The organism is Calothrix sp. CBUCES-K 9914 (genome assembly GCF_059640475.1).
In genome coordinates this window covers 1-41,961 of the sequence record NZ_JBXXZH010000059.1, presented here as the reverse complement: position 1 = coordinate 41,961, position 41,961 = coordinate 1, and the positions used below count along the sequence as shown (strand labels likewise).

At 38.1% G+C, this 41,961-nt stretch carries 35 protein-coding genes, 1 tRNA gene and 1 pseudogene; 19 read left to right on the top strand and 18 right to left on the bottom strand.

Annotated features, from left to right (window positions below):
* The 6 genes from AC2JBO_RS15830 to AC2JBO_RS15805 form a co-directional block, all read right to left on the bottom strand.
* On the bottom strand, positions 1-2,626 hold a 2,626-nt coding region (locus AC2JBO_RS15830), incomplete at its 3' end, for a molecular chaperone (RefSeq protein ID WP_496954606.1).
* A gap of 84 nt (positions 2,627-2,710) precedes the next feature.
* On the bottom strand, positions 2,711-5,245 hold the full coding sequence (locus AC2JBO_RS15825) for a proteasome protein (protein ID WP_496954605.1): 2,535 nt from the start codon (positions 5,243-5,245) through the stop codon (positions 2,711-2,713).
* Between the two features lie 684 nt (positions 5,246-5,929).
* Positions 5,930-6,151: a hypothetical protein gene (locus tag AC2JBO_RS15820; protein ID WP_496954604.1), complete on the bottom strand. Its 222-nt coding sequence runs from the start codon at positions 6,149-6,151 to the stop codon at positions 5,930-5,932.
* A 162-nt stretch (positions 6,152-6,313) separates the two neighbouring features.
* Positions 6,314-7,327, bottom strand: coding sequence for a methyltransferase (locus tag AC2JBO_RS15815; protein WP_496954603.1), 1,014 nt, complete (start codon positions 7,325-7,327; stop codon positions 6,314-6,316).
* A 123-nt stretch (positions 7,328-7,450) separates the two neighbouring features.
* Positions 7,451-7,828, bottom strand: a complete 378-nt coding sequence (speD, locus tag AC2JBO_RS15810; RefSeq protein WP_496954608.1) for an adenosylmethionine decarboxylase — start codon at positions 7,826-7,828, stop codon at positions 7,451-7,453.
* 317 nt (positions 7,829-8,145) lie between these two features.
* Complete coding sequence (locus tag AC2JBO_RS15805) at positions 8,146-9,054, bottom strand: AEC family transporter (RefSeq protein WP_496954602.1); 909 nt, start codon at positions 9,052-9,054, stop codon at positions 8,146-8,148.
* Positions 9,055-9,236: 182 nt separating this feature from the next.
* On the opposite strand from AC2JBO_RS15805, the gene AC2JBO_RS15800 reads away from it, so the two are divergent.
* Together AC2JBO_RS15800 and AC2JBO_RS15795 are read left to right on the top strand one after the other, a co-directional pair.
* Positions 9,237-10,049: a M15 family metallopeptidase gene (locus AC2JBO_RS15800; protein ID WP_496954601.1), complete on the top strand. Its 813-nt coding sequence runs from the start codon at positions 9,237-9,239 to the stop codon at positions 10,047-10,049.
* A 329-nt stretch (positions 10,050-10,378) separates the two neighbouring features.
* On the top strand, positions 10,379-12,895 hold the full coding sequence (locus tag AC2JBO_RS15795; RefSeq protein ID WP_496954600.1) for a variant leucine-rich repeat-containing protein: 2,517 nt from the start codon (positions 10,379-10,381) through the stop codon (positions 12,893-12,895).
* 39 nt (positions 12,896-12,934) lie between these two features.
* Here AC2JBO_RS15795 and AC2JBO_RS15790 read toward each other — a convergent pair whose 3' ends face one another.
* The 6 genes from AC2JBO_RS15790 to def form a co-directional block, all read right to left on the bottom strand.
* Positions 12,935-13,942, bottom strand: coding sequence for a DnaJ C-terminal domain-containing protein (locus tag AC2JBO_RS15790; protein WP_496954599.1), 1,008 nt, complete (start codon positions 13,940-13,942; stop codon positions 12,935-12,937).
* A gap of 311 nt (positions 13,943-14,253) precedes the next feature.
* Positions 14,254-15,543, bottom strand: a complete 1,290-nt coding sequence (locus AC2JBO_RS15785; protein ID WP_496954598.1) for a glucose-1-phosphate adenylyltransferase — start codon at positions 15,541-15,543, stop codon at positions 14,254-14,256.
* Positions 15,544-15,958: 415 nt separating this feature from the next.
* Entirely contained in the window at positions 15,959-16,237 is a 279-nt protein-coding gene (locus AC2JBO_RS15780) for a hypothetical protein (protein WP_496954597.1), read from the bottom strand.
* A 109-nt stretch (positions 16,238-16,346) separates the two neighbouring features.
* Positions 16,347-18,074 (bottom strand): S8 family peptidase, encoded by a 1,728-nt coding sequence (locus AC2JBO_RS15775; RefSeq protein ID WP_496954596.1) that lies wholly within the window; start codon positions 18,072-18,074, stop codon positions 16,347-16,349.
* A gap of 398 nt (positions 18,075-18,472) precedes the next feature.
* A complete protein-coding gene (locus AC2JBO_RS15770; RefSeq protein WP_496954595.1) occupies positions 18,473-18,676 on the bottom strand; it encodes a hypothetical protein in 204 nt (67 codons plus the stop codon).
* Positions 18,677-18,691: 15 nt separating this feature from the next.
* Positions 18,692-19,255, bottom strand: coding sequence for a peptide deformylase (gene def / locus AC2JBO_RS15765; protein WP_496954594.1), 564 nt, complete (start codon positions 19,253-19,255; stop codon positions 18,692-18,694).
* Positions 19,256-19,486: 231 nt separating this feature from the next.
* Here def and AC2JBO_RS15760 point away from each other — a divergent pair, with 231 nt between their 5' ends.
* A complete protein-coding gene (locus AC2JBO_RS15760) occupies positions 19,487-20,389 on the top strand; it encodes a cell division protein FtsX (protein ID WP_496954593.1) in 903 nt (300 codons plus the stop codon).
* A gap of 5 nt (positions 20,390-20,394) precedes the next feature.
* A complete protein-coding gene (locus tag AC2JBO_RS15755) occupies positions 20,395-21,204 on the top strand; it encodes a DUF3598 family protein (RefSeq protein ID WP_496954592.1) in 810 nt (269 codons plus the stop codon).
* A 15-nt stretch (positions 21,205-21,219) separates the two neighbouring features.
* Here AC2JBO_RS15755 and AC2JBO_RS15750 read toward each other — a convergent pair whose 3' ends face one another.
* Positions 21,220-21,741: a hypothetical protein gene (locus AC2JBO_RS15750; RefSeq protein WP_496954591.1), complete on the bottom strand. Its 522-nt coding sequence runs from the start codon at positions 21,739-21,741 to the stop codon at positions 21,220-21,222.
* A 509-nt stretch (positions 21,742-22,250) separates the two neighbouring features.
* Here AC2JBO_RS15750 and AC2JBO_RS15745 point away from each other — a divergent pair.
* The 3 genes and pseudogenes from AC2JBO_RS15745 to AC2JBO_RS15735 all read left to right on the top strand — a co-directional run bounded on the left by AC2JBO_RS15745 (position 22,251) and on the right by AC2JBO_RS15735 (position 23,905).
* Complete coding sequence (locus AC2JBO_RS15745) at positions 22,251-22,580, top strand: DUF565 domain-containing protein (protein ID WP_496954590.1); 330 nt, start codon at positions 22,251-22,253, stop codon at positions 22,578-22,580.
* Positions 22,580-23,386 (top strand): annotated as a pseudogene (locus AC2JBO_RS15740) (glycerate kinase); the annotation flags it as partial. The gene AC2JBO_RS15745 and the pseudogene AC2JBO_RS15740, both read left to right, overlap by 1 nt.
* Positions 23,387-23,521: 135 nt before the next feature.
* Positions 23,522-23,905: a hypothetical protein gene (locus tag AC2JBO_RS15735; protein WP_496954589.1), complete on the top strand. Its 384-nt coding sequence runs from the start codon at positions 23,522-23,524 to the stop codon at positions 23,903-23,905.
* A 63-nt stretch (positions 23,906-23,968) separates the two neighbouring features.
* Here AC2JBO_RS15735 and AC2JBO_RS15730 read toward each other — a convergent pair whose 3' ends face one another.
* Positions 23,969-25,426 (bottom strand): protein adenylyltransferase SelO, encoded by a 1,458-nt coding sequence (locus AC2JBO_RS15730; RefSeq protein WP_496954607.1) that lies wholly within the window; start codon positions 25,424-25,426, stop codon positions 23,969-23,971.
* Between the two features lie 169 nt (positions 25,427-25,595).
* Between AC2JBO_RS15730 and AC2JBO_RS15725 the strand changes: the two genes are divergently transcribed.
* Positions 25,596-26,255: an SMI1/KNR4 family protein gene (locus AC2JBO_RS15725; protein ID WP_496954588.1), complete on the top strand. Its 660-nt coding sequence runs from the start codon at positions 25,596-25,598 to the stop codon at positions 26,253-26,255.
* Positions 26,256-26,388: 133 nt separating this feature from the next.
* Here the strand turns inward: AC2JBO_RS15725 and AC2JBO_RS15720 are convergent, their stop codons facing one another.
* Complete coding sequence (locus tag AC2JBO_RS15720; protein WP_496954587.1) at positions 26,389-26,946, bottom strand: GNAT family N-acetyltransferase; 558 nt, start codon at positions 26,944-26,946, stop codon at positions 26,389-26,391.
* A gap of 73 nt (positions 26,947-27,019) precedes the next feature.
* On the bottom strand, positions 27,020-27,988 hold the full coding sequence (locus AC2JBO_RS15715) for a 50S ribosomal protein L11 methyltransferase (protein WP_496954586.1): 969 nt from the start codon (positions 27,986-27,988) through the stop codon (positions 27,020-27,022).
* A 122-nt stretch (positions 27,989-28,110) separates the two neighbouring features.
* On the opposite strand from AC2JBO_RS15715, the gene AC2JBO_RS15710 reads away from it, so the two are divergent.
* Complete coding sequence (locus AC2JBO_RS15710; protein ID WP_496954585.1) at positions 28,111-28,590, top strand: hypothetical protein; 480 nt, start codon at positions 28,111-28,113, stop codon at positions 28,588-28,590.
* Positions 28,591-28,730: 140 nt separating this feature from the next.
* Here AC2JBO_RS15710 and AC2JBO_RS15705 read toward each other — a convergent pair whose 3' ends face one another.
* Positions 28,731-30,929: a GumC family protein gene (locus AC2JBO_RS15705; protein ID WP_496954584.1), complete on the bottom strand. Its 2,199-nt coding sequence runs from the start codon at positions 30,927-30,929 to the stop codon at positions 28,731-28,733.
* Between the two features lie 1,068 nt (positions 30,930-31,997).
* Positions 31,998-32,069: transfer RNA gene (locus AC2JBO_RS15700), tRNA-Gln, on the bottom strand.
* A 259-nt stretch (positions 32,070-32,328) separates the two neighbouring features.
* On the opposite strand from AC2JBO_RS15700, the gene AC2JBO_RS15695 reads away from it, so the two are divergent.
* From AC2JBO_RS15695 to AC2JBO_RS15650, 10 genes are all read left to right on the top strand, one after another.
* Positions 32,329-32,649, top strand: coding sequence for a hypothetical protein (locus AC2JBO_RS15695; protein WP_496954583.1), 321 nt, complete (start codon positions 32,329-32,331; stop codon positions 32,647-32,649).
* A gap of 627 nt (positions 32,650-33,276) precedes the next feature.
* On the top strand, positions 33,277-34,362 hold the full coding sequence (rfbB, locus tag AC2JBO_RS15690; RefSeq protein WP_496954582.1) for a dTDP-glucose 4,6-dehydratase: 1,086 nt from the start codon (positions 33,277-33,279) through the stop codon (positions 34,360-34,362).
* 10 nt (positions 34,363-34,372) lie between these two features.
* A complete protein-coding gene (gene rfbA / locus AC2JBO_RS15685; protein ID WP_496954581.1) occupies positions 34,373-35,293 on the top strand; it encodes a glucose-1-phosphate thymidylyltransferase RfbA in 921 nt (306 codons plus the stop codon).
* 97 nt (positions 35,294-35,390) lie between these two features.
* Positions 35,391-35,936 carry a dTDP-4-dehydrorhamnose 3,5-epimerase gene (gene rfbC, locus AC2JBO_RS15680; protein WP_496954580.1) on the top strand — a complete coding sequence of 182 codons (546 nt, stop codon included), beginning with the start codon at positions 35,391-35,393 and terminating at the stop codon, positions 35,934-35,936.
* Positions 35,937-36,854 (top strand): dTDP-4-dehydrorhamnose reductase, encoded by a 918-nt coding sequence (gene rfbD / locus AC2JBO_RS15675; RefSeq protein WP_496954579.1) that lies wholly within the window; start codon positions 35,937-35,939, stop codon positions 36,852-36,854.
* A gap of 522 nt (positions 36,855-37,376) precedes the next feature.
* The gene (locus AC2JBO_RS15670; RefSeq protein ID WP_496954578.1) at positions 37,377-38,591 is read left to right on the top strand and encodes a glycosyltransferase family protein; all 1,215 of its coding nucleotides are present in this window, start codon (positions 37,377-37,379) and stop codon (positions 38,589-38,591) included.
* A gap of 99 nt (positions 38,592-38,690) precedes the next feature.
* The gene (locus AC2JBO_RS15665; protein ID WP_496954577.1) at positions 38,691-39,941 is read left to right on the top strand and encodes an ABC transporter ATP-binding protein; all 1,251 of its coding nucleotides are present in this window, start codon (positions 38,691-38,693) and stop codon (positions 39,939-39,941) included.
* 137 nt (positions 39,942-40,078) lie between these two features.
* Positions 40,079-40,522 carry a hypothetical protein gene (locus tag AC2JBO_RS15660; RefSeq protein WP_496954576.1) on the top strand — a complete coding sequence of 148 codons (444 nt, stop codon included), beginning with the start codon at positions 40,079-40,081 and terminating at the stop codon, positions 40,520-40,522.
* On the top strand, positions 40,519-41,634 hold the full coding sequence (locus AC2JBO_RS15655; protein ID WP_496954575.1) for a DegT/DnrJ/EryC1/StrS family aminotransferase: 1,116 nt from the start codon (positions 40,519-40,521) through the stop codon (positions 41,632-41,634). The genes AC2JBO_RS15660 and AC2JBO_RS15655 overlap by 4 nt, the downstream gene beginning before the upstream one ends.
* A complete protein-coding gene (locus tag AC2JBO_RS15650; protein ID WP_496954574.1) occupies positions 41,631-41,855 on the top strand; it encodes a hypothetical protein in 225 nt (74 codons plus the stop codon). Before AC2JBO_RS15655 ends, AC2JBO_RS15650 begins: the two co-directional genes overlap by 4 nt.
* Positions 41,856-41,961: the final 106 nt, after the last annotated feature.

The window sequence follows — 41,961 nt, the reverse complement described above, 5'->3', positions numbered from 1 at the left end:
CCCAAAGTCGAAACTCACCGTTTTCAAAATCTTGCCTGTGAATAATATTACTTAATTGTATACCTTGCCACTCAGTACGTACTTTGGCAACTGTATCTGTTGCAGAAAGTTGATGTAATTCTTGTCCAGCAGTAAATATAGGTAAGCTTTGTTCGGTTTGATTTAAACGTTTAAAGTTACAGGGCAAATAGTAAAATAAGTTCTTAACGTCAATTTCTACCTGGTAGCCACCTTTACTCAGTATTTCTTTAGATTCTTCTGGGTTAAATCTGAGTCGTTGCAGCTTTTCTGCGTAACAAGCTCCCGCAGAAGTTGCAAGCTTAGTAAATTCTAAATCAAAAGTAATCCTTTCTGGATTCCAGATAAAATAATCTGACTTGCTAAATTCTTGGTATATTTCTCGCTGGACAAGATTAAGGTTACAAGTTTTGCCAGATAAAATTAGCCAGTCAACTTTTCCTGTAGGGATATTATTTTGTGTTCCTAGTCTACTTTCAATTAATCCTTTAGCAATACCAATAGCTTCTTTAACTGCTACAATTGCCGCGCGTTCAAATTGGGTGCTATCTAAGGTAACGTATAAGTTATTAGGATTTTGCACTTGTAGTTTAATGCCACTTACAGCTAGCAGTGAGGAAATTTGCGGTTCATCTAGAGTAAAGGTCAAAACCGAACCGTTAGTTAATGGCTTTTGTCCTAATTTGAGTTTAGCTCTTTCTGCATGTTCCCAAAGCAGATAAAAACTTTGTAAGCGTTGAGGAGCTTGTAACCAACCAGTAGGTATGATTTTATCTGCAGTATCAAGAGCATCCTTATACGCAGGACTGCTTTCAGGGTTTTCTTTGTCTAAACATTTTAACAAAGACCCACTTTTGAATTGACCTTGTTCAAGAAAGCGTTCATCTAAGGTATTAAGTACATCCTCTAATTGTTCGCTAACTAAATTGCCTGCTACTAGTTCCGTCAATAAACGGTCAGCAAGTGCAACTTTGAGAAGTCGGAACACCCGCAATGTAATATACTCACCACCTAATTGTAAATGACCGGAAGACCCTAAAAGTTTCGGGGTAAGTTTATAGTAACGTCCTCCCAGACCTCGTTCTTCTTTATTATCAGATATTGGGGTTTTATCTTCTAAGGTAAGTTCAATCAAAGCTAGGTCTGTTGTACCACCACCAATATCTAATATTAGGACGTTTTGCGACCATTTATTACCGTCACGACGACAACGTGTTTTAAATGACTCAATACCAATAGAAAGATTACCACCAAATTCTCGCCATAAAAAGAATATTGCCACAGAAACAGCTTCGTCGTAGGCAATTTGTACATCGTCAATACCTAATTGTTCCACCAGCTCTTTAACTTGCTTGCGGACAATAGGCGGCGCCACGGTAGGATAAGTGACAACTGCGGTACGAAATTCGCCGTCAGAAAATTTACGTCTTTCTCGGTTACGGTCTTTTTCTGTCAAATCTTTTAAATGTGCCCAAGCTACTTGCATCATTTGCTGGGCAGTTATAGTTTGCTCTGTTCCATTTAAAATCACCCGAAAATTACGCTCTTGTCCAAAGTAACGCTTGGGTGAGTGGTGAAACCTGCTGATAACTTCTGCTCCGGAGCTAGCTGTTCCTTGAGCAATGGCTTTGTTTCTATTTTGTTTTGCCTCTTCTCCCATAATTACTTTTGCAGGAGACAAACCAACAATTTCTAATTCGCTGGAAATTTCTGTCGCGCGTCTATCAAAGTCGAGAATAACCGGGATAAGATTTTGTGACTCTAAAGTCGGTACGCGGAACACTTCATGGTATATTTCATAAAGTTTTTTGCTGACAGCACGGCGAAACTTTTCACTAATACCTAAACAAAGTTCGATTTGCTTAATAGCTTCTAAAAATCGCTCGCTTTTGCTACTGCTAATTACAGAACTTAATTGGCTTGGCTCAACCTCTAAGTTTTTACTAATTTCAGTAATAAATTTTTGCCACTCCAATACATTGACATCTGGCAAAGCAACAGTAGCTTCTAAACTCAGCCATTCTGACAAACGTTTGCGTAACCGAAGTTCTTGTTCTTGAGGTAGAATATCTGAAATAGGAACCTCGCGCGGGTCGAAAAGTGTAACGGTAGAGTTAGAGGTGCCAAAATCAATAGCTAACCATCCAGGGAATCTTTGGTCATTACCATTATCTTGGTCAGACATAGCAGTTACAGTTGTGGTTTGCGGTTGCTGTTCACTTGTAAACCATAAATAACAAGAAGCAGCTATATATTTACGTGCAGATTTTAAAGCGTTTCCTTCTGCATCTGAATCAAAATACTCAACTACTACTTTTAAAGTGCAACTCACTGGTTGTGTTAAAGGTTTATCGAGTATACAAAGGTTTTGTTTTAATTGTCCCAAAGCAGAAAGTTTAGTTGGTGTCTCAGTCACAAAATCTTTATAGGCGCCTTGAATTTGTGACGCTAATTCTTGGGGTGTTCCTGTGACAGTACAGGTAATACGGCTAAGGTGAGGTATATTATCAACAGGATTAAGCTGAATGATAGGGAGAACTAAGTTAAGATTATCGTCCTCACTGATATGCAATTGGAACTGAGGTGAAAGTACAATTTCAAGAGCCATTTTAATTATCCTTTTATAAGAGGTAGGGTGCGTGACGCTACAACAATCCTTAAACGAAGCAATCATCTGGTGGCGTCACGCACTTTATGAAGCAATTTCGGAAAGAATTTTTAACCAGTTAGGAATAGCAGCTTCCTGTGGAGACTCCTTATCAGCGAGATACCTCAGCAGCGCTTCTTTTTTTGAAATATTTTGCAAAGTCGGGATAATTTCATCCAAAACACCAGCTAACTCTTTATTAACTCGCTGATTAACTTCGCTAACATATTGAACAAGGTGTAAACTGGCGCCTGCTGTAATTTCGTCTCGTAATCTTAACACCAGCATTTGCTGATTAGCTGGGGTACTTTTGATTTGATTGGATTTGAGTGACCAGTAAAAAATTGTACCAGTATTATGTTTGTCGTCTGGACTTGCGAGGGGGAATATTGTTTTAGCTACAAGACGTTGGTCTATGCTATCAATATCTGAAATAATAGCTTCGAGCCATAAATTAGGATCGCATCCAATAGTGAGTTTATAAAATAATTCTGCTGCTTCGGCGCCAAACTTTGCTTCGATATCTTGTTCTAACTCGTCTTTTTGCTCTAAACTTAAAATTCCTTGAAGTTGTGTACGTTGTGGAGCTATTTCATAAGATAATTGATTTAACAGGTCTATAACTGCCTGACGAATACGCTCTCCTGCAAAGCTTTCTAATTCCTGAATAGTTTTTTCAAATATCGGATAAAACTCCTCGCTTTTACTGGGTATAGAACTAGTAGCTTTGTTTCCACGTTCAAATAATTTACCTGCTACACCTTTAGATTCTGTAACTGTAATTATACCCTTATTGGCTTTATTAAACAGTAAAGTCCATTCGTTCCAATTGAGTACTTTAAAAATTAGCTCTTCTTTAACTGCTTCTGCAACAGATATACCCGCGCGGTTTTTGAGCGGTTCTTTGCCCAAATTTCTTTGGAAGTCTCTATATATTTTGTCTAGAGTTTGAATTGTTGAGCGCAGATCATTTAAAGCTTGACTTTCTTTTACAGGTATCCCTTGTTCTTCAATTTTGGCTAGTTCCGCTTTAAGTTCCTGCTGTTGTTTACATAAAGCTTCGTAAGCTCTAGTAGTATCTTCGTATGATTGTCTTTGACCGTGAGTAGAAGCGTGAGTTTGAATTAATTCTCGCAGTCTACCAACACCACTATCCGTTGCAAAGTAACCAAGCTGTTTGCCAAGGGTGCTGCGTGGGTCGGAAGTTTGTAAATTTTGGCTCAATTTTCCCCATTTATCACGCATCCGTTTGGATAAATCTAAAAATCCCGGATAATCTAAATTAGCCAGAAAATCTGGAGAAGCTACTGTTACGTTACTCGAACGCTTCGCTAGGTCTGCTATACCCATTAATTGATCTAAAAAGATAATTCGCTCTTTTTGGGTTGTAAATGCAGAAGCTTGATCAATTGTTGTTCTAAGAACGTTTAATTTTTGCAATACATCTGTTTCTAATAAAGATTGTGAGTTATCAATTAGTTTATCAAGTTCTCTTTCACCTCCCTCACTTTCTAAAGGTAGTTGATTAAATCTACCAATTCCGACTAATATTAAGTCTTTGAGGTCTTGTCCCGGACGTTCCTGCTGCATCATCGTGAAGATTTCGTTCGCGCGGTCGCTTCCGGTAGATTTACCATTTAGCAGTAACAAAACTGTCTGTACATCTTTCAATTCCTTTAAAGACAAATATCTATCGCGCACTCCTGAGTTAGCGGCGCCTAAACCAGGAAAATCGAGTAAGATAAATTGACTAAGACCTCTATCAGTGGAAATATCCCAAATATCTTGAGAAATTTTGACTTGAATATCAACTCGCTTAATTAGAGGGAAAGTGTTTTGCATCAAACGTGCGGGAAGCGTCTGAGGTGCATTGGGTAAGGATATGGGAGCTTTTGGTAGTTCCTGAAAGCTAAAATTTTGGATTGCCATTGGCATTTCAGGTAACTTTAATCCTTCGCGTGCGGTGTCGGCGCCTATCAAATAGCTACGACTACACATTGCTTTACCATAAGCTATATAGGCTTGGATAAATATTACTAATTCCCGTAATAAGTAACGCAACTCTAAATTTTTACTGCTGTTCCATGACTCCTCGCACCAATGTAAAATACTATCTGAATTTAGTGCTGGAGGCGCCTTTGTAATTCCTACTGCCTTCGCGCGTCGAGAAGCTTCGGTTAACATAAATTGCAAACACTCGTTGACTTCATCGTCAGTAAGGTAATTTACTGTATAGTCATCAACTTGTGTTGTTTTAAAGCCGGGTTGGGGAATTAGATGGATAGCGGTAACATTTCCTGTAGTTGGGTTTTCGCTGACTGGTAAAGAATCTGCATATCCAATCAAACAACCTAATAGTAAAGTTTTACCACTGCTGAACTCTCCCATTACACCAATTTTGACAGGTGATGTGGCAAGCTCAACTGTTTTCTGGGCAGCTTTGCGAAGTTTAGTAATACACCCATCTAGACTACCAGGAACCCAGTCCCCTTGCATATGAAGGTTTGGGGGTACTAACTCTAGCTGTTTGAGTAAAAACTCACCTTTATCTTTATAATCTCTCAGCTTATCCAGTTCCATAGAGTTATTCCCCATTTCACAAGAATTATTTATTTGGACAGTTATCTATTAGATATATAATCAATGACTACTATAGATGTTTCGGAAAATACTATGATTTTCCGCAAGTCACTAGCAACAATTATTACTTATAATTTTTTTTAACGCTACTTGTAGGTTGGGTGGAGGCTGGCAACGGATGTAACGGATGTAACGGATGGTTGATTCGTTATAAAGGCGCTTTTAAAGTAAAAAGTGATTATAAAATAGACTTATGTCATGAGTCGGGCACGTAAACATAAACTAAGTTTTCCCTTTATGGTAGCATCTAATAGATATTGACGCTTGTAAAAGTAAATTTCTAAGCCGTTTTTAGTATAATGCTAGCTTTTTTGTAAGTAGCATATCACCTCTACAAGTTTAACTCGATAACTTGAACTAGAGCAAAAATTTATGTTTTACTTGCATCACTTATAAGCGTAAGTAAACAGGTTTATATTTAAAATATGAAAATGATAACCATTTAATAAAATTGGCTATTGTTGGTAATGCTCTTAAAATTATGAATAGATGCTTATGAAACTGATTCGTCTTTTTGGGCTGCTGCTTATGCGGAAAGACCTATTTGGGAACTTCCAAAGTTTATAGGCTTTTCTGGCTTGTTCCTTTATATCCTTTGGTAGGCAAGAATAAGCAAACCAGAAATCAGAAGTTGTTAAGGATTTCATCAATCTCTCGCACGCTGTTCACTGCAATATCTTCTTCTGCTTTCGCAATTAGTTTATCTAGCTTACCTGATGCCAAGTCGGTTTCTATTTGCTCATCCCAAATTTGTTCTAAATAGTCTTCTAACCAAGTCACTAGTTGACGAATATCATCTTGTGGTAGTTGTTTTATAGCAGCTTCGATTTCTGGCAAAGTACCCATATAATCTTTAATGCCTTAATACTTTTCTAATTTTACAATGTGATAGAACAATCAGATAGCCTTGAACATAGCTAAAAGTGTAAATATTTCATATTACATAGAATCACAATCACATTTGTGTAAAATTTACCTGTTGCAATATAGTAATGCGATATATGTTTATTACAAGTAAGAAATTACAACTTGTTGCGGTGAAGATGGCATAGGATGAAGTTCGCTACGGGTGAAACCAGCGTTGTGAAACATACTTTGGTATTGAGCGAAGGTGTAAGCGTCACCACTAGGAGTTGTTGCTAACATTGTTAAACTGAAAACGGCAGCTTCAGGTGGGGTAATGCGGTCTTCGTTGGGAATAAATTCAAAGGTGACGACTTTACCGTTAGAAGCAAGTGCAGTTTTTATTTTTTTCAGTAGATTTTCGCATGTTGCTACATCAAAATGATGCAGGAAGTTAGGGAGTAATACAATATTGAAATCTGTACCAAAGTCTACATCAAATGCACTACCTGCAATTGTATGAAAGCGTTCTCCTACGTTTAATTTATTGGCATTTTCTTTCGCTACTTCTAATACAGGCGCCCAATCTACAGCGAAAATATTAGCATTGGGGTTACGTTGTGCAAATGCAATGCCAAATAAACCATGACTTGCAGAAATATCTAACACTTTTATTGGTGCAAGTGAATCACCGTTAACTAACTGAGCTATTGCTTTTGCTGGCATTGCGGCTGATGTTGACATCCCGCGCGCGAAATTTACCCATACGGGATATTCTGCTTCTAGAGTTCCTTGAGAAGATGTTACTGTACCACCTTTTTGAACAGCTTTTGTTAGGTTGCTAAAACTCTCGGTAATCATTGGTGACAGTAAAAATTCTACTGTTCCTCCGATATAAGCTGGACTTTGTTTGTCCAAAAATGTTGCTGAATCAGATGTTAATTTGTAACTTTCTTCTTGTTTTGTTAAAAATCCAAGAATTGTCAGGTAGTCGCACAATATTCGTATACCTCGTTCGCTAGCTTGACATTTTTGTGCTAGCGTTGGCGCCGTTTCTATTCCTGAACCAATGGCTGTAAATACTTCTAATTCTACCGCAGCTTTGATTGCTGCGGTACGTTGATATGCGTTGACTGTGGTTAAAAATAATGTTGGTGAAGGTGAGGAGTGCTGAGACATAGTTCTTTGATTAGAGTTTTATTCCTTTCATCAAATATATCTGGAACGGGCAAGGATGCCCATTCCACAAGAGCATTCCACAAAAATTAGTGAAAATTATTTATTCAATTGTATGAGGAAGTGCTAGACAACTTCGATATGTGGTTGAACACTTGGTGAAAATCTTCCGCGCGGAAGTTTCATTAATATGTGCTTACCAGATTTGAATGCTTGTGCGATATACTCACAAGCTTCTACTGGTTTAGCATGTTCACCACATGTAAACACATCTGCCGCCAAATATCCATTCTCAGGCCAAGTATGAATCGAAATATGAGACTCGGCTAAAAGCGCTAGTGCAGTCACTCCTTGAGGATGGAACTGGTGTGCTATTTTATCGAGTAAAGTTGAGCGTGCAGTTTTTGCTGCTTCCTCTAAAGTATTTCTGATGAACTCAATATCATTGAGCAAGTCTGGTGGGCAGCCATATAGTTCTAACATGCAGTGTACTCCAACGGGCACTTCTGGATCCTGCGGAGTAAAATTTGTAAAATCGGCGAGTGCTGCCTGAGATTCTAAACTGCTTATTGTTTCCGCATTTGGGAGTGTACTACTACCTAACTCGTTGGTGAAGTTGGTATCAAGACCGTTAACTTTCAATTCGTTCACGGTACAGCCGCCAATTTCATAACGCGAATCTTCCATTTCGATGTTCCTACAAACATAAAATTACTAAAGGGTCAACTGTTGTGATGGCGCCAATTGCTTCACGGGTTTTATGGTGGCTTTTATTAGCACTGTCACAAGTTAACAATCATAGCAGCTAATTATCACTTTCGCTATCGAAAAAACCACAGCCATAAAGGTAGGGTTATCAGTAATATCATGGAACCAACCGCTAACGCAGTCACAGCAAGCTCTCTATCAAGGTTAAAAGCTTCAGCAAGTACTAAAGTGGCAAACGCTGGAGGCATTGCCATCTGTAAAACTAAGACTTGAGCAGTTTTTCCTGTGAAACCAAAACTCAACAAGCTTATACCCAATATCATGGGAACTATTATCATTTTGATGACAAGGCTGATACTTGCCAATTTCAAACTACCCCAAGAGGTAAGTTTGCTCAGTCGCATCCCTATTAGTATTAAAGAAGCTGCAATTGAACTCCAAGCGACAAAATCTAAGCACGATATAACTAATATTGGTAATGTAATTTGACGTATAAGCAAACCTGCTCCAAAACTCCATAAAGCAGGGTTGATTAAAATTGCCTTTGTGACATTCCAGTAGTTGCTAACGCTTCCTCCATATTGTGCTGCTAATGCTACTCCCAAACCATAGGCGCCTATAGTAGTACCAAGCAAATCATAGAATAGCGCCCAAGCAAAGTATTGCGTACCAACTAGCGACAATATAACTGGATAGCCAAGGTAGCCCGTATTACCAACCATTGAAGCTAGAAGCAAACTACCTTGAGTAGCCTTTTGGAGTGAAGACTTTTTGAGACGAATAACCAACCAACAAAGAAAGGCGCCGAAGAAAATAGCGGTAAATGCAATTCCAGGTGCAATCCAAATTTGTCCTGATAAATCAGTTTTACGCAGGAAAGCTACAATACTTGTCGGCACACCAACCCAAAACAGCAGTTTGCCCAGACCCATAGGAACGGTTGCGGGAAGTGTGCGTCCTAGTACAAAACCGAAAAAGGCTAAACCGATTAACTTCGCGTATAGTTCAACTAGACTTGACATATATATAGACTTGAATAAGTTCGCCGTAGTAAGCACTTCAGTGCTTGAATGAGAAGCACGGGCATTGCTTAATACGAACATTCACGAACTTTAAATGTATATGTCAAATTCAGTATATTGCATTCTATTTTTTCCAGACTACAATCGGTTATGGTTATTGAACAAAATGCAGGAGTTGACCCTTGAGTAATGCTGGGTTTTCTGGAAAGCCACAAAAACCCTCACCTGATTCTGGTGAAGATATTCCCGCAGCGTTACGCGACGCTTCTGATGTGGCGCAAAGTAAGGGTAGACTACCACTGTTAATTCTTGGTGGAATTGGTGGATTTATATTGCTGGCTGTTATTAGTGGGTTTCTATTTTTTATTACCCAGCCGAAAAAATCTGCACAAGCACCTTTAAGAGCACCAACTGCTACAAACCAACCTGTGAATTCTGGTGATGCTCAAGCTCAAGCGAATGGTTCGTTGTTGGGACATTTACCGTATTCTGAAGCACCACAGTCCGAACTTATACCTATTTCCAATGATGGACGCTTCAGAATGCGAAAAGCTGCTGCACAGCAATTTTTAGCGATGCAACAAGCCGCGCGTAGTAATGGTGTCAATTTAACTGTTATTTCCGCGTTTCGTTCGGTTAAAGAACAAGAACAGCTATTTTTTGGTGTTGGCGCCCAACGTAACCAAACTCCAGCAGAACGCGCGGCACTGTCGGCACCTCCTAATTATAGTGAACATCACACAGGTTACGCGCTTGATATTGGTGACGGGAATGTCCCCGCTACAAATTTAAGCGTTAACTTTGAAAAAACAAAGGCTTATGAATGGTTATCACAAAATGCCGCTAAGTTTCGCTTTGAATTATCTTTTCCTAAAGATAATATTCAAGGTGTGAGTTATGAACCTTGGCACTGGCGTTTTGTTGGTGATACTCAAAGTTTGGAAACCTTTTATAAGGCAAAAAATTTGAAGCCTGTGCAGGCGCCTCAAAAGTAACCTTGGCAACGGATTTAACGGATGTAACGGATAAAGCTTTCGTTACATCCGTAATTTTATATACGTAGCATAGTATTTTATATACGTAGGATAGGCGTCTCGCCTGTGCAGTGGTAATTAATTTTGTTTACCACAGAGATGCAAAGTACACAGAGAATTAAGATAACGAACCACAAAGGTCACAAAGGACACAAAGAAAGAAAATGCAAGAGAGTTTTTCGGCACCTGTCTTGTGTACTTTGTGGTGTGCTACGAGCTATTAAAATGCTATGTATAGCTGAGTTGCTGGGAATAATAAAAGCAGCAGCTAGTGGTTAAGATAGATTTTCATGGATTTAATACCGGAACAACAAGCTTGTAATCAAAATACTACACCAGAACAATTACGCGCGCTTGCAGCACAAAGTACACTGCTAGCAAGGTTAGTATGTACTAATCCCAATGCAGAACCTGATTTATTACGGGAGTTAGCAAATAGGTCTGATTATAAAATACTCTTAGCAGTCGCAAGTAACCCAAATACCCCTATTGATGTGTTGTGGGAAGTCGGAGTGGAATTTCCAGAGGAAGTTTTAAGTAACCCGGTATTTCCATTGTTACTTTTGGAAAATCCTAATTTAGTAGAAGAAATTCCAAATAAGACTCTAGAAAGCTTTTTCAAAGTAGATTTAGTGCCAGATTCGTTTATAAATTGGGTAGCAGATAACAAAAAGCAAAATAATTTGCTGCTTGCGATTACGATGAATCCAAATACATCTCAAGATATTTTAGGACAGCTTATCATTAATCAAGAAGATATAATAGTTCAATCTGAAGATTCATATAAACATGTTATTGATGCAGCCAAATCACATATTAATTGGTCAGGTGAAATAGACGCTAATTGGGGAAATGCAGCTTTCACTATGATAAAAAATACTATTTTTTTATGTAATGAAAGAGATGTTGCAGCATATAAATTAGGGTTAGTACCAGAGTCGCTAATCATCAAATCTGGTCGTCATGTATTTTATAATTTAGCTAGCGAATGGACAACTCCTATACATGTTTTAGAACAAATAGCAGAATATATATTTTTGCAAACATTCAAGACTGGTCTTTCTAATTCTATTTTAATTGCACTTGCTACTAACCCAAATACTCCTTTAATTGTGTTAGAGAAACTTTTAGGAGAGTATGATATAAGCCTTGGTAAAGCAATTTTACGTGAAAAGGTTATTTATAATCCTAGTATCTCACTAACTATTTTACAGGAGTTTCACTCTTCGCATATAGCAATTAAAAGTCTTAACACCTCACCAGAAACACTACGAAAATTAGCTAAGAGTAAATGGATACATGTTAGTAGAGGTGTTGCTTATCATCCAAACACACCAGTAGACGTGTTAAATGAACTAGCTGAAGAACCTGATGAGATACTTCATATTTCTTTAGCACTTAATCATAATACTACTGCTGAAATACTTAATAAAATTATATTGAATCGGACTGAAAAATGTCATAAGTATTTATCTTTTATGGAAGCGGTGATATGCAACATTAATGCAGATGAAAAAACATTTAAATTAATCTTGCAAGAGAATGAAAGTTATCATTTAATTAAACTAATTGCTTATCACCCCAACGTTACAGTAAATATTCTCGAAGAATTGGCGAATATTCAATCTGACGCAGTTTTAACAGCAGTAGCAACTAATATTAAAACACCAACAGCACTTTTAATGAAGCTTGCAAGAATAGATAATAATAGTATTCACATGGCTGTAGCTGGAAATCCAAGTACTCCAAAAGAAATCTTATTAGAACTAGAAGCATATAAAAGTAAGATATTTTCTAAAAAAGCAATCAAAAATCATAAAAAACAACTTATAGAAGCAGTTAATCCTCAAATTAGGGCAGAAAAAATTGCAACAGAAATTGGTTTAGGCTTTGTCTTCAAAGAAGATAATCTTAAAGTTTTGATAAAATTAGCACAGCATACGGATGATGCAATTAAGCAAGAAGCAATCACGGATTTATATCAAGTTATTCTTGTTAATCCAGATGTTTCTACGCTATTGTTAGAACAAGCTGCAAAAATTTCAAACCCTGCGTTAGAAGCTGCTATTATTCGTCATCCAAATACATCTATAGAAATATTAAATAGATTTGCAAAGCATCGTCAAGCTAATATCCGCCTACTAATTACTAAAAATGCTAAAATTACTATCAACCTTTTAAAGATTTTTCTTGAAGATAAAAATAAACTTGTTAGAGAATCAGCTTTAGCTGTTTATCAGCTAAATCTTTCAGAGAAAGATACTAATTTAGATGGGCAACTACAAATTGTGCAAAACATCAATACAGTATCGGAGACTCTTGATGAAATCGCTACCAGTAAATGGTTAATTATTAGAGAACGTCTAGCACTTCACCCAAATACTACCGTAAATACTTTGATAAAACTAGCTGAAGATAAAGCAAGGCATGTACAGCTTGCTGTTGCACAAAATCCTAATACTCCCGATGAAATTCTCGAAAAACTTGCTTATAGACATAAATGGAATACTGATGTTCACACGGAAGCTATTAAAAATTTGATTTTAAGAGCTTCTAAGCGAGCAAGTCAATTTATTGGTAGATATATAAAAGATTCTTCATTTAGTTTGAGTCGCTTATTCGCGTTGCTACATCCACTGGCGCCAACTCACTTACTCATAAAAAATTACCGTTCCAGCTACTGGTTAGAAAGATACGCAATAGCTCAAAATCCAAATGCCCCCAACTACATACGTCAACATCTCACTCAAGACGCAAATCATATAGTTCGCGCTGCTGCCAAAGCAAACAACGGACACAACGAATAAATCATCCGTTACATCCGTTACATCCGTTGCCAAAACTACCTACAACTTTACATCATTCAAACTACTACGGGGATTATAGGAACGAATCGCGCGTAACTTTTCGTATAACTCACGTTCTTGCTGACTCAAATCTTTAGGTGCCGCAATTATTATCTTTATAAGTAAATCACCGCGTCCACCTTTTCCTTGTACCCAACCTTTACCGCGTAACCGTAGCGACTGCCCAGAACGTATTCCTGCGGGTACATTTACCTTCGCTTTTGTACCGTCAGGTGTTGGTACATCAATAGGTGCTCCTAACACTGCCTCATCAGGTGCTATTGGCACTTCACACACTAAGTTATCTCCATCAAGCTGGAAAAACGAGTGTGGCTGAAGCTGTACTTTCAAATATAAATCACCACGCTGTTTATTATACGGGTTTGTTGGTCCCTTCCCACGCACACGTAATCTACTGCCTGTTTTGGCGCCTGCGGGAATACGAACGTTAATAACATCATTACCAACTTGGAGTCTTTTCTCAACTCCTTGATATGCTTCCCCCAAAGTAAGCGAAATCATTGCTTCGCTATCTTGGGTCGCACCACCCGTACCCACTCCATAATCTTGCTGATAACCAAACCCATCAAAACCAGTTGGTCCCCCAGTCGAAGTTCGGTACGAATAACTTTGAGAACTACGGGCGCCTTGACCACCGCCAAAACGACCTAATAATTCGTTGATAAAATCCTCAAAGCTACCATATTGACCGAAGTCGAAGCCATTCATATCCACCCCAACACCACCAGCACCATTGGGGAAACCCTGTCCTGCTTGCTTCCAGTACTGACCAAATTGGTCATACTTCTTGCGCTTATCAGGGTCAGATAAAACTTCGTAAGCTTCGTTAACTTCTTTAAACTTCGCCTCAGCTTGCTTATTCCCCTGATTTACATCAGGGTGATATTTACGCGCGAGTTTACGGAAAGCTTGTTTAATTTCTTCTTGACTGGCAGTTTTGTTAACTCCCAAGAGTGAATAATAATCTTTAAAATCGGTTGCAGCCATTCAGCAGCCTCCTGTAGAAATTACTGTTATAGTTTTTAGATTTATACCTTCGTCCCCAAAAACTTATAATCAGAAATTAAGGACTTCAGCTTAAATATGCTTACAGATATATGGCTTAGAGTATTACCCTAATTTTTAAGTTAACAAATATTTAACATAATTAAGTGCGGTTCTCGCTCATGTCAAAGGGCAATTTCCGAACTAAAAGAGTGCTGAGTAGAAAGTGCTGAGTGCTGAGTAGGTTAGCAGTTAGAATTAAGAAGTTAAAACTCAGCACTCATCACTCAGCACTCAGCACTCAGCACTCAGCACTAAATGACTGTTCCATCAGGAATGACCGCGCCTTTAAGCACTACTACAATACCACTTCTGATGTAAAATCCTTGGGCTTCGCGGTTGGCTTCTTGAACGTTATCTTTATTGATAATCCGCACATCGTGACCAATACGCGCGTTTTTATCGACGATGGCACGGCGAATTATTGTATCCGCTCCAATACCTACGGGAATATTTCCTTGTCCTTGAATACCCTTTCTTTCTACAGACGTTTGGTAAAAGTCGGCACCCATTAATAACGAGTCTTCAATTATACATCCAGAGTCAACGCGCGCACGCACCCCAAGTACAGAATGCTCAATACGGCAATTCTTAAGGATACATCCTTCCCCAATTATTGTTTGGGTAATTTGACAATCTAATAATTTACTCGGAGGTAAGTAACGAGCGCGGGTATAAATAGGAGCTTGTTCGTCGTAGAAACTAAAAGGAGGTAATGGCTGTTGTGTCAGTGCTAGGTTCGCATGATAAAAAGAATCAATCGTTCCAATGTCTTCCCAGTAACCATTAAACAAGTACGCCTGAACGTTATGGTCTTTGGATGCATCTGGAATAATCTCTTTACCAAAATCTGTTCGCTCTAATGACTCTTTGAGCAACTTCATCAAAACATCTTTCTTAAACACGTAAATCCCCATTGAGGCAATATACGGTTGAAGCTTTGCTTGTTGCTCAGATAATCCTAGAACGCTTGTATCTACCTGCATCTGTTTAAGTGCATCACCTTTGGGTTTCTCACTAAAGTCAATAACCCTACCTGAGTCATCTATTTTCATTAACCCAAAGTCTGACGCGCGTCGTTCGTCCATTGGTATTACCGATAAAGTTATATCGGCGCCTGTTTGACGATGACGCTCAACGAATAATCTATAATCCATCCGGTAAAGATGGTCACCCGATAATATCAAGAATTCTGAAACATCCCATTCCTCTAATAACCAGAGGTATTGACGCACCGCATCTGCTGTCCCTTGGAACCAACTAGGGTTTTCAGGTGTTTGCTGCGCTGCTAACACCTCAACAAACCCTTCACTAAAACCCGCAAAACTATATGCGCGCGCGATGTGACGGTTTAAGGAAGCTGAATTAAACTGTGTCAGGACGTATATCTTATATATTTCCGAATTTATGCAGTTACTTACGGGAATATCTATCAAGCGATATTTACCTGCTACTGGTACAGCTGGTTTTGCACGTAGCTTTGTTAATGGGTAGAGGCGAGTGCCTGCACCGCCGCCGAGAATTATTGCTAATACCTTTTTCACTCTGATTTCTCCCGACTGCCGTTCAATCTCCTCCTTCAGTTTAGGATGCTCTGTTACTACTGATAAGGGGTTTAGAAAAATCTGTTGAGTTTATTTTTACTGCAATTATGGTAATAAATTTTACAGCTTTTCTTGCGTAACCGTAAAGTGTTGTATAAAATTATGTTAATAATAGTAAATTCAAATACTAAATAACAACCACATGCGGCGCTATGAAAACAGTATTTACAGCAAATTAGTAACGTTTCAGGCTACGAAAGCTTTTGACTTCAAAAGCAATCTACGTATTTTACCTAAGTCATACAAATAACTTTATCACTTGTATGACTTAAGTGATTTTACTTAAATTCGGTCTATAATAAAATGCTCAAAGCAATAGTTGAAAGTTTTAATTTTTGTTAGTTATCAGTCGTGTTTAGTTGCGACTTTTCATAAAACTAAGTTTTTGGGAAAGTTTAATCACAGTTACCCAAGGTTGCAGTGATAACTCAGATACTGTATTTGCGGAAATCGTGGCAGTAAAAAGTTCTCGACTATCAGTTACATCCCTAACTCCCAATCTTTCTAACAATGCAACTGCACTATAGTCCAAAGGCTGATTTACGTGAATAAACACCACCAAGTTAGATTCTTGTGAATCTTCTACTTCGTTAATTGCCATTGCTAAAGCTGCATCAAGCTTTTTGTAGTTCATATGCTTATATTGATAACTAGTCTATAACTAAGGTATCAAGTTTATTTAGCGTGCGTAACTACCTAAAGTATAAAGTAAGTGAGGCATAGCCTCACCTACGATTAGAATTTTACAGGTTTTCTGTATTGACCAATCCGAAGCCCCATTTTGGATCGAACGTACTTTGTGGTTTTTCTGGAATATAGCTGTTGCTCCGTAGCATTTCTTTTACTTTATCAGGTGCCAAGCTTGGGTCACGTTGTAACATCAAAGCTACTACACCTGTGACAAATGGACATGCCATACTTGTACCTGCCATCATCACAAACTTCGAGTTGATCATCATCGAACGGTCGAAACCTGCTGCTGATGACATTGTTGAAGCTATCATAGCCCCCGGCGCCGCAACATCGGGTTTTTGAGCATTGTTACGCAGTGGCCCTTCGCTGCTAAAGTCGGAGATATCATCAAGCTTTAATCCAACTTCACGCTCTTTACCATCAATATCGTTGTACTTATTCAGAATTGTATAAGCTGCAACAGTAACTGCACTAGCAGCAGCACCTGGAGAGCCAATTTTCATACAATCTTGTACACTTTGACCAGTGAAGAATACTGACCCGGAGTTGTCAATAGTCCAAACATCAAGACGAGTTTCGTTCGATGTTTCATTCCGCAAGCGTAACTGCCAAATTCCACCTGGTACTTGTGATTGTTCCAAACCGCGAATTTGTACGAAGAAATTATAGTCTCCGTTCGCTGCATCTGGCCCAGGTGTCACTATTTTCACGCGCGCATCAGATAAATTATATTCCTGTGCTGGGTTGCCATCAGTAACAATTTTTTGCCAGGGTGTGACTAAACCGCTAGGACTACGTAACTGTACTTCCAATTCTGCGCTTTTGCAATACCATCCGTTCAACCAAACGATACCAGCTTGACCTTGTGGTACACTGAACCGCATCGTATGCATTGAGTTACCTACTATTACTCCTTGACCGTGAATGTTGTCATTACCTTCGTTTCCTGCTGCACAACAAACAATACGTCCAGGTCCTGTTTCAGCGTCAATGATTTTTGATAATGAGTCAGTACCATCGTGTGCGTCAGCGTGTCCACCCAAACTAAGATTTACTACCGCTGGTTTACCTAACTCGCGCGCAACTCGGAAAATATAGCGAATGCCATCAGCGATGTGAGCATCTTGCAAATCACTTCTAACTATTATTAATTCTGCTTCAGGCGCCACACCACCATAAGTTTCATCTACACCTGCTGCAATACCAGCAACGTGAGTCCCATGTCCTTCGGTATCTTCAGAAACGGTTAGTAGTCCTCCTGTAAACTCTGCACCATAACTACCTTCTGTAACACCAGGCCCAGAGCTTGTTTGATCCCATATACGTAAAATTCGTCCCGCAAAAGCCGGGTGTTTGGCATCAATACCACTATCTACAATACCAATAACTACACCTTTACCTGTCAACCCTGTTTTGTTTTTGAACTCAGGAAGCTTGACTTTACCAGGCGCCACATTCATTAATAACTTCATCTTTCGCGATGGTTTAATGCGCTGAACTGCCTCTTCTTCCGATAATGCATCCAAACCATCAATAGGTAAATACGCTGTTCTAACTGCACCTGTATTTTGGTTGAACCGAACTCCATATGGTTCAAGGTGACTCAAGTCCGCATTTTCATCACAATAAACGAACACTACGCTTTTGGTTGGCTTAACATTACTTTTTGCTAAAACGATGCCAAGTGAACGCTTATGAGGTATTAATGCCTGCTCACCTTCGCTTTGATAATCTTCATATGCTAATAAAAGTCCAGCAGAAAGCTTTTCGTGTCTCATTATTTATCCTCTATATTTATTTAATGTCTCTGTAGTTATTGTGTTCTAGTAGCTATAAATGTGCTTCCCTGTATCGTGTATGTAGCAGTATTGTTTTAGACAATGCAGACCTTTATAGCTCTCTAAATTTCAAATCGAAAAGGGGGTCTAACCCCTAGCCATTATCGATACATTAATGTTTTCTAGTTTTCAGTATAAAGAAATACTTAAGTATATACATTTACAGAGATTTGCAACAGGTTTATTAAATCAGTGATAAATTCTTCTTTAACAAATCCTGTTAAAGCTATACATCAACATACAAAGCAATTTCGGAAAAGCTTTAAATTATGTGTTCAAATAAAAAACCCAACTTCTTCTACGAAGTCGGGTTTCTTGACTTTATTAAACAAATATGCTTATTTTATGTTTGCTTTAGCATCTTTTACTGCTGCAAGAAAGCTTAACACAGTCAAAGGGATGCTCAAAGCCAAGATGATAGATGTTGTTTGCATACCGAGGTCAGGTTGACCGGAGGTAATTTCAAAAACAGAACCAACAGCTGCAATTGCTGTGATGCACGAAACTGCTAAGAATATACCGCTTTTTGGAGTTAAATACACGATTTCTATCCGCCTTTAAGTTATAGGTTTAACTGCTTGCTGTGAGAAACCATTTTTAGATAGTTCTTGTGACAATGCAAGGGAATTTTCTACGCGGTCTACAAAAACCACACCGTTGAGGTGATCCATCTCATGTAGGATGCAGCGCGCGAGTAAACCATCAGCTTTAAGCATTTTTGGACGACCGTGTTCGTCTTTATAAGCAATTTCTACGCTTTCTGGACGTTTAACATCCAAATAAACGTTAGGAATGCTCAAACATCCTTCTTGAGCAACGTCACATTTTTGGCTAGTTTGTTTGATGGTAGGGTTAATTAATACCAAAGGTTGTTTTTCAGGTTTATCCGGATCTAAATCGATAACGATAACTTGCTTGTTGACTGCAACCTGCGGCGCCGCTAACCCGATGCCATCACTGCTATACATCGTTTGCAGCATTTCCCGAGCGAGTTGGCGAATTTCATCGTCAATTTTCGTAACTCGCTTGGCTGGTTGACGCAGCGCGCGGTCTCCCAGATAGTGCAACTTCAAAGGTGGATTTTTTAACTTTTTCTTCTCTACGGCTATATCAGATGGCATGGGAAATGTCACTCGCTCTACTGGCTAGTTTTATACGGTACTGTTATTTCAATCTTAACAATTCTAATGGTGATGGTGAGAGAAAAGAAGATAATGGAAGTTGGACGAGCGAGGATGCCCGTTCCACAAGAAAATAGAATTATATTTTGATTGCCCCCTTTACCCTTGGCCTTTGCAAAAGCTATAACAGGAGCGCTGGTATTGAGTGCAATAAGGCACATAGGGGAAACCGTGCTTAAAATATTTACAAAGTTAGATTATCTTCTTAAAGAAACGTTTTTAGGTTTAAAGCGAGGCGCCTGGATGAACTGGGCAGCGGTGAGTACTATTACGGTGCTGCTGTTTTTATTCGGTATGAGTCTCCAAACTTCTTGGCAGTTAGAAAAGCTCTTGAACCAGTTTGGTACTCAGTTGGAAGTCTCTGTTTATTTAGAGAGTAATGCTTCAGCTGCTATTGTGGCGCCTATTGTTATGCAAATGCCACAAGTTGTAGATGTAGAACAAATTACGAAAGACCAAGCTTGGAAAAAGTTAGTGCAAGAGTTGGGAATGTCTGATATAAAAGGTGCCACTCAGCAGCTTGGGACTAACCCGTTAGTTGATGAATTAAAAGTTAAAGCACAAAATTCTGATGTAGTACCTAAACTAGCAACACAGTTGGCAAAGTTGAAAGGTGTGGAAACTGTGCAGTACGTTGATGAAGCTGTCGTCCGTATAGCTCAACTGCATCGCGGTTTAAATTGGATGACGTTGGCTATTACAGTGATTTTAACTTTAACTGCTATTGCCGTAACTAGTATTACGATTCGCTTAATTGTGATGGCACGGCGCCGTGAAATTGAAATTATGCAGCTTGTTGGCGCCACTTCTACGTGGATATACTTGCCTTTTATTTTGCAAGGTATTGCATTCGGATTATTTGGTGGTGGAATAGCATGGGGTTTTATTAGTTTAACTTCTCGCTTTGTGAACCAACTACTTCGTAACCAACCTGAATTTATTAAATTTCTAACTACAGCGTTAAAATTATCCTTCGCACAAACATTACTTTTGCCATTAGTTCTTTTGGGGTTCGGTGCAACGGTAGGATTAATGGGAAGCTTCGTAGCTGTCCGTCGATTCGCAAAAGGATAGAGGTTGTGCTTAATCAATGGGAATCTTTTCTACAAAATCTTAATGTTTGGGTTGGTTCGTTTACGCAGTTCTCACCCCAAGGAGAACAAGTTGAAGACCGTCCAAGTCGTTTAAACATCGAAGGACTCAATAACAACCAGTCCGCACGCTTAACGTTACAACGCGAAGGATTACAAGATATAGTTTTAGAATTCAGTACGTTGTCGCGTGGTATTTTATTCTTTGAAAACGGCGCCTTTAGTCAAGGAACAATACAGTTTGCACCGTTTGCGGAATTTGGCGCCGAGTTTGGCTTAATCCATCAAAACCACCGTCTTCGTCTAGTACAGTTATTTAATAACAACGGTAATTTAAAATCACTTACTTTAATACGCGAACACAGCGAAGGAACTGATAAAGTCGAGCGTCCACCGCTCACCGTCGAGGCTTTACTGGGAGAATGGGAAGGTGAAACGACTACTATATATAGTGATTTACGTAACCCTGTTACTTCCACAACCAAGATGAAATTGCATCTCGAAGATGGACGCTTAGTACAAAATCTTAGTTTTGGAAATCACACTATTACCTCAACCGCTAAAATTAACGGTTCTGTACTTGAATTTGATGGCAACCCTAAAAACCCTATACATATATTGATGTTACCTGATGGCGCCTCGGCAACTTTTCCCGTCAAAGCACAACCACGACAACCTATATATATAGACACCGGATGGCTTATCGAACCAAACTGGCGCCAGCGTCTGATTCGTTCGTATGATGATAAAGGCGAATGGGTTAGCTTGACTTTGGTATCGGAAAGAAAAGTTAGGTAGTTAGGTAACTTTTAGTTATTTATTTAAAATTAACCACCATTCCTTTTGCTGCGAGTTCCACATTGGTTCATGTGTCTCACCTACAATATACGGACCCCAATAACGACGCGAACCGTCTTGAGCAAAAGCTACTACGACATCTCCTTTCGATAACTGCAATTTACCATCGGGGAGCGATAAAGCTAATCCTTTTTCGCTCCCTTCTTGGGGTGCAAAGTCCCAATGTGCTGGAACCGCTTCTTTTACCGTTTGTTTACTTTTTGATAGTAAAGCTAGACGCACGGGTTGTTGTGTCTGGTTGCTCAGACGTAACGTTCCAGAACCAATATTTTTGTTAGCTTTGACTGAACTATAGCTTAGTACTTGGGTTAAAGTCGTTTCATCTTGGTTTAACTCAGGAGTTGAAACTGATGATGTTGATACAACTTTGCTTGCTGCTGGCTCAAATGAAACGCTGAATTGGTAGCATCCCGCAAATAATCCCAACATACCCAAGCTACAAGCCGCTAGCAGGGTTTTACAATACTTTGACATCATATCAATATATATATAGGTACTAAATATTTAATTTGTTGACAACTCACTCTAGATGTGTAATGTACTCAAAACACATCCAAGTTTTTATGGGGATCAAGCAGAGACCACGATTTGAAAGAAAGATCGTGTTTTATTTGGGGCGCCTATCCAATGCAGTAATGTCGCCATACCGCAAGATAAAGCGACGTTGGCAAATTTCAACAGGCAAGACTATCACATTCCTTTTTCGAGCAAGTATATTATCTTACTTTGAAAGAAAATCAATAGGGGGGATAACCCCTTACATAATATAAAGAACTTAAGAGGATATTAAGACAGGCTAGAATAATCAAATGATCTAGCTTGCCAACTTTGATAGACTTATCGAGTGTAAAACTTACAGGAGTAACACAAGATTCCTACAATACTATTTATAACAAGTAACAACAAGTTAATCTAAGGTTTTAGCCTAACGGTTGAAACTTTATAATAATTTGATTTTGTCAAAATATCTATAGTACACATCAGTTATGCAAAATACACGCTTAAATAACTTAGTTAGTGCCACTGGACTACGGTTGGGGCAATGGTTATCTAACCCCTGGCGCCGTTGGTCAGTGCAAATAATGAGCTTTCTCTTAGGGTTTTTTCTAGGAACAGCGGTTTCAACGACCGCAGGACAGAAAGCAGAACTAGATATTTTTGTAGCGGCTATCGTTGTTTTTGTTGTTGAATTAGTCAACCGACAGTTTTATCGGCGCCGTACTAATGCTGATACATTTTGGATTTCGGTACTAAACACTTTGAAGATTGGTTTGACTTATAGTTTGTTTATTGAGGCATTTAAGTTAGGTTCTTAGTATTAATGAGCATCCACGAACAGTTAGCAGCACAAATAGCCGAACTTCGTCACCGTACTGGTCGTCCTATCGTCCAAGGTATTTTAGGTGGACAAGGAACAGGTAAAACAACTTTGGCGCTGAATATCATTTCAATTCTTCAAAAAATGGGGTTTCATACTGTCACCTTATCACTTGATGATTTGTATAAAACTTATACCGAACGTCTCGAACTACAACAGCAAGACCCCCGTTTAATTTGGCGCGGTCCACCAGGAACTCATGATATAAACTTAGGATTAAACGTTCTTGACGCAGTACGCGCTTCTTACCCAGCTCAAATTCCACGTTTTGATAAGTCAGCTTATAGCGGCGCCGGAGACCGAACAACTCCATCTGATATTTTTACAAATATAGATATATTACTATTTGAAGGTTGGTTTGTAGGCGCCCGTCCTATTGACCCAATATTATTTGATGCTCCAATACCACCAATAATTAACGCTGCAGATCGAGCATTCGCGCGTGATATAAATCAACAACTAGCAAATTATTTACCCTTATGGGAAAGATTAGATAGTTTAATCGTATTATATCCTCAAGACTACCGTTACTCAGTCCAATGGCGTAAACAAGCAGAACATGAAATGATAGCAAGTGGTAGACCGGGAATGACCGATATACAAATTGAAGAATTTGTCAGTTATTTTTGGCGCGCGTTACATCCTGAACTATTCATCAAACCGCTAATAACCTTACCCCAATATGTAGACTCAGTAATAGAAATAGACTCCAACCACAACTTTGTCAAACTCTACCACCCCTAATATTTCTTTTCTTTTTTTCGTAATAAACACTTCAGTGATTAAGTGCTTAAATCATCCAATCAGGTGATGTATATATAACTCAAGAGTAATACACTAAAAATATCTAGATTTCCCTAACCTCAAGGGGTTCAAGATATGAAAAAAATTATTCCGACCTTATTATCCCTAACAACGGCATCAGTACTTTTACTAAGCGCCCAACCAGCACAAGCGCACCGTTATCGCGACTATTATTACGGTAACTATTATCATAGAGCATATCCAACAAGATACTGCTACCCAGTGACACGCTGGTTTGTAAACCAAGACCCAGCATATCACCCGCGCGCATATTCTGACGGCTATCGCCAAGGACGTGAAAGCGCGAAAAATGGGAACTCATATAAAGAGCGTACCGCAGGTGGAGAATTCGCGCGCGGTTTTGAGGATGGTTATTATGGTAAAGAGTTCCAAGGTCAAAAGCACATTGTCGCAAATCTATACCAACCATTTACCTCTAGCGAGTGCGACTGGTATTAAGTAATGAGTGCTGAGTACTTGCTTCAAAATACTCAGCACTCAGCACTCAGCACTCAGCACTTTCTACTCATAAGATTGTATTTCTCTGATTAATTGGTAGAGAGGTTCCCAATTATCATCTTGCGCGATGGGTTCCCAAACTGATTCAATAACAGGGCGGAGTATAACAGTTTTAGGGTTTATCTTAAGAGTCTGAGCAACTTTCTCGATTTCGTCCGGCGCCAAATTAGTTAAAATTTTGTGATACAGTCCTGACCAATGTAAAAATAAGTCTGACGCTCCTAAAGATTGGGCAATTTCAGAACCGCTTAAAATCAAGCTAGCTTCATCACGCCATTTGTGTGAGAAAGTGCTACTAAGGTCACTAAAGAAATCATGATAGCTAATCGGATAATTATTTAGAAACCGTAATGTACTTTTTAGTAATTCTTCAGCTTCACCAGACTCTAAATGATTAAATCCTAATTTTTTTAACATTTGCGCGCGGTATTCAGCATGATAATAATTTTCAAACTCGGATAACGCTGCTTCCATATCACCCTTGGGAATTACTGCCGCAAGTGGTTTTTGTAACAATTCAAGATTTAACTTGCAAATACCAGGTTGGTTACTGTAACTGTAACGTCCGTAATAATCGAAATAAGCGGCAGTAAATTGAGGGTCAAATCTGGGAATAAATGCGTAGGGTCCATAGTCAAAACTTTCACCAGTAATTGACATGTTATCAGTGTTTAGAACTGCATGGCAAAAACCTGCTGCCATCCACTGTCCCACAAGTTTTGCGACTCTTTGAACTAGTTCGCTGTAAAATAATACATATTTATCTGAGTCTGACTGGGTAAGGTGGGGATAATATGTATCAATAACGTGGTTTAATAACTTTTGGATTAAATCGGGACGCTGAATAAAATTTAACCTTTCAAAGGTTCCAAAACGGATGTGTGATTTGCTAAAGCGCACCATTACTGAGGAACGAGTCGGTGACGGTTCATCACCACGCCATAAATCTAAACCCGTTTCAATCATACTCAAACAGCGTGATGTATTAACACCCATCCTGTGCAGCATTTCAGCTGCTAACACTTCCCGTACCCCTCCTTTGAGAGTTAACATTCCATCTCCGCCGCGCGAGTAAGGTGTTTTTCCTGAACCTTTTGTGCCAAAATCATAGAGTTGGCCATCTAACGCACGAACTTGAGCATACAAAAAACCTCTACCATCACCCAATTGTGGATTGTATTCACCAAATTGATAACCGTGATACCGCAGCGCTAGTAAGGGTTTGTGTACTTCAAACTTTCCAAAAGCTTCTATAAAATGCTCGTCACTCGCACTTGCTGCTTCAACCCCCAAGGGCGCCAACAAAGCATCATTACGCCATCTTAAAATATATTGGGGAAATTTTGCTGCCTCTACTTCGTCATAGTAGTCATCACCAAGTCTGAATAAGACAGGTTCGTACTTCAGCTTCGTGAAAGGGTTATCAGAGAACGTATTAGGGTCAGTATCAGGCAAAGTCATTACGAGTACGCCAATTATTGGTTCTCCTTTCATCCTACCTAACAAAGCCAATGGTTGACCAAATTAGTTTTTAGTGGTACAGATAAGGAATTTTAGATTAAGAAGTCTAAAATTAAGACCATATTGTTTTGATGCGCTTCTAAATATATAGTGATAAGAAGATAACGGTATGAATGATCAGATACAAGAGTTAAAAAAGAAACTGAGTCAATTAGCAAGTTCAGATAAAAGCTTTGAAGTTTTTGGTTCGGAATTACACCAGTATAAATTCAATCCTTGCTTGAGTGAAGTTGAAGTAAGTGATTTGGAAGCTAAGTATAAAGTAAGACTACCAGATGATTTTCGCACGTTTTTATTAGAAGTCGGTAATGGGGGTGCGGGGCCAGGTTATGGATTAATAGGTATAGATAGTGTGGAATTATCCAAGATAGAATTTATAGGATTAGATTTTTTGTCTTCGCCGTTTAGCTTGAATGAAGAATGGAATAATTTAGATTTACTTCAACATAGTAATGGTAAAGCTTCGGATGCTTATTATAACCCAAAATTGGTACAGGGTAGTTTTCTTGTTGCTGAGTATGGGTGTGGAATAGAGGCTCGATTGGTAGTTACAGGCGAGCAATCGGGTAAAATTTGGATTGATGACCGTGTAGGGGAAGGTGGTATATATCCTTTAACTTGTCATTTTGCTGCTTTCTTTCATGACGACCCGGATATTGAAGATAACTTGTATGAATCGATAGAAGAGACTAAAGAAGCGTTAACTTTTTATGAATGGTATGATAATTGGTTGAGTCGCAGTATTAGTCAAATTATGCAGTTAGGGTAGGGTGCGTGACGCAATAACAATTTTGAAACGAAGCGCAAGTATAGTAGCGTCACGCACCAACACGTCACGCAATAACAATTTTGAAACGAAGCACGAGTATAGTAGCGTCATGCACCAACACGTCACGGAGTTATTAAAAGTTATATTTCCAGTTGGGGTTAATAAGACTAGTTAAGATATGGTCTTCCCATTTACCGTTTATCATTAAATAATCTCTAGCGTATCCTTCTACAGTAAATCCTAGGCGCCTGAGTAAATTGCCACTGCGTTGATTATGTGGAATATAGCTTGCCATGATGCGGTGCATATTAAATTCAGTGAACATGTAATCAATAGCACCCTCCATTGCTTCCGTCATGTAACCTTTGCCTTGTTCGCTTTCTGCCAAGCTATATCCAACGTTACAGTAGTGCGCGGCGCCTCGAACGATATTATTAAAGTTGATGGTGCCAATAATTGTGTTGTTATCATTTTTGGGGAAGATAAAAAGTCTTAAGGAACGGTCGTTTGTAAATTCCTGATAATTGACTTCAATTTGCAACTGCCAGTATTCTTCAGTAAAGAACCCGTCTTGCCAGTAAGGATAGTAGGGAGTGAGGTAAATTTTGTTTGCACTGAAATAATTTAGGATTTTGGGTATATCCTTATTGGTTGCCATGCGGATAATGATGCGCGCGCATGTGATAATCATGATTGGGACAGGATTAGAAATTAATTTTCGAGACGATTCTATAATATAGCTTATGGCGGCTTTGGCGTAGTTTCTACATTGAGGTTAATTTGTGCGTGAAAGCGACCCATTCGTGAAAGCGTTCGCTGTCTACTGCTTCAAAACCCTGTGCTGATAGTGCTTTGATCACTGATTCTTCATAATCATTATTGTATCCAGATGTGATTAGTATTCCACTATAGTGATTTTTTCGGTGTAATGCTTGTCGATAATCTGGCGCCAGCATTGTCTGTATTCGTCCTAAAATATTGGCAACAATCAAATCAAAGCTACCATCTGGAGAAATATTAGAGGTATTGGATATATTACCAGTGTTGGCGCCACCCATCCAATTTCCCATTTCGCTACCACGTCCTAAACTTCCTTGTATAACTCGTACTTTGTCTTCAACTGCGTTACGCGCGATAGCGTCTTGAGTTGATTCAACGGCAATGCTATCATTATCCAACGCCAAAACATTTGCTCCCAGTTTAGCTGCTGCAATGCTGAGAATACCTGAACCTGAACCAAGGTCGAGGATATTCATAGAGGGTGTGACATAGCGTTCGAGCAGTTTAATAGCTAGTATTGTCGCTGGATGTAACCCACTACCAAAAGCCAAACTTGTTTTGAGTCTAATCAGTATTTCTTCTGATGTTTTAGGTATATAATTTGCACCAGGTGAAAGAACAACAAATTTTTTGCCAATATGAATAGCTAGCGAAGCTGCGTCTAATTTTTTCGGTTTTTCTGCTACTATATATGCTTCAAGCGTGCTTGTAAGTCCAGTTCTATGTAGGGGTGATAATAGATTTTCGATTTCTTGGATGCGTGTACTCGCTTGAATATTATTAGGTAAATAAAAATTTATTGTATATAGCCAGTTCGTTTGGCTCAAGTTTGTTTGAATATCAGTGTATTTATTAATACAAACATCTAATTTAGAATTAGTCGAAGCAAGTAGTGTGCAAACCCAATCAACTGCTTCGTTTGTAGTGTTTAGGCTTAATTCGATCCAAGACACGTTTTCTTTTCCTGTTTGCACCTGACTTTTTTCCTTTTGAGCAAGCTTATTATACTATTGAAGCATTTTAGGTTAAAATTAATTACCCCAGCTTCAAATAGCTGTAATTAATCTGCTTGGTTATGGTTCTTTATACTCTCGCTCAAAGCCCAGATATCATTCTTAAAGTTCCAGGTAAAGATTCTGCCAAAGCCCGTGAAAAAGCTATGGATCAGTTGATGGAATACATGGACTCAGGCAAATTATCTACTGAACTGGAGGAAGGATTTGGGCCTCAACAACTAATCGAAGTCAAAGAGACTAATATTGACAATACTGATGATGAAGATGGTGTTACCCAAGCCGTTCAGGTTCTCAGTAACCTTGCGACGCTTAAGTTAAAAGTACAAGAGTCACGTGCGGAGGCCTTAGAAATTCGTAAATCTGTTGATGTTCTTTTCACCGACGAGTCGGTAAGTGAAGATGAAATAACTCGTTTAAAGGAAGGGTTTAAAGTTCTTAAAACCTTTGCTCAAGTAAACCTCCGCTACCAAGAAGCGCGCTCCAAAGCTGAAGGCGCCCGTCAAGTTCTTGATAAAGCGTTAAAATCACCCGATAAATAAAATTAGTATAAAGTGCTGAGTGCTGAGTGCTGAGTGCTGGAGGAGCGAAGAAACACAGTGAAATAAAAAATCAAACTCAACGTACTTATCACTCAGCACTCATTACTCAGCACTCAGCACTCATTACTCAGTACTCATTACTACTTACCTCTAACTTTACGAACGATTGACGAATTTTCCTCCATTTCTTGAGATGCTTCTACACGTTCTGCACTCATTCTTTGTTTGTAATATTCCTGGTAGTAGCTGTAAGAAGCAGGCGCCGCTTCCTTAGATTTATTTGCTACAAAGCCTAAAACAGGAGTGCCGGAGACTTGAAGCTCTTCTAATGTTTGTTGGAAGACGGTGCGTTTGAGTTTACCTAATCCTGCAACTAGTACCATACCGTTGGTATTGGCAGCAAGTAAATTTGCATCAGCGAATCCTAGTACAGGTGGAGTGTCGTAAATAACAAAATCAAAACTGTTTTGCAGGTCGTTCATCAAGTCCTGCATTTTTTGTGAGGCAAGCAAGCGAACTGGATCGGGTGGGATTGGACCAGCACTGAGGACATAAAGGTTGTTTTCAAGGGGTGAGCGTTCGATAACGTTACTCCAATCTAAGTCAGAGGCAATAACATCGGTTAGTCCTTGAATGTTCATTACCCCAACTCGTTTGTGGAGTGCTGGACAGCGTAAATTGGCATCAACTAGCAATACTCGATGTCCCATTGCCGCAGCTGCTAAAGCTAGATACAAAGCAACAGTTGACTTACCATCACCTGGTGTTGCAGAACTGATGACAAGTGAACGAATTGCTGTATCCGAACCCAGTAAAAGAATATTCGTATACAGCGAACGAAAGACTTCAAAGAAAGCTGCAATATCTGGTTTTTCGATTTGACCACTGTCTTGTAGAGATGTAGCCAGTTCTTTTCGCGATGGAATTGTACCCAAAAGCGGTAGATAAGTAGCGTCTTTGATTTCTTTGGATGTGTAGAATACATTGCTGAGTTTATCAACAACAATCGCTGCACCTGTGCCCAAAAGTAATCCCAGTACTCCTCCCAGTAGTAGATTCCGCTTGGCACTGTCGGGCATCGCTGTTGGTTTACGAACTTCAGTTAATTGTGGATCGAGTAATTTCCACGGTTGAAGTTTTTGTGCTTTCTCAATTTCTAGAGCTTGTTGCTTAGTAATGAACTGGGTGTAATTATCGGTAGCAATTTTTAATTGTTGTTGGATATAGTCATAATCGCGACTAACTGTAGCTAAAGCTCGTAACTGATTATTGGATTTATCGATTTTCTCTGCCAAAGATTGATCGCGCGCTGCTAGGTCGTTGATGCGGCTTTCAAAATCACGTTGTACTCGTGATTCTTCTGCTCTCAGCATCGGTATGAGATTACCTATTGTCTCCTGTAATCTTATTATCTTCGGATTTTCAGGAGTGAATTGTGCAGATTCTTTTTTCAATACAATATTCGCTTCTTGGATTTGGTCTAAAATCTTTTGATAGCGAGCATTTTCGCTCAAAATTGAATTACCCGCACGTTCAGAAGGTTGCTGTATTAATTCGCGTTGCAAATCCTTATATCTAGCGACCATTTGCTCGTATTGCACTCGCGTCTCTACACGCTGTTGTGTAAGACTGGCAATTAAAGCAGAAATTGCTTGCCCTTTTTGGGCAGGTTCGACTAAATTATTGTTGATGCGAAGTTTACGTAGTTTATCTTGCCACTCATCAACGCGCGTTCGGATGTTTCCTTTAGTGATTCTTTCTTGAACGAACTTGATTGCTTCATTTATATCTTCTTGATTTTCAGCTAAACTGTAAGACAAGTAAGCATCCGACAAAGACTTCAATACATCTTTAACCTGCTCTTCATCAGGATTTGTATATACAATCTGTAAAATATTCGGCTGGGTCGATGTAATATCTAAATCACCTTCTAACTCTTTGTAAGATAGCTTAGGGTATTTAGTTTGTAGCTTTTTTACAATCGGCTCTATCAAGCGAGGGCTTTGTAGAACTTTTATCTTTGTAGTTACGCTGTCGGTTTCAGGCGCCGCAACCGAGCTTTGAGAACTGAGTGTTTGTGGAATGTTCGCAACAGCCTTCGACTCACCAGTTACGGGCTTAGTTAAAATTTCAAACTTACCTTTGTAGATTGGGGGGTCAGTTTCTGCTTTGAGTGCAGCACCGGCGGCGACTATACCCGTAACTCCCGCAATCAATAATGCTCGACGGCGCATTGTTGCTGCTACTTGACCCAGATTTAATCCACCTTCATCAGCATCATTTAACTGGGTAGCATTGGCTTGTATCTGCAACTGAGGATATTTTTCTGACTTCAGCATAGCGTTCGTCAATATTACTATATTACTAGTTAGTGTTCCTTGAGTGATAACAGAGTGTGATTTACTAGCAGGCTGGCGATGTACCCAGGTAAATGACTGACTGTGTGAGCCTTATATATATTTAGTCAAAAGATTTATCGGAAGACTAATACCCGCTGTCCAATCTCAACAACATCGAGTATTAAAAAATTATGGCAGATTTTAGGCGATGCACTATGAATACAGTAACACTACGCAGCTAAAATTGACCAACTGTTTTTGAAATTCAAACAAAAAATATATTTTTTATACTTATCTATTGTCCTCAACACTGACGTTTACACGGCTTCAGCGCCTATATTTCGTTTTCGTACTACTTGTAGTATGTATAATCTAAGCACTTTTACTTACTTGAATACCCTGATTTAGTTCTGTCTACCGATTTACTAGACACTTTTCCGGATGATTTAAATTTCGATACATATTTTACTTCGTTATCTAGAAAATATGTAATTTCTTTAACTCAGTATTTAGGTATTAAAGTTGCTGCTTTTTTCCAGTAACAATTAATCAAGAAGCTTCAAGAAATAGGACGAGTATGTTTATCTACCCGTCCCTTAGTTTGTGTGTGGATGTTTTTAACTTTAAAACCCTTGTACTTTTACAGCATTTTTCTCTTGCTTTCTAAAATTAAGTGTAAATTTTAGGTTTATTACATCATAAATAACTAAAGCAAGCTGCCACGGATTATCTTTGTGAAAGTTGATTTATAAAGTAAAGTCTTTTAAAAACTCAAATCTGAGCTTGATTATCAATTAGCCAAGGGTCGTATTAGCATTCCTAAATAATTTGTGAAAAATTCCATTCCGGTAGAAATGCGTTGCCGGAGCTTTACGAAGACCGGATTTCATTATAAATATATAGTATATTTTTTTACTAATTATTTCAATAGTAAGCAACACGTTTAGCTCGGCTTCATCAAAATTTTAATATAAAATTTTATTGAATAGCCACACTAGGCACCTCAACAACTTGTAAGTAAAGTTTCAACAATCGAAAAAGGGTAGATTTTTAACTACCCTTTCAACACTGAGGCGCTAGGATTCGAACCTAGGGATGGCGGGACCAAAACCCGCTGCCTTACCACTTGGCGACGCCTCATCGCACTAACATTAACCAATATAGTCGTAGTTGCTCGATTGTGTCAAGTGCTTTATGCCTAATTTTTAATGCCTTTTCTAGCTAAAGTTTGACTGTTAAAGGTTAAAATTGGCAAGTTGGCACACAAATGTGTAGCTTGGCAAACCAAAATAGATGCTGAGAGGTTATGCTGAAAGCTGAAATACCTCCGAAAGGCACACTTACTTACCGCCTTTAATCTTTAATATTGAGTAATTTGACACTAAAATCTCTTTTGCGTATGTTATCTACCAAATTTGGTATAAATTTTTTTAATATTTCGGCAATTTTAAGTTTCATCACGGACAAGCTAAAAGTTAAAAAAAATAGAACATACGATTATACTGCTCATGTGTCCGGTCATGATTATGTACTAGAGGCAATCGAAGATTGTGCTAAATATTACATGACAGCGCAAGGTAAAGGCATTAGAGTTGGTGATTTTATTACTTTAAAGGAGGGCGCCGAGGTTTGCCAATATCAAGTTGAGCAAATCGATTATTACTCAAATCCGAGCGATATGTGGACTGCTGTACTGAAGTACACTCCACGCATATTTTAACTAGCGTTTATACATAAATAAATTTACACTATCAGGAATATTTCTAAAAATTTATACAATTTTTGTAAAACTTGGCTGAATAATCTCATATAGCTATAACTCCTACAGATACTTGAGTTGACCGTATTTTTATGTACTTCACAAGTAACTTCATGTATATTATGTAAAGTTAAATTGAATATTTGAATAGTGGCTAAAGTACTGAGAAAATTATGCCATAATTGTTACGAAAACTTCTGATGCTTAGAAACGCGCGTTTCTGTATAGAAAGTTCTTCTGACTTCGCATCCTGGGAGTGTTCTCAAAATTTACTGAACATAGTTACTAATACACTTAAATATATTTACTTATAATAATTGTATTCTAAAAAACATTGACTTTGTGAATGTTAGCGTACTATAAAGTAGTTTTGAGTTACCAAATCAGAGCAATCTGGACGAATGAAAACATAAATTAATAAGTTTGACTCTAATTAGAAGTAAAAGCAGGCTTTTAAAAGCATGTATTTAAATTACTAATAAATAAGATAGTTAACTTGTTGGTGAGTTTTCCGAGCGCGTATATTAATTGGCAAGGACAAACTAAAAATATAGTTTTAACATAAACTATTTCGTAGGAAGTAACAAGATGCAAACGTTTTTAGTGACAGGTGGTTTTGGTTTCATCGGCGCCAACTTCATCCTGAAAGCCAGAAAAGAAAAATGGGCAAGGATTATAAATTTAGATAAACTCACCTACGCTAGCAATCCTTTGACGTTAGCAGGATTGCAATCTGATAGTGAATATGATTTTGTCCGTGGGGATATTGGTGATATTGAATTAGTCAGCAAAATTTTAGAGCAGTACCAACCTAACGCGATTATTAACTTTGCTGCTGAGAGTCATGTTGACCGCTCAATTCTAAGTCCACTTGACTTTATTCAAACAAACGTAGTTGGAACTTTTCAACTCCTAGAAGCAAGCAAAGCTTACTGGGAAAATTTATCCGACTCTGCACGCGCGTCTTTCCGCTTTTTACATGTATCAACTGATGAAGTTTATGGTTCGCTAAGTCCAACAGACCCTGCTTTCCGCGAAGATACACCTTATGCTCCCAATAGCCCATATGCAGCATCAAAAGCTAGTTCTGACCATTTGGTGCGTGCGTATTATCATACATATGGATTACCAACTCTAACAACGAATTGCTCGAATAACTATGGTCCACGTCAGTTTCCAGAAAAACTGATACCCTTAATGGTTCTCAATGCCTTAAATGGTAAACCTTTACCAATTTACGGTGATGGACAGAATGTGCGTGACTGGTTGTATGTTGATGACCATTGTGATGCTATTCATATAGTTCTACAGCAAAGTCAGATTGGCGAAACTTATAACATTGGTGGCAATAACGAGCAAAATAACTTAACCGTTGTAGGTAAAATTTGTGAAATACTCGACAAATTGGCGCCTCAAGTAGGGTTATCTCGCAGCGAATTAATTACTTTCGTACTAGACCGTCCGGGTCATGACCGCAGATACGCGATAGATTGCAGTAAAATCAAACGTGACCTAGGTTGGGAACCAAAGGAAAATTTTGAGAGTGGTTTGTTAAAGACTATTGAGTGGTATTTGGAAAATCCGAATTGGGTTGAGCAAGTTCAATCAGGAAGTTACCAAACCTGGATAGATCAAAACTATAGTGATAGAAAACTCGCGCGCTTGCATGTTTGAGGAGCTAACTATGAAAGGTATTATATTAGCTGGTGGTTCAGGTACAAGGTTATACCCACTCACCCAAGTCGTAAGTAAGCAGCTTATGCCTGTTTACGACAAACCAATGATATATTATCCTTTGTCAACATTAATGTTGGCAGGGATTCGTGAAATTCTGATTATCTCAACACCCGCGCATTTAGGCTTGTTTGAGCAACTGCTAGGAGATGGTAGTCAGTGGGGTTTAAAATTTAGCTATGTTGAACAGCCTACTCCTGATGGTTTAGCGCAAGCATTTATTTTAGGGAAAGACTTTATCGGTAACGACCCTGTATGCTTGGTTTTAGGTGATAACCTATTTTATGGACACGGACTTGTTGATGTGCTAAATCGTGCATCTAAATTACGTGATGGCGCCTTGATTTTCGGCTATCGAGTTTCAGAACCGCAGCACTATGGTGTGGTTGAATTCGATGAAACTGGGCGAGTTATGAGTCTTGAGGAAAAGCCAGATGTTCCTAAGTCAAACTACGCAGTACCTGGCATTTATTTTTACGATTCTCAAGTAGTAGAAATTGCGTCTCAACTTAAACCATCCGCGCGCAACGAACTCGAAATCACCGACTTAAGTCGAGTTTACCTTAACCAAGGACAACTCAAAGTTGAACTTTTAGGTCGAGGTTATGCTTGGCTAGATACAGGTACTCACGAGTCGTTACACCAAGCAGCTAGCTTTATTCAAACTTTAGAGCAGCGACAAGGTTTTAAAATCGCTTGTATTGAAGAAATTGCTTACCGTCAAGGATATATCGATAGCGACCAGCTACGTTGGTTGGCTAAACCATTAGTTAAAAGTAGCTATGGACGCTATCTAATGGATATTATTAGTTCCGAAACCCATTCTAATCAAGTTAAAACTTATCATCAGGTGCCTTTACCAGCTCTTTAGATTTTGGATTTTGGATTTTGGATTAATCTAAAATCTAAAATCTAAAATCTAAAATTTAGTATCCGATATTCACAACTTACTTAAGAGGATAATAAGCGTGAAGGTAATACCAACTGAGATTCCTGATGTATTGGTCATTGAACCGCGAGTATTTGAAGATGAGCGCGGGTTTTTCTTAGAAAGTTATAACGAGAAAGCTTTTTCTGAAAAGGCAAATATTAGCTCTGGTTTTGTGCAAGATAATCATTCGCGTTCTAGCAAGAATGTATTACGCGGTTTACACTATCAAATTCAGCAGCCCCAAGGTAAATTAGTACGAGTGGTAGCTGGTGAGATTTTTGACGTTGCTGTTGATTTACGCGCGAGTTCCAAATACTTTGGTCAATGGATAGGGGTAAAATTAAGCGCTCAAAATAAACACCAATTGTGGATCCCAGAAGGTTTTGCTCATGGTTTCTTAGTACTTTCCGAATACGCAGAAGTGCTTTATAAGACAACTGACTATTATGCACCTCAGTATGAACGTAGCGTTTTATGGAATGACCCCGACATTGGAATTGTATGGAATTTGGAAGCAGAAGCAATTTTGTCCGCTAAAGACAAAACGGGTAAGTTACTTAAAGAAGCTGAGGTGTATGCATAAATGCGAATTCTTTTAACTGGTACAAGCGGTCAAGTTGGCTACTCACTGCAACGTAGTTTGATAACGCTTGGTGAAGTTGTTTGTGCTGGACGTGAAGTTTCTGCTTCTGACTCTCAAAATATTAGTTTACATCTAGATTTATCGGCGCCCGACTCAATTCGTTCGGTAATTCGTGAAGTTAAGCCAGATTTAATTGTTAACCCAGCAGCATATACTGCTGTCGATAAGGCTGAAACTGAACCAGAACTGGCGATGGCAGTAAATGGAATTGCACCAGGTATCATTGCCGAAGAGGCGAAGCGTCTGGGTGCGGCGGTAATTCATTATTCAACGGATTATGTATTCAATGGCACTCAAGTAACACCATATACTGAGGATGATCAGCCAGACCCACAAAATATATACGGTAAAACTAAATTAGCTGGTGAAAAGGCGATTACTGCTGTTGATATACCGCATTTAATCTTGAGAACAAGTTGGGTATATGGCTTGCGCGGGAAAAACTTTTTGTTGACAATGCTCAAACTCGCGCGAGAGCGTGAACTGCTAAAAGTTGTTGATGACCAAATTGGGGCGCCGACTTGGAGTAGAATGATTGCTAAAACAAGCACAGAGATTATTTCACAGGGACAAACAAATATTGTCGAGTTTATTAGTACTAACAGTGGGATATATAATCTCACAGCTACAGGTCAAACAAGTTGGTATGGGTTTGCTAAAGCTATATTTGAAAATGACCCTAACCGAAACCAACATAAGCTAAAACAATTATTAGCAATTTCTTCAAGTGAATATCCAACACCTGCAACTAGACCGGCTTACTCGACATTAGATACTCGTAAAATAGTTAGTAATTTTGGTATTGATTTATTAAATTGGCAAGATTACCTCTTATCAGTTTTTGCTATCGACATTTAAGTTTCCTAATCATTAGGATAAGTAGTACGTACTCTTACAAATATATTTAATCTCAATAAAGCAGGTTTTTGCGTCGCCAAACCCTGCTTTTCTGTTTGCTAGCATCTTTTTGACAATTACCAAATTACTAATAATTATTAAACATTCTTTAATGTTTTTATAAATTTATAGTGATTTTTAAACAAATTTTAATTAAAATTTAATTGACTTTAATAACTAAAGATGCAATATGCTTTTGAAGCATCAATAAAATTGCTAAAAAATATATTAATTTACAATAAAGTGGTGATATATTATGAATATTGCTACTTGATAAGTGTAAGCATTTGAACAAAACTACAAAGTTTTGTTGATATTAAGTTTGGAAATATAGTAAATTGTTAGATATCAGGGCGTAGTATAATTTCGTTAAACGAATACACATCGGTAGAAATTAGGTAATCGTTAGTAATACAGAAAAAGCTTAAAGTAAAAGCTTTTACAATATTCCTCAAGTTAATCAAATACTGTAAATATAATTTCATGAATAAATCTTGTTCTATTTTCTTTTATGAGGGTTGGCTTAGTGTTGCACCTACAGTAATTAATTTAGCAACAACTTTAGCTGATATTAACTACAGTGTTATTATCTTTGCAATAAAACATCCAGAATTTATTCATCCTAGTAATTTAGACGAAAAAATCACAGTAGTTTATTTTGAAAAGCCAAAGCTTTTAAGTTATATTAATAGTCAACTTGGTAAAATTAAATTAAGTACAATAACTTATTCAATAGACTTAATCACATTTGCCATTCAAGTTCTAATTTGGAATTTTCGGCATAAAAAAGAAGATTTAAAGCGCGAAATTAGTATAGGCATTGATACAAATGGTTCAATTCTTGCTTGGATTGAATCTTACATATTAAAAACTAAACTAGTTTATCTTTCACTTGAATTAACTATTCAGAGTCAATTTCGTAAATTTGATAAAGTTAGACTAATTTTAGAGCGTTTAGCTTTCAAACATTCTTCCTGTATTTTAATTCAGGATGAAGATAGATTTGAATATCTTTGTAGCCAAAACAAATATAAACACCAGCGAGTGTTTTATCTACCAAATACAGTTAGTTACGATAGAACTAAAAAGTGTGTTAAAAACTATTTCAGAGAAGTATTTAAACTAGATGAAAAAGAATATCCATACTTAGTTACACAAGCAGGAATGTTAGCCGATAATGTCTTTTCTAAAGAATTAGCAACCACATTCAATAATATTAAGAATGGATTTGCCTTAATTTTTCATGAGAGAATGAAAAGAGATTTTGACGAACCTTACATTAAATTATTAAAAGAAATAAATTCCCAAAATTTATTTTTGTCTCTTAATCCACTTCCTTATGAAGAAATACATCGCGTATTTGATGCTACTACTATCGGATTAGTTTTTTATAGAGAAATTGATGAAAACTATGCTAAAATTGCTAAAGCATCGGGTAAGTTATCAGCTTATTTACAGCATGGCAAGCCTGTAATTATGAGTAATTTAGAATCTTTAGTTGAACTGAATAATAAATATAAATTTGGAAAAGTTATTAATAATATTTTTTGTGTCTCTGAAATTGAAGAAGCATTACAAGACATTTTAAATAATTATGATTTGTATAGCAAAAATGCAAAACATTGTTTTAAGCAAGAGTTTATGTTTAATTCTAAAGTTGAACCATTTATAAAATTTATTTATTCTTCCAGTACATAGTATTTATGCGCCTATGTTTATGTCGATAACCAATGAAAAGTATTACGTTTAGTGGAGTCAGCATTGCTCCAGTAGTTCGAGTAAATAGGAGTTAAGCAAATGTCAGATATTGTAGTTAGGGTAGAAAATTTAAGTAAAAAATATATTTTGTCACATCAAGAGGAAAATTACAAAACATTTCGTGATGCAATGGCTAATGCGACAAAGTTATTAGCAAACGCATTTAACTCTCGTAGTCAGAAAAAATTAAATCCCAGTCGTGAGGAATTTTGGGCACTCAAAGATGTTTCGTTCGAGATTAAGCAAGGTGATAAAGTAGGTGTAATTGGGCGTAACGGCGCCGGAAAGTCTACGCTACTAAAAATTATTAGTAGAATTACTGAGCCAACACAAGGAAGTATTCGTATTCAGGGAAGAGTTGCTAGTTTGTTAGAAGTGGGCACAGGTTTTCATCCTGAGTTAACAGGTAGAGAAAATATTTTTCTTAATGGTGCTATTTTGGGGATGAGTAAAGCAGAAATTCAACGCAAGTTTGATGAAATTGTTGATTTTTCAGAAGTAGAGAAGTTTTTAGATACACCTGTGAAGCGTTATTCATCGGGTATGTATGTACGACTGGCTTTTTCAGTAGCAGCACATTTAGAACCAGAAATCTTAATCGTTGACGAAGTGTTGGCAGTTGGCGATAGCAAATTTCAAGAAAAGTGTTTGGGTAAGATGGAAGAGGTAGGGAAAGACGGACGAACAGTTTTGTTTGTAAGTCATAATATGGCGACAATAAATAATTTATGTGAAAAAGTTGTTTGGTTGTCTGATGGGTCTGTAAAAATGGTAGGAAAAACAGAGCAAATTACTAACCAGTATTTAATTTATGGTGCGGAACGTTCAGGTGAAGTTTTGTTTAAAATCACCAATATTAGCAAAAAATTTTGGTTTAAACGTTTATCTTTACTTAATAATGAAGAAAACGTTAAGTCTGTTTTTGATGTTACAAAACCAATCGTCATTGAAGTAGAGTATTATGCTACTCAATTATTAGATATAGAGATTTCTATAGATATACGTGATTCTTCTGGAGTTATGGTATTCAGTTTACTTCGTTCATCATCTATAAATACTAATTTAACAATTGGTGATTCTGTTGTACAAATCGAAATTCCTCCTTTATTTTTGGCGCCTAGAACATACAGTATTGATATTGCTGCATACAAACCACATGGTGAATTTTATGCACATCATAAATCAATAGTTATGTTTGAAATTGAAGAGACAGGAAGTCCTTTGGCTATATATCAAGGTTCAGAATGCGGTTTCATAATCGTAAATTTTCCGTGGAAAATAATTAAATAAATATTAAGATTTTAAATATTTTATTTAATAATAGTAAAGTTAACAGTATATCAAAGTATTAAAGTAATTTAATTTGATTTTGTCATCTACTAATCAATATAAAAACAGTTAGTTATTCTCAAGAAAATCGTGTGAAAATGATTGAACAAATTTCTTATCAAAATCAGTTAATCGCTCTAATCGTCTCTCGAAAATTTAATGAATTAGGAGCTCATTTTTTTACACATAATGAGCTTTCGCAGCAACTAGCTTACATGCACCATCCAAAAGGGAAAATAATTGAGCCGCATGTTCATAATGTTGTATTACGCCAAGTACAATATACCCAAGAAGTTCTGTTTATCAAAAAAGGTATATTGCGTGTAGACTTTTATACTAGTGAACAGCATTACTTGGAAAGTCGTATTTTAGAAGCTGGTGATGTTATCCTTTTAGCTTCTGGTGGGCATGGTTTTGAAGTTATAGAAGAAGTCGAGATGTTTGAGGTTAAGCAAGGACCTTACATGGGTGAACAAGACAAAACCCGATTTAACGGTATTACTCCTCTTGAAAGCAAGCTAGCTGAATATAGTACTTTATGAAACCAATTCCAGTAAATGAGATACTGCTAGACGGTAACGAGAAAAAATATTTACTCGAATGTATTGAAACCGGCTGGATTTCTTCAGAAGGTCCTTTCGTTAAAAAGTTTGAAGAACAGTTTGCCGCGCGCGTAGGGCGTAAATATGGTATTGCTGTTAGTAATGGTTCTGTTGCTCTTGACACGGCAGTTGCCGCTTTGGGGATCAAAACTGGAGATGAAGTAATTCTCCCTACGTTTACAATTATTTCTTGTGCAGCTGCTATTGTCCGTGTTGGCGCCATTCCAGTAGTAGTAGACTGTGACTGCCGCACATGGAATATAAATATTAGTCAGATAGAGGATAAAATTACATCCAAAACAAAAGCCATTATGGTTGTTCATATCTATGGACTACCTGTGGATATGGTGCCCATACAAGCTTTAGCTTCCAAGTATGGACTACAAATAATTGAAGATGCAGCCGAAATGCATGGTCAAACCTACAAAGGTCTTCCCTGTGGCAGCTTTGGTGCCATTAGTACCTTTAGTTTTTACCCCAACAAGCATGTTACGACAGGTGAAGGGGGAATGCTGGTGACGGATGATGAAGAGTTGGCAGTTCGTTGTCGTAGTTTACGCAATTTATGCTTTCAGCCCCAAAAACGTTTTGTTCATGAAGAGTTAGGCTGGAATTTTCGGATGACTAATTTGCAAGCTGCTCTTGGGGTTGCACAATTAGAACGACTCGACGAGTTTGTCGCGCGTAAACGTTTTATAGGGCAACGATATACAGAACTTTTAGCAAATATTCCCGGTTTAGAGTTACCTGTTACGAAAACCGATTATGCAGAGAATATTTATTGGGTGTACGGGATAGTGTTAAAAGATGAAGTACACTTTGACGCTGTTGAAGCAATGCGTCGTTTAGCTGAATATAAAATTGGAACTCGTCCCTTTTTCTGGTGTATGCATGAGCAACCTGTATTCCAAAAAATGGGTTTGTTTGATAACGTATCTTGTCCTGTTGCAGAAAGAATAGCCCGTCGTGGGTTTTATATTCCTAGTGGTATGGCAATTACCTTAGAGCAGATCGAACGAGTAGCATTAGCCATTGGAGAAATTTTTTCATGAAAAGTATCATTAATAAGATTCCGTTTGTTAAGCGTTCTTATCAGCTTTATAAAAAGAAACAATACAAGTCTAAATTTGCGACTGATTGCTATGGTGCCTTCTGGGGAGTATTTGATACATTAGAGGAAGCCATACTAGCGGCGCCTAAGACTAAAAGTGTCGGATACGATAATGAGGAGTTAGCTCAGGAATACCAACAGATGTCAATACTACTCGGTTAAGACATTTTGCTAAAATACGATCCCCCCTAACCCCCCTTAATAAGCAGGGCTGTTTCATTCCCTCTCAAATCGGATTTGTCAAGATGGTTAGCTATAAAAATCATAA

What these genes read in the sequence shown, in the direction of transcription:
- AC2JBO_RS15825 (WP_496954605.1), bottom strand. Translation starts at nt 5,245, where the DNA reads ATGGAACTGGATAAGCTGAGAGATTATAAAGATAAAGGTGAGTTTTTA.
- AC2JBO_RS15820 (WP_496954604.1), bottom strand. Translation starts at nt 6,151, where the DNA reads ATGGGTACTTTGCCAGAAATCGAAGCTGCTATAAAACAACTACCACAA.
- AC2JBO_RS15815 (WP_496954603.1), bottom strand. Translation starts at nt 7,327, where the DNA reads ATGTCTCAGCACTCCTCACCTTCACCAACATTATTTTTAACCACAGTC.
- AC2JBO_RS15805 (WP_496954602.1), bottom strand. Translation starts at nt 9,054, where the DNA reads ATGTCAAGTCTAGTTGAACTATACGCGAAGTTAATCGGTTTAGCCTTT.
- AC2JBO_RS15795 (WP_496954600.1), top strand. Translation starts at nt 10,379, where the DNA reads ATGGATTTAATACCGGAACAACAAGCTTGTAATCAAAATACTACACCA.
- AC2JBO_RS15790 (WP_496954599.1), bottom strand. Translation starts at nt 13,942, where the DNA reads ATGGCTGCAACCGATTTTAAAGATTATTATTCACTCTTGGGAGTTAAC.
- AC2JBO_RS15780 (WP_496954597.1), bottom strand. Translation starts at nt 16,237, where the DNA reads ATGAACTACAAAAAGCTTGATGCAGCTTTAGCAATGGCAATTAACGAA.
- AC2JBO_RS15775 (WP_496954596.1), bottom strand. Translation starts at nt 18,074, where the DNA reads ATGAGACACGAAAAGCTTTCTGCTGGACTTTTATTAGCATATGAAGAT.
- def (WP_496954594.1), bottom strand. Translation starts at nt 19,255, where the DNA reads ATGCCATCTGATATAGCCGTAGAGAAGAAAAAGTTAAAAAATCCACCT.
- AC2JBO_RS15750 (WP_496954591.1), bottom strand. Translation starts at nt 21,741, where the DNA reads ATGATGTCAAAGTATTGTAAAACCCTGCTAGCGGCTTGTAGCTTGGGT.
- AC2JBO_RS15745 (WP_496954590.1), top strand. Translation starts at nt 22,251, where the DNA reads ATGCAAAATACACGCTTAAATAACTTAGTTAGTGCCACTGGACTACGG.
- AC2JBO_RS15735 (WP_496954589.1), top strand. Translation starts at nt 23,522, where the DNA reads ATGAAAAAAATTATTCCGACCTTATTATCCCTAACAACGGCATCAGTA.
- AC2JBO_RS15730 (WP_496954607.1), bottom strand. Translation starts at nt 25,426, where the DNA reads ATGACTTTGCCTGATACTGACCCTAATACGTTCTCTGATAACCCTTTC.
- AC2JBO_RS15725 (WP_496954588.1), top strand. Translation starts at nt 25,596, where the DNA reads ATGAATGATCAGATACAAGAGTTAAAAAAGAAACTGAGTCAATTAGCA.
- AC2JBO_RS15720 (WP_496954587.1), bottom strand. Translation starts at nt 26,946, where the DNA reads ATGATTATCACATGCGCGCGCATCATTATCCGCATGGCAACCAATAAG.
- AC2JBO_RS15710 (WP_496954585.1), top strand. Translation starts at nt 28,111, where the DNA reads ATGGTTCTTTATACTCTCGCTCAAAGCCCAGATATCATTCTTAAAGTT.
- AC2JBO_RS15705 (WP_496954584.1), bottom strand. Translation starts at nt 30,929, where the DNA reads ATGCTGAAGTCAGAAAAATATCCTCAGTTGCAGATACAAGCCAATGCT.
- AC2JBO_RS15695 (WP_496954583.1), top strand. Translation starts at nt 32,329, where the DNA reads ATGTTATCTACCAAATTTGGTATAAATTTTTTTAATATTTCGGCAATT.
- rfbB (WP_496954582.1), top strand. Translation starts at nt 33,277, where the DNA reads ATGCAAACGTTTTTAGTGACAGGTGGTTTTGGTTTCATCGGCGCCAAC.
- rfbA (WP_496954581.1), top strand. Translation starts at nt 34,373, where the DNA reads ATGAAAGGTATTATATTAGCTGGTGGTTCAGGTACAAGGTTATACCCA.
- rfbD (WP_496954579.1), top strand. Translation starts at nt 35,937, where the DNA reads ATGCGAATTCTTTTAACTGGTACAAGCGGTCAAGTTGGCTACTCACTG.
- AC2JBO_RS15670 (WP_496954578.1), top strand. Translation starts at nt 37,377, where the DNA reads ATGAATAAATCTTGTTCTATTTTCTTTTATGAGGGTTGGCTTAGTGTT.
- AC2JBO_RS15665 (WP_496954577.1), top strand. Translation starts at nt 38,691, where the DNA reads ATGTCAGATATTGTAGTTAGGGTAGAAAATTTAAGTAAAAAATATATT.
- AC2JBO_RS15660 (WP_496954576.1), top strand. Translation starts at nt 40,079, where the DNA reads ATGATTGAACAAATTTCTTATCAAAATCAGTTAATCGCTCTAATCGTC.
- AC2JBO_RS15655 (WP_496954575.1), top strand. Translation starts at nt 40,519, where the DNA reads ATGAAACCAATTCCAGTAAATGAGATACTGCTAGACGGTAACGAGAAA.
- AC2JBO_RS15650 (WP_496954574.1), top strand. Translation starts at nt 41,631, where the DNA reads ATGAAAAGTATCATTAATAAGATTCCGTTTGTTAAGCGTTCTTATCAG.